Annotated in this window: 46 protein-coding genes and 4 pseudogenes (2 of these 50 running past the window's edge); 25 read left to right on the forward strand and 25 right to left on the reverse strand. The window is 39.4% G+C overall.

All coding sequences use genetic code 11. From position 1 onward, the window contains the following. From FTU39_RS06805 to rdgB, 5 genes are all read right to left on the reverse strand, one after another. A protein-coding gene (locus FTU39_RS06805; protein WP_180051901.1) for a PhoX family phosphatase crosses the window boundary here: on the reverse strand, window positions 1-678 show its 5' end (the start). 1638 nt of this gene lie to the left of the window's left edge; 678 of the gene's 2316 nt are visible here — the first part of the coding sequence; its start codon is at window positions 676-678; its stop codon lies beyond the left edge, outside the window. 172 nt (window positions 679-850) lie between these two features. Then, window positions 851-1636 carry a twin-arginine translocase subunit TatC gene (tatC, locus tag FTU39_RS06810; protein WP_004974811.1) on the reverse strand — a complete coding sequence of 262 codons (786 nt, stop codon included), beginning with the start codon at window positions 1634-1636 and terminating at the stop codon, window positions 851-853. Continuing rightward, the gene (gene tatB / locus FTU39_RS06815; protein ID WP_167846331.1) at window positions 1633-2103 is read right to left on the reverse strand and encodes a Sec-independent protein translocase protein TatB; all 471 of its coding nucleotides are present in this window, start codon (window positions 2101-2103) and stop codon (window positions 1633-1635) included. Before tatB ends, tatC begins: the two co-directional genes overlap by 4 nt. Before the next feature lie 18 nt (window positions 2104-2121). After that, on the reverse strand, window positions 2122-2346 hold the full coding sequence (gene tatA / locus FTU39_RS06820) for a Sec-independent protein translocase subunit TatA (RefSeq protein WP_004974820.1): 225 nt from the start codon (window positions 2344-2346) through the stop codon (window positions 2122-2124). Window positions 2347-2515: 169 nt separating this feature from the next. Next, the gene (gene rdgB, locus FTU39_RS06825; RefSeq protein WP_154320316.1) at window positions 2516-3142 is read right to left on the reverse strand and encodes an RdgB/HAM1 family non-canonical purine NTP pyrophosphatase; all 627 of its coding nucleotides are present in this window, start codon (window positions 3140-3142) and stop codon (window positions 2516-2518) included. Between the two features lie 130 nt (window positions 3143-3272). Between rdgB and FTU39_RS06830 the strand changes: the two genes are divergently transcribed. Beyond that, on the forward strand, window positions 3273-3518 hold the full coding sequence (locus FTU39_RS06830; protein ID WP_242769824.1) for a cytoplasmic protein: 246 nt from the start codon (window positions 3273-3275) through the stop codon (window positions 3516-3518). Window positions 3519-3568: 50 nt separating this feature from the next. Here FTU39_RS06830 and FTU39_RS06835 read toward each other — a convergent pair whose 3' ends face one another. The 8 genes from FTU39_RS06835 to FTU39_RS06870 all read right to left on the reverse strand — a co-directional run bounded on the left by FTU39_RS06835 (window position 3569) and on the right by FTU39_RS06870 (window position 14540). Continuing rightward, window positions 3569-4159: a tetratricopeptide repeat protein gene (locus FTU39_RS06835; RefSeq protein ID WP_070153255.1), complete on the reverse strand. Its 591-nt coding sequence runs from the start codon at window positions 4157-4159 to the stop codon at window positions 3569-3571. Further along, window positions 4156-4749 carry a methionine biosynthesis protein MetW gene (metW, locus tag FTU39_RS06840; RefSeq protein WP_004974832.1) on the reverse strand — a complete coding sequence of 198 codons (594 nt, stop codon included), beginning with the start codon at window positions 4747-4749 and terminating at the stop codon, window positions 4156-4158. Before metW ends, FTU39_RS06835 begins: the two co-directional genes overlap by 4 nt. After that, entirely contained in the window at window positions 4749-5909 is a 1161-nt protein-coding gene (locus FTU39_RS06845; protein WP_004974835.1) for a homoserine O-acetyltransferase, read from the reverse strand. The genes metW and FTU39_RS06845 overlap by 1 nt, the downstream gene beginning before the upstream one ends. A gap of 93 nt (window positions 5910-6002) precedes the next feature. Continuing rightward, window positions 6003-7700 (reverse strand): 2-isopropylmalate synthase, encoded by a 1698-nt coding sequence (leuA, locus tag FTU39_RS06850; protein WP_131260575.1) that lies wholly within the window; start codon window positions 7698-7700, stop codon window positions 6003-6005. 227 nt (window positions 7701-7927) lie between these two features. After that, the gene (locus tag FTU39_RS06855) at window positions 7928-9034 is read right to left on the reverse strand and encodes an alpha-hydroxy acid oxidase (protein ID WP_004974839.1); all 1107 of its coding nucleotides are present in this window, start codon (window positions 9032-9034) and stop codon (window positions 7928-7930) included. After that, a complete protein-coding gene (locus FTU39_RS06860; RefSeq protein ID WP_004974842.1) occupies window positions 9031-9714 on the reverse strand; it encodes a Fe2+-dependent dioxygenase in 684 nt (227 codons plus the stop codon). The genes FTU39_RS06855 and FTU39_RS06860 overlap by 4 nt, the downstream gene beginning before the upstream one ends. Before the next feature lie 159 nt (window positions 9715-9873). After that, entirely contained in the window at window positions 9874-12108 is a 2235-nt protein-coding gene (locus FTU39_RS06865; protein WP_180051902.1) for a catecholate siderophore receptor Fiu, read from the reverse strand. A gap of 293 nt (window positions 12109-12401) precedes the next feature. Next, complete coding sequence (locus FTU39_RS06870; protein ID WP_180051903.1) at window positions 12402-14540, reverse strand: TonB-dependent receptor domain-containing protein; 2139 nt, start codon at window positions 14538-14540, stop codon at window positions 12402-12404. 265 nt (window positions 14541-14805) lie between these two features. Here FTU39_RS06870 and tig point away from each other — a divergent pair, with 265 nt between their 5' ends. The 4 genes from tig (at window position 14806) to FTU39_RS06890 (ending at window position 19182) form a co-directional block, all read left to right on the forward strand. Continuing rightward, the gene (gene tig, locus FTU39_RS06875; RefSeq protein WP_004974853.1) at window positions 14806-16137 is read left to right on the forward strand and encodes a trigger factor; all 1332 of its coding nucleotides are present in this window, start codon (window positions 14806-14808) and stop codon (window positions 16135-16137) included. Window positions 16138-16327: 190 nt separating this feature from the next. Further along, window positions 16328-16933: an ATP-dependent Clp endopeptidase proteolytic subunit ClpP gene (gene clpP / locus FTU39_RS06880; protein ID WP_004974855.1), complete on the forward strand. Its 606-nt coding sequence runs from the start codon at window positions 16328-16330 to the stop codon at window positions 16931-16933. A gap of 29 nt (window positions 16934-16962) precedes the next feature. Further along, window positions 16963-18273: an ATP-dependent protease ATP-binding subunit ClpX gene (gene clpX, locus FTU39_RS06885; protein ID WP_004974856.1), complete on the forward strand. Its 1311-nt coding sequence runs from the start codon at window positions 16963-16965 to the stop codon at window positions 18271-18273. A 192-nt stretch (window positions 18274-18465) separates the two neighbouring features. Continuing rightward, on the forward strand, window positions 18466-19182 hold the full coding sequence (locus FTU39_RS06890) for a DUF2846 domain-containing protein (protein ID WP_180051904.1): 717 nt from the start codon (window positions 18466-18468) through the stop codon (window positions 19180-19182). Between the two features lie 102 nt (window positions 19183-19284). Here the strand turns inward: FTU39_RS06890 and FTU39_RS06895 are convergent, their stop codons facing one another. Continuing rightward, entirely contained in the window at window positions 19285-20811 is a 1527-nt protein-coding gene (locus tag FTU39_RS06895; protein WP_004974861.1) for a fumarate hydratase, read from the reverse strand. A gap of 236 nt (window positions 20812-21047) precedes the next feature. On the opposite strand from FTU39_RS06895, the gene FTU39_RS06900 reads away from it, so the two are divergent. After that, window positions 21048-21659 carry a class I SAM-dependent methyltransferase gene (locus tag FTU39_RS06900; RefSeq protein ID WP_180051905.1) on the forward strand — a complete coding sequence of 204 codons (612 nt, stop codon included), beginning with the start codon at window positions 21048-21050 and terminating at the stop codon, window positions 21657-21659. Between the two features lie 114 nt (window positions 21660-21773). Here the strand turns inward: FTU39_RS06900 and pta are convergent, their stop codons facing one another. The 4 genes from pta to FTU39_RS06920 form a co-directional block, all read right to left on the reverse strand. Beyond that, window positions 21774-23915 carry a phosphate acetyltransferase gene (gene pta / locus FTU39_RS06905; RefSeq protein WP_180051906.1) on the reverse strand — a complete coding sequence of 714 codons (2142 nt, stop codon included), beginning with the start codon at window positions 23913-23915 and terminating at the stop codon, window positions 21774-21776. 55 nt (window positions 23916-23970) lie between these two features. Next, window positions 23971-25188: an acetate/propionate family kinase gene (locus FTU39_RS06910; RefSeq protein WP_096901391.1), complete on the reverse strand. Its 1218-nt coding sequence runs from the start codon at window positions 25186-25188 to the stop codon at window positions 23971-23973. Window positions 25189-25528: 340 nt separating this feature from the next. Next, a complete protein-coding gene (locus FTU39_RS06915; RefSeq protein WP_026438428.1) occupies window positions 25529-25939 on the reverse strand; it encodes a hypothetical protein in 411 nt (136 codons plus the stop codon). A 186-nt stretch (window positions 25940-26125) separates the two neighbouring features. Continuing rightward, window positions 26126-27391, reverse strand: a complete 1266-nt coding sequence (locus FTU39_RS06920; protein WP_131260781.1) for a glutamate-5-semialdehyde dehydrogenase — start codon at window positions 27389-27391, stop codon at window positions 26126-26128. Window positions 27392-27732: 341 nt separating this feature from the next. Between FTU39_RS06920 and FTU39_RS06925 the strand changes: the two genes are divergently transcribed. Next, entirely contained in the window at window positions 27733-29067 is a 1335-nt protein-coding gene (locus FTU39_RS06925; RefSeq protein ID WP_004974874.1) for an alpha/beta fold hydrolase, read from the forward strand. 59 nt (window positions 29068-29126) lie between these two features. Here FTU39_RS06925 and FTU39_RS06930 read toward each other — a convergent pair whose 3' ends face one another. Then, window positions 29127-30017, reverse strand: a complete 891-nt coding sequence (locus tag FTU39_RS06930) for a class I SAM-dependent methyltransferase (RefSeq protein ID WP_004974878.1) — start codon at window positions 30015-30017, stop codon at window positions 29127-29129. Window positions 30018-30574: 557 nt separating this feature from the next. Further along, entirely contained in the window at window positions 30575-31678 is a 1104-nt protein-coding gene (gene nagZ, locus FTU39_RS06935) for a beta-N-acetylhexosaminidase (protein ID WP_180051907.1), read from the reverse strand. A 194-nt stretch (window positions 31679-31872) separates the two neighbouring features. On the opposite strand from nagZ, the gene FTU39_RS06940 reads away from it, so the two are divergent. The 5 genes and pseudogenes from FTU39_RS06940 to FTU39_RS06950 all read left to right on the forward strand — a co-directional run bounded on the left by FTU39_RS06940 (window position 31873) and on the right by FTU39_RS06950 (window position 38322). Continuing rightward, window positions 31873-34077: a carboxy terminal-processing peptidase gene (locus tag FTU39_RS06940; protein ID WP_096901393.1), complete on the forward strand. Its 2205-nt coding sequence runs from the start codon at window positions 31873-31875 to the stop codon at window positions 34075-34077. Window positions 34078-34400: 323 nt separating this feature from the next. Next, window positions 34401-36467: a bifunctional diguanylate cyclase/phosphodiesterase gene (locus FTU39_RS06945; RefSeq protein WP_180051908.1), complete on the forward strand. Its 2067-nt coding sequence runs from the start codon at window positions 34401-34403 to the stop codon at window positions 36465-36467. A 3-nt stretch (window positions 36468-36470) separates the two neighbouring features. After that, window positions 36471-36695: pseudogene (locus tag FTU39_RS13945) on the forward strand (Fic family protein); the annotation flags it as partial. A 136-nt stretch (window positions 36696-36831) separates the two neighbouring features. Beyond that, a pseudogene (locus FTU39_RS13995) lies at window positions 36832-36903 on the forward strand (hypothetical protein); the annotation flags it as partial. 219 nt (window positions 36904-37122) lie between these two features. Continuing rightward, window positions 37123-38322 (forward strand): integrase arm-type DNA-binding domain-containing protein, encoded by a 1200-nt coding sequence (locus tag FTU39_RS06950; protein ID WP_004890115.1) that lies wholly within the window; start codon window positions 37123-37125, stop codon window positions 38320-38322. Here the strand turns inward: FTU39_RS06950 and FTU39_RS06955 are convergent. Continuing rightward, the gene (locus FTU39_RS06955) at window positions 38315-38536 is read right to left on the reverse strand and encodes a hypothetical protein (RefSeq protein WP_000541018.1); all 222 of its coding nucleotides are present in this window, start codon (window positions 38534-38536) and stop codon (window positions 38315-38317) included. The two genes, FTU39_RS06950 and FTU39_RS06955, sit on opposite strands and share 8 nt — an antisense overlap. Before the next feature lie 214 nt (window positions 38537-38750). Between FTU39_RS06955 and FTU39_RS06960 the strand changes: the two genes are divergently transcribed. Beyond that, window positions 38751-39632, forward strand: coding sequence for a hypothetical protein (locus FTU39_RS06960; RefSeq protein ID WP_180051909.1), 882 nt, complete (start codon window positions 38751-38753; stop codon window positions 39630-39632). 132 nt (window positions 39633-39764) lie between these two features. On the opposite strand, the pseudogene FTU39_RS06965 reads toward FTU39_RS06960, so the two are convergent. From FTU39_RS06965 to FTU39_RS06980, 4 genes and pseudogenes are all read right to left on the reverse strand, one after another. Beyond that, window positions 39765-39917, reverse strand: a pseudogene (locus tag FTU39_RS06965) (transposase); the annotation flags it as partial. A 277-nt stretch (window positions 39918-40194) separates the two neighbouring features. Then, on the reverse strand, window positions 40195-42012 hold the full coding sequence (locus FTU39_RS06970; protein ID WP_180051910.1) for a hypothetical protein: 1818 nt from the start codon (window positions 42010-42012) through the stop codon (window positions 40195-40197). Next, window positions 42012-43202, reverse strand: a complete 1191-nt coding sequence (locus FTU39_RS06975) for a 3'-5' exonuclease (protein ID WP_180051911.1) — start codon at window positions 43200-43202, stop codon at window positions 42012-42014. The genes FTU39_RS06970 and FTU39_RS06975 overlap by 1 nt, the downstream gene beginning before the upstream one ends. A gap of 2 nt (window positions 43203-43204) precedes the next feature. Continuing rightward, entirely contained in the window at window positions 43205-45619 is a 2415-nt protein-coding gene (locus FTU39_RS06980; RefSeq protein ID WP_180051912.1) for an Hsp70 family protein, read from the reverse strand. A 207-nt stretch (window positions 45620-45826) separates the two neighbouring features. Between FTU39_RS06980 and FTU39_RS13950 the strand changes: the two are divergent. The 12 genes and pseudogenes from FTU39_RS13950 to FTU39_RS07035 form a co-directional block, all read left to right on the forward strand. Further along, window positions 45827-46156 (forward strand): annotated as a pseudogene (locus tag FTU39_RS13950) (transposase). Window positions 46157-46447: 291 nt separating this feature from the next. After that, complete coding sequence (locus tag FTU39_RS06985; protein WP_180051913.1) at window positions 46448-47680, forward strand: hypothetical protein; 1233 nt, start codon at window positions 46448-46450, stop codon at window positions 47678-47680. A 388-nt stretch (window positions 47681-48068) separates the two neighbouring features. Then, on the forward strand, window positions 48069-49016 hold the full coding sequence (locus FTU39_RS06990) for an inovirus-type Gp2 protein (RefSeq protein WP_180051914.1): 948 nt from the start codon (window positions 48069-48071) through the stop codon (window positions 49014-49016). 741 nt (window positions 49017-49757) lie between these two features. Beyond that, the gene (locus FTU39_RS06995) at window positions 49758-50654 is read left to right on the forward strand and encodes a YafY family protein (protein ID WP_086195886.1); all 897 of its coding nucleotides are present in this window, start codon (window positions 49758-49760) and stop codon (window positions 50652-50654) included. A gap of 30 nt (window positions 50655-50684) precedes the next feature. After that, window positions 50685-52199 (forward strand): hypothetical protein, encoded by a 1515-nt coding sequence (locus FTU39_RS07000; RefSeq protein WP_180051915.1) that lies wholly within the window; start codon window positions 50685-50687, stop codon window positions 52197-52199. A gap of 8 nt (window positions 52200-52207) precedes the next feature. Further along, the gene (locus FTU39_RS07005) at window positions 52208-53038 is read left to right on the forward strand and encodes a hypothetical protein (protein WP_180051916.1); all 831 of its coding nucleotides are present in this window, start codon (window positions 52208-52210) and stop codon (window positions 53036-53038) included. A gap of 11 nt (window positions 53039-53049) precedes the next feature. After that, the gene (locus tag FTU39_RS07010) at window positions 53050-54054 is read left to right on the forward strand and encodes a hypothetical protein (RefSeq protein ID WP_180051917.1); all 1005 of its coding nucleotides are present in this window, start codon (window positions 53050-53052) and stop codon (window positions 54052-54054) included. An 18-nt stretch (window positions 54055-54072) separates the two neighbouring features. Next, window positions 54073-54345 carry a YkgJ family cysteine cluster protein gene (locus tag FTU39_RS07015; protein ID WP_180051918.1) on the forward strand — a complete coding sequence of 91 codons (273 nt, stop codon included), beginning with the start codon at window positions 54073-54075 and terminating at the stop codon, window positions 54343-54345. A 158-nt stretch (window positions 54346-54503) separates the two neighbouring features. Continuing rightward, a complete protein-coding gene (locus FTU39_RS07020) occupies window positions 54504-54791 on the forward strand; it encodes a hypothetical protein (protein ID WP_180051919.1) in 288 nt (95 codons plus the stop codon). Window positions 54792-54836: 45 nt separating this feature from the next. Next, a complete protein-coding gene (locus tag FTU39_RS07025) occupies window positions 54837-55880 on the forward strand; it encodes a DUF932 domain-containing protein (protein WP_180051920.1) in 1044 nt (347 codons plus the stop codon). A gap of 156 nt (window positions 55881-56036) precedes the next feature. Then, on the forward strand, window positions 56037-57077 hold the full coding sequence (locus FTU39_RS07030; protein ID WP_180051921.1) for a YqaJ viral recombinase family protein: 1041 nt from the start codon (window positions 56037-56039) through the stop codon (window positions 57075-57077). Between the two features lie 184 nt (window positions 57078-57261). After that, window positions 57262-57671, forward strand: partial view of a hydrolase or metal-binding protein gene (locus tag FTU39_RS07035; protein WP_180051922.1) — the 5' end (the start) only. The gene runs 487 nt beyond the window's last position; the window shows 410 of its 897 coding nt (coding positions 1-410); its start codon is at window positions 57262-57264; its stop codon lies beyond the right edge, outside the window.

Here is a 57671-nt window from a genome sequence, read left to right on the forward strand (position 1 = left end):
ACGGTTAAATGGTGATGACTTCACAATCTCTACAGCTTGAGTTTCAGCATTTTTCTTAATATGAACGACTGAAACACCGTGTGCATTTACTTCACGAATCACTTCATCTTCTGGGCGACGTCCATCCTTTTTAGTTGCGCCTTTTGGATGTAAGAAGGTTTGGTTGATATATTCGTGGTTCAAAACCAATAAGCCATGATCTGATGCATTTTCATCATAACGACCAGTTTTAGTACTTAAGCCAAAATAGCTCATGCCATCGTGACAGTCACCAGAGCGGAATTGGAAACTTGGGCCAGATGGAACATCTGCATCTGCATTCCAATTGCTATAAGAAGGATTGATTGAGTCACCTAAAGCATATAATACAGTTGCTTGGTAACCTTCAGGAACAGTAACAATATCATTTAAATTTTTATCTACAGCTTTAAATGTTAATGTTTCAGGCTTGGTATTGGGTTCTTCTTTACTTGTTGGTGGTGTTACATTTGTATCTTCATCATCATCACTACATGCAGATAAAGAAGAAGCTAAAGCTAAAGCTGCTGCACCGCTTGCAGTTTTTTTAATTAAACTGCGACGGCTCATGCGTTGTTCTAGAATGTCACGAAAGTGCGTATTGTCTGAAGTGTTATTATCTAACTCTTGATCTTCATTGTAAGGCATAAAATCAGTCATTTTTTTTCCTAGCAAATTGCTTAGTCGTTTGAAAGTTATATGTAAATTAGTGGCTAAACATGACATGCGGGTTAAGCTTATGTGTCAAACTGATTAAATCCGTTCAGTTGTGATCTACACGCACAAAAAAAGAAGCAACCATGTGCTTCTTTTTAAAATTCAATATTTTAGATTAGCTGTGACTGACTCGGCGCTTCTCAATTAATTTGCCAAAAAACAAACCAATTTCAAACAGCATCCACATCGGAATGGCAAGCATGATCATCGATAAAGCGTCTGGCGGTGTGACAAACATGGCCACAAAAAAACAGCCAACAATAATAAAGCGACGTTTTTCAACCAAAGTTTGCGTAGACACGACACCAATCATAATCAGCAAAAGTGTGACAATTGGAATCTCAAAGGTAAAACCAAAAACCAAAAACAGCTTCAAACAAAACGTAAGATAGCTATTAATGTCGGTCATCGGGGCGACTGTTTCAGGGGAAACGCTAATGAAAAAGTGCAGAATGGATGGCAAGGCGACAAAGTAAGCAAAGCTAATTCCGATATAGAACAAGCAAATACTGCCGATCAGCAAAGGCAGCGCCAAACTTTTTTCTTTTTCATATAACGCTGGTTTTACGAATGCCCAAATCTGATACAAAATAAATGGCATCGCAATAAACAGCGCGACAAAAAAGTTTAGTTTAAACGGCGCCATAAAGGTTGCGGTAACATCAGTCGCAATCATGGTTGATGTATGTGGCAACTGTGCACGTAATGGTTCCGACAATACTTGATAAGTTTTATTGGCAAAGGGCAATAAACAGAAGAATAAGGCAAGAATAAGCCCTACAATTTTAAAAAGATGATTACGCAGCACCATCAAGTGCTTGGTAATTGGCATTTCTTCTAATGCGGCTTGCTCTGCCTTCACAGGCAAATGTGAAAGCTCAGAAGCGTTTGATTGGCTCATACTGCAACCTTCATTTCAGTATAGGGCGCTGTAGTATGTTGTAGCGCAGATAAATTTGAATGTGATGTCATTTTAGTTTTAGGGAGTAACACCGCAGAGGTTTTTTCAGTATTTAAAACCAAGGTGTAATGATGCTGTTGTAAGGTATTTTTTGATACGGCATGCGGGGAATGTGTGCTTTTTGCAGTTATATCTTCAAATATTTTTTCTTGCTGCATTTCATGCATTTGTGCTTGCATCTTTGCTTCAAGTTCCTGAATACGCGCCATTTCTTGCTGCATTTGCTCGCGTAATTCAGATAAACGCAATTCGCGGTCAATGTCATTTTGAACATTACTGACCATACGTTTAATTTTAGCGTACCACTTGCCGACAAAACGCGCTGCTTCAGGGAGTTTTTCAGGACCCAGCACCAATAATGCAATGATGCCGAAAATCAGCAGTTCCGTCATTCCAATATTGAGCATAATCTCAAACCCTCAGCCTTAATGCTTTACAGTCGAATTTACATCACTGCTATTGGCTTGATGTTCAATCGTACGAGGTTCTTTCAGTTGCGCCGCTTCTGCCTCATCATCTTTTATTGATTTTTTAAAATCTTTGACCGCGCCACCTACATCTTTACCTAAGTTTTTAAGCTTAGATGTACCAAATAATAAAATGACCACAATTGCAAAAATCAGCACGTGCCAAATAGATAATCCTGCCATGATTTAGACCTCTCAATAGTTGAGCCTATCTCAACAGGTCTGTATGACAATGCGGTGACGAATGTGTTGCGATTTGACGACAAGGGATGTTTGACCTGATTTGTAAAGCTTGAAAATAAAACAGCCCGTGTTTGAAAACGGGCTGTAAGATCAATCACATCTGTTAAATCTAAGCTTGTAAACTTGCTTTAAACAGTTGCATCGCCTGACCACGGTGACTGATTTTATTCTTTTCTGCTTTCGACATTTCTGCGCTCGACACTCCCAATTCAGGCAACCAAAAGAGCGGGTCATAGCCAAAACCATTTTCACCACGAGCTTCTGCTAAAATCTCGCCTTTCCAAATACCTTGGAAAATTTGTGGTAATGGATCATCGGCATGTTCAACCAAAGCCAAAACACAAACAAACATACCTTCAATTGCTGCGCCGTCTTGACGTAGTGGTTTGAGTTTATTCAAAAGTTTTTCATTGTTGGCTGCATCATTGCCATGTTCGCCTGCAAAACGTGCAGAATAAATCCCCGGTGCGCCGCCTAAAATAGGCACACATAAACCAGAGTCATCTGCAATGGCAGGCTTTCCTGAAATTTTTGCGGCATGGCGTGCTTTTAAAATGGCATTTTCAACAAAGCTCAAACCATCTTCAACAGCATCTTCAATATTTAGTTGACCTTGCGGAATCACTTGCACAGGCAAGTCTAATTGCGCAAACAGGGTTTCAAATTCTGCAATTTTTCCCTTGTTATTGCTTGCTAAAACCAAAGTACCTTGAGCGCGCCAATCAGTTACAGCCATAATTCAGATCTTAATTCAAAATAATATTGGATATTTTAACGGATTTTGCAGACTTAAAAGTTTAATCTTGCACAGATTTGTTTTCATACATGCTAATAATATTTAGGTTTCAAAAAGTAGGGGAATCATGATGAGCAAAATATCAGAGATTTACCGTTATTCGAGTCAGCACCGCGCATTACTGCAGCAAAGTGAGCGTTGTGGCTGTTTTTACTGTCTGGAAACTTTTGCTTATAGCGAAATTGAAGATTGGTGTGATGATGAGCAAACCGCAATTTGTCCGCATTGTGGTATAGATGCGGTATTAGGTTCTGCTGCAGTAGAAGAATTCAGCCCTGAACTGCTACAGGCCATGCAGGCAGTTTATTTCGGATAAAACAAAAAGCACCCGAAGGTGCTTTGAGATCACTTCAAACGTAGTTAAATTTATTGCGCTTGAATCCATTGGTCAGCACGGTCACGTGCTTGACGAATTTGTTCTTGAGTTAAGTTAGCTGCCAAAGCGGTTTTCTTACCTTCAGACAAAGAAATTACTTTATTGTCGAGCATGCCATCACGGGTAGATAACTCATACCACTGATACGCGCCCATATAGTTTTTCTTTTGTTCTTCCATCATGGCAAGGTTAAAGCTGGCACGGTTATCACCACGGCTAGCCGCCTTTTCAAAATATTGACGTGCTAAGACTTCGTCTTTTTTCGTGCCAATACCATCCGCCAACATACGGCCTACATTTAATTGCGCAGCCGATAAACCTTGATCTGCCGCAGCTTTGTACCAAGCAAACGCTTGACGGCTGTCTTGTTGAACGTCTTTACCTTGTTGATATTTCGTCGCTAAGTAAAATTGTGCGCCTGCCTGACCTGCTTTGGCTGCTTTAATCAAGCCATTAATATCCATAGTTGAATATTGAGCCGCTTGGCTCGCTACAGAAGATGACGGTGAAACATAATCTGCATGGGCTTGAATGCTCAACAGTCCAACCAATAGCGTGGTGCTTAATAATAGTTTTTTCATAGAGCGCTCACTCGATAAATTGCGACTTCACCAAACAAATTAGGCAGATGCTTACTGAGTAAACTATCTTGTTGATTCCCATTCACGGCAAGTCGGTTAATGATGCGAATATTATTTTCGGCACAAAGTGCCTCAAAATCACGAAACGTACATAAATGAATATTTGGGGTGTTGTACCACATATAAGGTAATGCATCTGAAACAGGCATTTTTCCTTTTAAGGCAAGAAAAGAGCGAGTCTTCCAATGCGCAAAGTTTGGAAAGGTAATAATTGCCTGTTTACCCACACGTACCATATCTCTTAATAATACGTCAGGTGCATCTACTGCTTGCAAGGCTTGTGCCATGACCACATAGTCAAAAGACTGGTCTGCAAAACGGCTAAGCCCCAAATTCAAGTCTTGTTGGATGATATTTAACCCGCGACTGATCGCAATTGCAATCTTTTCTTGATCAATTTCTAATCCGTATGCACGAATATTATGCTGTTTGCTCATGTGTGCCAACAGTTCACCATCGCCACAACCCAAATCGAGTACTTTAGAATTGGGTTTAATCCACTTTTCGGCAAGTTGCTGATCAAGACGCATTACACGGCCTCCTGTGGGGTTGCTTGAAGATGTTCTGTTCCGCCCAAGAATGCACGCATGGCTTTCACGTACAGTGGAATTGGGAACAAGAACGAGTCGTGTCCTTGTTCGGCATCAATATCTAAATAGCTGACAGGTTTATGATTGCTAATTAGCGCATCCACAATTTCCTGCGAACGCTCAGGGCTAAAGCGCCAGTCGGTGGTAAATGACACCACTAAAAACTTGCATTTTGTATTCGCCATGGCTTTTTGTAAGGATTGCTCGTATTCACGTGCAGGATCAAAATAATCCAGTGCCTTGGTCATAATTAAATAGGTATTGGCATCAAAATTACGGCTAAATTGTTCGCCCTGATAGCGCAAATAGCTTTCGACCTGAAATTCGACATCAAAACCATACATAAACTTGCCAGATTTTAAGTCACGACCAAATTTCTGTTTCATGGCTTCTTCAGACAAATAGGTGATGTGTCCGACCATGCGTGCCAAAATCAATCCACGTTTTGGATAGCTGTCATGTTCCAAATAACGCCCATGATGAAAATCTGGGTCAGATAAAATGGACTGACGTGCGACTTCGTTAAAGGCAATATTTTGTGCAGACAGTTTTGGTGCACTGGCAATAATCACGCATTTTTTCAGACGGTCAGGATAATCTACCGACCACTGCAAGGCCTGCATACCACCCAAAGAGCCGCCAATAATCGAATACCAGACCTCAATGCCTAAACGATCAGACAGCATGGCTTGGGTTTTTACCCAATCTCGCACCGTCACTAAAGGGAAGTCTGGGCCATAAGGACGGTTGTCATTTTCAGGGTTAGGCGATGTGGGGCCAGTAGAACCGTTACAGCCGCCAATATTGTTTAGCGCCACCACAAAGAAACGACTGGTATCAATGGCTTTTCCAGGGCCAATACAGGCATCCCACCAACCTGCTTTTTTATCATCGGCATGATGATAACCCGCAGCATGATGATGCCCTGACAACGCATGACAGATCAGAATCGCATTGGATTTGTCGGCATTGAGCGTGCCATAAGTTTCGACCATGAGTTCAAAGCGGGGCAGAACACGACCGCATTCGAGTTCTAAAGGTTCTTCAAATTGGAATTTTTCTGGAACAACAATACCTACTGAGTCAGCTGGAAAAGACACGGGAATAATTCGCCTTAAATCCTGAGGATGAATAAATAAAAGGATACCACTTGGGGTATCCTTTTCAAAATGCTTTTACATGTTAGCGCAAGATTATACTGCTGCTGCAACTACTTGATCTGTGCTTAATACGCCTTGTTCAATCAAGCGGTTGGTGCAGGCAATAATTGCATCAATAGATGAGGTCACGATGTTGTCATGTACCCCTGCACCAAAGGCAGATTTACCTGTGCCTTTGACTTGCAACTCAATCAATGCCAACGCTTTTGCATGTGCGCCAGAGCTAATGCTGCGTTCTTCATAATTCAAGACATCAATTGGTAATTGAAGTGCATTCAAAATTGCTGAAATTGGGCCATTGCCTTCACCGCGTAAGCGTTGCGTTTCGCCGTTCACGACCACATCTAACTCAATGACTTGATTGCCATTTTCATCAGATAGTTTGTAGTTTTTGGTCGCATAGTGCGCATCTTTTACTGCAACGTAAGTGTCTTTAAACAAGTTCCAGATTTCGCTTGCGCTAATTTCAGTGCCTTGCTCATCGGTACGTTGTTGCACAATTTGTGAGAATTCGATTTGTAAACGACGTGGTAAAGTCACGTTGTAGTTCGATTCTAACAAGTAAGCTATCCCGCCTTTACCCGATTGTGAGTTGACACGAATCACCGCATCATAGTCACGACCTAAGTCTTTCGGGTCGATTGGCAAGTAAGGCATATCCCAAATTTCTTCGTTTTTCTGGAATTCAAAACCTTTCTTAATCGCATCTTGGTGTGAACCAGAGAATGCAGTAAACACCAAATCACCTGCATACGGATGACGTGGATGCACTGGCAAACCTGTGCATTCTTCAACTGTGGCAATAATTTCGTTGATGTTCGAGAAATCCAATTCTGGTGCAACACCTTGGGTGTACATGTTCAAGGCAATTGCAGCAACGTCTACGTTACCGGTACGTTCACCATTACCAAATACACAGCCTTCTACACGGTCTGCACCTGCCATGATTGCCAATTCAGATGCGGCAATACCACAACCACGGTCATTGTGACAGTGTACTGAAATGATCACGCCATCACGACGCGCAATGTTGCGGTGCATCCATTCCACTTGGTCGGCATACACGTTTGGTGTAGACACTTCTACCGTTGCAGGCAAGTTTAAAATTACTTTATTGGTTGGCGATGCTTCCCAAATTTCAGTCACGGCATCACAAACATCTTTAGCCACTTCCAACTCAGTTGCAGTAAAACATTCTGGGCTGTACTGGAATACCCATTCTGTTTCAGGTTGCTTCGCTGCGTATTCTTTTACTTTGCTTGCTGCATTGATTGCCAATTGTTTGGCACCTTCAACATCAACATTCAAGACTTTGTTACGGAAGGTTGGTGAGTTGGCATTATAAATATGCACAATCGCACGTTTAGCACCTTGTAAAGATTCAAAAGTACGTTGAATTAAGTGGTCACGCGCCTGTACCAAGACTTCAATATACACGTCATCTGGAATATGACCTTCTTCAATCAATTTACGGGTGAAATCGAAGTCAACTTGAGATGCCGATGGGAAACCAATTTCGATGTGTTTAAAACCAATTTTCACAAGCATTTGGAACATTTTGAATTTTTGTTCGATGTTCATTGGCTCAAAGATCGCTTGGTTACCGTCACGTAGGTCGGTACTCATCCAAATTGGCGCTTTGGTAATTTCGTTATTCGGCCATTGGCGGTCTGGTAAATCGACACGCTGGTACATACGACGGTATTTTTTGCTTGGATCTGCCAACATCATGTGAAAACTCCTTGAATAGTAGCGGTTGCATCGCGTGGATAACGGCAACTTACTATAAATATAGATTGTGTCTATTCTATCAATTTACAAGCTGTTTTCAGGAGGCTATCGCTAAAAGTAGAATCATGGCACTTGTAAACCAATATCTGTATGTTAATCGATCTGCAAGGGTAATAATTCCCTGTTTTTTACAGATACGGCATGTGTTGTGAAATATTTTTCTGATATTAGCTATTTTGGTGATAAATATAGCTGCTGTTGATTTGTTTGATGCAGCTTGTTCCCATAAGTGCCATTGTGACTTCAAATTCTTCCTTTAACAGTTTAATGCTATGCGCTGCCCCTAGCGCGCCTGCAACTGCCAAGCCATAAATATATGGACGACCGACCAAAACCGCACTTGCTCCCAAGGCCAGTGCTTTAAAAATATCTGTGCCACGACGAATCCCACTGTCTAATAAAATTGGGAAATCGTGCGATAAAATTTTTCGCATCGTGCCTAAAATTTGAATTGGGCTGACCGCGGTATCTAAAATTCGGCCACCATGATTAGACACAATAATACCGTGTGCTCCGTACTGATATGCCTGCTGCGCATCGGCAGGATGTAAAATACCTTTGAGTAAAATAGGCAGTGGACTGTGTTGTAGCAACCAAGCAATATCTTCCCATGTGGCAGCCTGCTGCATCAATCCATCAAAAAGAGGGTGCTGATTTTCCTTAAGCGGAGTGGTATTTACAGATGATTGATATACCGCCCGAATATGTGCAGGCAATTGAAAAGCAGCGCGACGTTCCCGATCTCGAATGCCCATGTGCGGTGCATCAACCGTGAGTACAATGGCTTGATAGGCATAGTGTTGCGCTTGAAAAATCAAATCCAAAGCAGCTTTACGACTGCCTTGCCAATACAGTTGAAACCATTTTGCCGCGCCCGAAACCTGATTCAGTGTGCTCATTGAAGTGGTACTTAAATGACTGAGAATCATGGGGGCTTGTAGGGCGGCTGCCGCTTGCGCTGTAGCAATTTCCCCCTGTGGATGAAACAGTTGTTGGTAAGCCACGGGTGCTAAAAAAATTGGGTGTGGATACTGTTCGCCCAAGAGCTGAATTTGCGTATTTGCCCCTGCAAAAGTATTTAAATGACGGGGCAATAATTGAATATCGGCAAACGCACGTAAATTGTTGTTCAGACTATATTCATCGCCTGCAGCGCCTTCTAAATTGGCCCAAGTGGCTGCATCTAAATGTAATTGCGCCTGTTTTTGATAGTCGGCAATGGTGTGTAAATGTGGCGGGATGTGATTCAAAGCTGCCAATGGCGTGGTATTCATAACTGACTCCATTGACGAATCAGATTGTGATAATGTGCGGTTAGTGCCAATACTTCTGCTGTATCTCCAAGTTGTTGACGCAATTGCAAAATAGTCATATCTAAATTGAACAACATACTGCGTTGCCAGTCATCTTTGACCATACTTTGACACCATGTAAATGCTGCAATTCTTTGACCTGCGGTGACAGGTTCGACTCTATGTAAACTGGTGGCAGGGTACACGATGGCATCGCCTGCATTGAGTTTAACCGCATGGCTACCGTAACTATCTTCAATGATCAGTTCACCGCCCTGATATTCTTCAGGCTCACTTAAAAATAGGGTCATGGATACATCGGTGCGAATCGGGCGTCGTACTTGTGCACAATATTGCACGGCATTATCGACATGATTGCCATAAGTTCCTGTGTTTTGATAACAATTGAACATGGGTTGCAGAATGTGCAGCGGCAAGGCAAAGGACTGCAATAAAGCCTGTTGTTTTAGTGCACTGAGGATGTCTTGTGACAGAGTTACATAGCTCGGATGCTGCAGGTCAAATTGTAAATTCTGTTTAATTTTCTGTGCTTGTGCGCCTGCACTGAATTGACCATTTTGCCATGCAGCTGCAGTGTCCAATTCAGCGCGAATCTGTTGGACTTGCACTTTGCTAAGAACTTCTGGAATGTGAAGCATCATATCGATTCTTCCTGAAAAAGTTTTAATTCAAACAGCCGAATATTCGACAGCGTTGTTCAACATGCAAAGTTCGAGCGATAGACAGTATGCAAAATGATCTATCCCTCGAACCCATATCTGCAGCCTGTTTGTAGAGGAACACAGATTAGCTGCAACAACTTAGAACTTGTAATTTAAACTGAGTGCTGCTGAGCGCGGCTGTCCAAGTACAACGCGACCACCACCATTGTTTAACGTGCTGATGTATTCTTTATCGGCAAGGTTATAAAGGTTTAAATTTAACGAGGCATTTTTGTTGAAGTTGTAGCCTACCAATGCATCAAATACGACATAGCCTGGAATATTTGGCATGTTGGCAGGTGCGTTGCTGTCGGTCACAACTCGTTTTTGTTCATCGACATAACGTGCGCCCAAACCTAATTTAAAGCCCGCCCAGTCATAGGTCGACCATAAACTTGCTGTCCATTCAGGCGACCAGCGTTCAGATAATGTTGTGCTACTCGATGAGCGTTGATTCAGTTGTTTAACTTTCATGTGGGCAACGCCTGCAGAAACATTCCAGGCATCGGTAATTTGACCTACAGCACTTAGCTCAACACCATCGACACGTTTTTTGCCTTCCTGCACGGCAAGCTGGGAAATCGGATCAATGGTCGATTGATTTTCATTTTCTGTGCGATACGCTGCAGCAGCCACAGCCAGTTTGCCTTGCAATAACTCCCATTTGCTGCCTAATTCATAATGATGGGTTTCTTGAGGCTGCGCATTAATGGCGTCATTGCCTGATTCAGACAGCGTGAAGTTGGTGCTGCCGGGTGGCGTTAGTGATTTTGCATACGCAGCGTAAATGCTGCTATTTAACGTAGGCTTATACACAGCGCCAAGTTTCCAACTGAACAGCGTATCGTGGGTGCTCAGATCTGTGGCCACCAAAGCATTTCCCCCACGTGGCAGAGTAAGCCCTTGATAATCTGTTTCATAATAATCGACCCGTACGCCACCATTCAGTTGAAAACGCTCCCCAAATTTTAGAGTATCAAATAAATATGCGGCTGCCGTTTGGGTTTCACCATCGGTATAACCGCCATTATAAATAAGCGCTGGCATGGCTTGATTGCGGTCTGGGTGATAAAGATTGGCCCACGGTGTATCGGCAGTGGCTTCGCCAGGCATCTGGGTTGCCATGAGTTTGCTAGATTGCTGTTCTTTTAAAAACTCCATGCCTGCAACAACATCATGCTGTACTGCCCCCGTTTTGACACTCCAGTTTAAAGTGCTTTGATTGGCCAGAATTTTATTTTCTTGATCGACGCCTTGGCGGGAGCGGTTCACTTCCCATTCGGCAGGGTTTGATGAACCATTGGTTCGAAGACCATTTGCACCTGTATTGATGCCTGTTAAAACCCGATTCATGTGGGTTTTCGCTACACGGGTGATATTGGTCAGTTTGAGTTGATCGGTTAAATCACTTTCAATTTTTGCGGTGAACATATCAGCATCGACATCTTCATAGTCATTGACATGACCATAAAAATTCTCCCGATTAACTTTAGGCGCAGTGGCTAACAGTGAATCGGTATTGTAAAAGCCTTGCATGCCCACAGTTGGAATGCCACCATCTGGAATATTGCGTTGTCTGATGTGTTGAGAATATAAATAAAGGCGTGTGGCAGTGTTTAATCCAAAGGCAATAGAAGGGGCGATGGCATAACTATTGTTTTCAATATAGTCACGTCCTTCTATGCCGCCTTCTTGCCCCATTACATTTAGACGAAATGCGGTATTTGGATTGATGGCCTGGTTAATATCTGCAGAAAGTCTTGTATGTTGTGCTGTGTTGTAAGTTGCAGAAATTTCCTGACTGCTTTCACTTTGCGGTAATTTGCTGACTAAATTGATATAACCCGATGCTGCACCACGACCCGCTTCTGAACCCGATGGGCCTTTGACAACTTCAATTTGATCAATGTTAAATACATCACGGCTGATTGCGCCTAAATCTCGGACACCATCAACATAGGTCGAGGTTTGGGTGGAAAAACCACGCATTTGAAAGGCATCGCCAGCACTAGTATTGCCATTTTCTCCCAATTGTAGAGTAATGCCTGGTGTATTGCGTAAGGCTTCAACTAAGGACGTTGCGCCTTGTTCTTGTAGCATTTCTTTTTTAATCACAGAAATTGTTTGTGGGGTATCCAACAACGGCTGTGTATATTTTGCAGAACTTAAACGGTCTGCCTTGTATTTGCTTTCGGCTTCTGATTTAACCGTAATGGTGGGTAAGTGGGTGACGTCATCTTCAGGGCTTGCGGCATGTGCAAGTAGTGGAAGAGAGGCGGCTAAAGCCATCAGTTGCGCAGAGCGATTGTGTTTGCGGCTTTTGATCTGTGCCATTTATGGTATTTCCCTAAATGTAAACCAACAGGAGGCCACGCTTTATTCAGCGTTTTTAGTTCAAAATGAATAAAGTGTGAAGTTGTTGTTATGACGTCTATAACAATTGTTGCTAATTGTATTGAGAATCATTATCAACAACAATGTGCGGAACGGCACTTTTTTCTAATTCTTATTTGAAAATAATAATCATTATCAATATTTTTATTTAATAAAACGATGTGAACGTGAAAGGCTTGGGAGTAAAGACAGAAAACCCTGCCGAAGCAGGGTTTGAGATGAAGTTTTAAGACTTAGAAGTCATAAGAAACAGAGAGCCAGTAGTTACGACCTGCTAAATATGTACCTTCAGAACTGCGTCCGATAGATAGATATTTATATGCCTGTTGTGTATCACCATTGATATCGATGTAATCCATATTTTGGGTAAAGTCTTTATCTAGTAAGTTGTTTACCGCAGCATTAATACGAATGTGATCGTTAAATTGATAGCTTGTGCCTAAGTTAAAGAGGTTATACCCAGAGAACTCATTATTTGTTTGTACTTCAATGCTTTGTGAGCCGGCATCTGTTGGTTTGGCAGTAAAGCGAGGGCGACCAGATTGGTACTCATGTTGTAACCAAATATCAAATGCATCATTAATATGCCAAGTTGAAGTCAAGTTAAGTAAATGTTTAGCAGTTGATTCTAAAGCATACCCTTTATCATCACCTTTGGTGATTTCTGATTCTGTAAAGGTGTAGGAGGCTTTGATATCCCATTCTGGGATAATTTGGTACTGCAATGAAGTTTCTAATCCGTAAATTTCTGCTTCATCAGCATTAAAGCTTTTACTAAAAGAGGTAACTTTGTTGCTGAAGTTAGAACAGTTATTGGTTTGACAGCTAAATGTTTTAGAAATAATTTTATCTTCAACTTGGTTGAAGAATGCTGTTGCCGTTAAATTTAAAGCATCAGTCGGTTGATAATTAAAACCAAGTTCATAGTTGACTGAAGTTTCTGGATCTAGATCAGGATTTCCGAGACTTGGTGTTGCACCTTGTCCACTATAACCATTGATACCGTTATACAAATCTTTGGCTGATGGAGTTTTATAGCCTGTGCTGACGCCTCCTTTAATCGTTAAGTCATCAGTTGTATTCCATACTAAATATGCGCGCGGGCTAAACTGTCCACCAAAACCACTGTGATCTTCGTAGCGTCCACCAAAGGTAAAATAAAGGTTATCTCTTAATTGCCATTCATCTTCAGCATACAGTGACCAAGTATCTTGAGTAAATTCTTTACCAATGCCTGCGATATCATCTGCAATAGTAGTGTCTTTATATTCGGTGCCAATAGTGAGTTTGTGGTTCGCAATTGGAGTGACTAAATGTGAGTCAAAGACTAAATCAGTATTTTCTAATTTGCGGGGTTGTCCTGCAAGTGCTGGAAATGCATCCGTTGGAATGGTGCGTCCTTTAGTCTCAGTTGTATTCTGACTGATATAAGTTTTCCACAAACCGAAGTCATATTGTCCATCATGACCTGCAGCAATTTGAATACGATTAAACTCAAGTTCATCTTCATATCCTGCAATACCGCCACGAGAAATGAAGTTACCCAAACGTTGATCTGAATTGTCATATTTTTGAGTTGATGAAAAACCATCGATCCAAAAAGAGTTTTGATCATCAAGTTTAAAGTCTAATTTTGCACCGATATCATAATTATCAGCTTTGCTTGGGCGTGGGTCACGACCTGTTGAACCCTGAATACGCTCTGAACGTTGACGGTCTAAATAGCTGCCACGTAGTTGCAAACCTAAACGGTCATTGATCAGTGGTCCATTGACGACAAAACTGGTTTTCCATGAGTCTGCTTCGGCATTACTTTCCATGACATTACCGCTGACAGTGACATTCCCATTCCACTCATCAGACACTTTTTTGGTAATGATATTGATCACACCACCCATCGCTTCTGAGCCATAGCGAGTAGCCATAGGTCCACGAATCACTTCAATTCTTTCGATTGCAGCCAGTGGGGGTAAAAATCCGTTTGATGTTTCTCCAAAACCATTTGGGGTAACATCTGAAGAGGTAGTTTGACGACGACCATCAATTAAAATTAAGCTGTAATCATTTCCAAGACCACGCATTTTTATATTTAGACCAGAGGTTTTACCGACACCAGAACGTATATCGATACCAGGAACATCTGCCAGTAAGTCTGCAATGCTGGTCGCATTTTTTTTCTCAATATCTTCTTTACTGACTATACTTATAGATGCGGGTGCATTTTTTAGCTCTTGTTCAAAACCTGCCGCTGAAACCACAATTGTGGAAAGTTGGTGGGTTGAAGTCGAATCGGTAGAGGTATTTGCGAAAACAGCAGTAGAGGTTGCCCCAAGTAATGCAAGACACAGCGGGTGTAGGTTGAACTTAGCCATAAAATTATATCTCTAATATGAATCAATGATCCTAATTCAGACCTATATGGTAATTAGAATCATTCATGAAGGAGTTGGCTAATAATAATGATAAGGATTCTTATTTACAACAAGAAATATACACAAAGTTGAAAATTTACAGAAAATAGCGTGACGATTAAAAAAATTCAGTCGAGATCAGAACGTATTTTGTATATCCTTTAATGTTGTCATATAATGTGGCACTTTTTTATAAACTGTTATTACTAACTATATCGAGGAAGCCATGCAAGTAACTTCTGAAGCGGTTTCGGGCGTTGCCCGTCGTTTAAATGTATCTGTACCGACGAGCCGTATTAACGAGCAGTTTGAAGCTCGCTTGAAACGCACTGCCAAAACTGTGAAGATCAACGGCTTCCGTCCAGGTAAAGTGCCTCTAAACGTTGTTCGTCGTGAATACGGTGCGGGTATTTATCAAGAAGTGGTCAACGACATTATTCGTGACACCGTGTTTGAAGCAATCCAACAAGAAAAAATCAATGCTGTGGGTATGCCAAACATCGAAAAAACTGAAATGAAAGACGACGCTTTAGTATATGAAGCGACTGTTGAAGTTTATCCAGAAGTTGAAGTGAAATTTGACGGTTTGGAAGTTGAACGCAAGTCTTCTGAAGTAAATGATAGCGATGTTGAACAAATGCTTGAAAACCTTCAAAAGCAACGTGCTTCTTGGGTTGAAACCAAAGGCATGGCGAAAAAAGACATGCAAGTGACTTTTGACTTTGAAGGCACTGTAGATGGCGAGAAGTTTGAAGGCGGTGAAGCTGAAGACTTTAAACTGGTACTTGGTTCTGGTCGCATGATTCCTGGTTTTGAAGATGGTATCGTGGGCATGAAAAAAGGCGAAGAGAAAGTGATTGATGTAACTTTCCCTGAAGACTACCAAGCAGCGAACCTTGCAGGTAAAGCAGCACAATTCAAAATCACATTGAAGCTGGTTGAAAAGCAAAAACTTCCAGAAATTGATGCTGAATTCCTACAAATCTTCGGTATTTCTGAAGAAGAAGGCGTAGAAAAGTTAAAAGCTGACGTTCGTAAAAACATGGAACGTGAAGTGAAAAACGGTTTACGTAACCAAGTAAAAGGTGCAACTTTTGATGCACTCGTTGCGGCAAACGAAGTTGAAATTCCGTCTGCAATGGTTGCTCAAGAAATTGACCGTCAACGTCAACAAATGATTCAGCAATTCACACAGCAGTTTGGTGCGCAAGGTGCAAAAGCATTTGACTCAAGCATGCTTCCAGATGAATTGTTCAAAGAACAAGCTGAAAAATCTGTAAAACTTGGCGTATTGGTTAGCAAAGTATTAGAAAATGCTAAACTTGAAGTAGATCAAGCGCGTGTAGATGCTTACATCGAAGACATGGCTTCTTCTTATGAAGATCCAAGCGAAGTGATTGAATACTTCAAAAACGACAAACAACAACGTTCACAAATTGAAGCTGTTGTTTTAGAAGACCAGGTTGTAGATCACATCTTAGCTTCTGCAAAAGTTACAGATACAACTGTAAGCTATGAAGACTTATTGAAAGAGCAGCAAGCTCGTCAACAAGGCTAATTTGCTTTGATACAAAAAGGCGCTTCGTGCGCCTTTTTTATTGCATCGCGGTTTTCAGTTTTTCAGAGATTGATCGCATTTAACTCAAAATATCTACGATTTAAGCCGTGAATATTTTGCAATTTAGACAATTATCCCTCATATTGTGAACATGAGTCGTGTCACAAGAATTTAGGAATAAATAACCATTATGTATGTTCCAACAATTGAAAATGCTTTAGTACCCATGGTGGTCGAACAATCATCTCGTGGTGAGCGTTCTTTTGATATTTATTCACGTCTTTTACGTGAACGTGTCATTTTCTTAACGGGTGAAGTCGAAGATAATATGGCCAACTTAATTGTGGCGCAGATGTTGTTTTTAGAAGCTGAGAACCCAGATAAAGATATTCACCTTTACATTAACTCACCAGGTGGTTCAGTGACTGCAGGTATGGCAATTTACGATACCATGCAATTTATTAAACCAGACGTCGTGACTTACTGTATGGGACAAGCAGCATCTATGGGTGCATTCCTGTTAAATGCAGGCGCAAAAGGTAAGCGTTACTGTCTTGAGAATGCCCGCGTTATGATTCACCAACCATTGGGTGGTTTCCGTGGTCAGGCATCAGATATTGAAATTCATGCGCGTGAAATTCTATTCATTAAAGAGCGTTTGAACCGTTTAATGGCAGAACATAGTGGTCAGGACTATGAAACTGTCGCAAGAGATACCGACCGTGACAACTTCATGACTGCGCAGGCAGCGAAGGAATACGGTCTTGTGGATGAAGTTTTAACAAAACGTCCATAAGTTTTAAAGATTGAGATATTGGAGTGACTATGTCCGAACATCCTCAGGGACAAAAACATTGTTCATTTTGCGGTAAAACGCAGTCTGAAGTCGGGAAGCTGATTGCAGGCGAGGACGCATACATCTGTAATGAATGTGTGGACGTATGCTTAGACTTGGTTCAGACCAGTCAACAAGTTGAGTCGGGTGATTGGGCAACACGTCCATTGCCAAAACCACATGAAATTCGTGCTGCGCTTGATCAGTATGTAATTGGTCAAGATACTGCGAAAAAAACCTTATCGGTTGCAGTATATAACCATTACAAACGCCTAAAAGTGAGCAATCAGGCGCATAAAGCAGGCGATGCTGTCGAAATCTCAAAAAGTAACATCATGTTGGTAGGTCCAACGGGTTCGGGTAAAACCTTACTTGCACAGACCTTAGCACGTCTATTAGATGTGCCTTTTGCAATGGCAGATGCCACGACTTTAACCGAAGCGGGTTATGTGGGTGAAGATGTCGAAAACATCGTGCAAAAGCTGTTGCAAAAAGCCGATTACGATGTAGAAAAAGCACAAAAAGGCATTATCTACATTGATGAAATTGACAAGATCACGCGTAAGTCTGAAAACCCATCAATTACTCGTGATGTGTCTGGTGAAGGTGTTCAGCAAGCCTTGCTCAAAATGATTGAAGGCACGGTGGCTTCTATTCCGCCTCAAGGTGGACGTAAGCATCCGCAGCAAGAATTCATTCAAATTGATACTTCAAATATCTTGTTTATTTGCGGTGGCGCATTCTCTGGTTTAGAGAAAATTGTGCAGCAACGCCAAGAAAAAGGCGGCATTGGTTTTACGGCAGACGTGAAGAAAAAAGATGAAGGCAAGAAATTGTCTGATTTATTTCGTCAGGTAGAAGCAACCGATTTGGTGAAATTTGGCTTAATTCCAGAGTTCATTGGTCGTTTGCCTGTAATTGCAACGCTAGACGAGCTAGATGAAGATGCATTGATGCAAATTCTGACCGAGCCGAAAAATGCCTTAACCCGTCAATATCAATACTTATTCGAGATGGAAAATGTCGATTTAGTCTTTGAAGATGCGGCATTACGTGCAGTGGCGAAAAAAGCCCTTGAACGTAATACAGGTGCGCGTGGTTTGCGTTCAATTCTGGAAAATGCCTTGCTCGAAACCATGTACGACTTGCCAAGCCGTACCGATGTTGGCACAGTGGTAGTGACTGAAGCGGTGATTGAAGAAGGTGCTAAACCTGAATTTCAGACCGAACGTCAGCCTCAAACAGAAGAACCTGCAGCAGAAAAAATTGACTTAAAAGTATTAGACAGCAAAACTGCTTAATACGCTATTCGTCTGAAACGTGCCGAAACGCTAGGTTTCGGCACGTTTTTTATTGTCAAAAAAATCAAGGCAGTGTTAATCTTAGACCTAGGCGTGGATGCCCATTATTCAAAACAACAATTGCAAAATGAATTTGCAGCGTGATTTCAAAAACGTGATTTACAAAAATAAGAAACGCAGTGAGGGATAGACATGCGTGGTGTCGCAATCTTGGTCGTGACCAGTTTAATGTTGCTGGGATGTCATGGCAAAAAAAACGTGGTGCAACAAACGCAACCACCTAGTACCTTAAAAGTTTTAGATTTAGAACAAAAACCTGGTTTTGTAGAACAACACCGTTTGGGCATGATGACCATTGGTGGTTGGGTCAATCAAAAACTAGGGCAAAATTTTAAACCTGTTCAGGCACAACATGCCGATGCTGCCATCGTGTATTTATATCGTCCAGATTCCAAATGGAACAGACAGGAAATTGTCGCGACCAGTATGTTTATCAACAAACATCGGATTCCAAGTTTACTACACAATCATTATTACTGGGTTGAACTGGCACCAGGTGCGTATCGTCTGAGTGTGAGCCGTCCTTTGGGGGCATTACATTTCCAAAAACCAAAGTATTTGGATTTTCAGGTACAGGCAGGGCAGTCGTATTTTATTAAATATGATGAAGAAAACTTGAGTACCCGCAAAGAGGTTTCAGGGCCTTTAATTCTTATGCCTTCAAGTACGGCACAACAGGAAATAGCGTTTACTCAATTGAAAACCGAAAGCTATAACTTTGTCGCGGAAGATCAAACCACAGGTAAGTTGCGTAAAAAGCCACAAAAAATCAAGCATGAGAAATATGACCCTGCGGAAGATGTGCACTTAACCCAACCCTTTAAATTGTGGGATCCGAGAACGTGGTAAGGTTTTGCATCTTTATCTCATGCATTGCTTTTATTTATTTCCAGTAAGCATAAAAAAGCACCCAATGTTGGGTGCTTTTTCGCTTATTACTAAATTGGAATATTATTCTGCTGCAGCATCTACAACGGGAATCTTGCCAATTTTAGCTTGCCAGATTTTTGGTGCAATCGCGTGGATAGATGTACCATTGACATCTACCGCAACAGATACAGGCATATCTTCAACTTTGAATTTGTAGATTGCTTCCATACCTAAGTCTTCAAAAGCAACCACTTCTGCTTCACGTACTGCTTTAGATACGAGGTAAGCCGCACCACCTACAGCCATGAGGTAAGTCGCTTTGTGATCTTTGATGGCTTCAATTGCTGCAGGACCACGATCTGCCTTACCAATCATACCGAACAAACCAGTGTGTTCTAAGACTTGGCGGGTGAATTTGTCCATACGGGTTGCCGTTGTTGGACCTGCAGGGCCAACGACCTCATCACCAACAGGATCGACAGGGCCAACGTAGTAAATGAATTTGCCTTTTAAGTCGACTGGTAATTCTTCACCATTGTTGATCATGTCGACCATGCGCTTATGTGCAGCATCACGACCTGTGTAAATCGTACCGTTTAATAACAACGTGTCGCCCGGCTGCCAAGAGTTCATTTCTTCTTGGGTAATGTTGTCTAAATCTACACGTTTAGATTTAGATGAATCCCAAGTTACTTCTGGGTAGTCCTCAAGTTTAGGCGCTTGAATATGCGCTACACCTGAACCATCTAACTGGAAGTGTGCGTGACGAGTTGCCGCACAGTTTGGAATCATACCCACTGGTTTGCCTGCAGCGTGGCAAGGGTAGTCTTTGATTTTAATATCAAGAACTGTGGTTAAACCACCTAAACCTTGTGCACCAATACCAAGTGCGTTCACTTTCTCGAAGATCTCGATACGGAGCTCTTCCATTTTGTTTTGTGGGCCACGACGTAATAATTCGTCCATGTTGATTTCTTCCATGAGTGCTTCTTTTGCAAGCATCATGGCTTTTTCGGCAGTACCACCAATACCAATACCAAGCATACCCGGTGGACACCAGCCTGCGCCCATAGTCGGAACAGTTTTAAGTACCCAATCTACAATTGAGTCAGATGGGTTCAACATCGCCAATTTAGATTTGTTTTCTGAACCGCCACCTTTGGCAGCAACTGTAATATCTACTTTGTTACCCGGAACGAGTTTGTAGTGAATTACTGCAGGGGTGTTGTCTTTGGTGTTTTTACGACCAAATGCAGGATCAGCCAATACCGATGCACGAAGTACGTTTGAGTTTTCTAGGTAACCTTGACGTACACCTTCGTTGATCGCATCGTCCAAGCTCATGGTTAAATCAAATTTAACGTCTAAACCCACTTCAAGGAATACGTTTACGATACCAGTATCTTGACAGATTGGACGATGACCTTCTGCACACATACGTGAGTTAATTAAGATCTGTGCAATCGCATCTTTCGCAGCTTTGTTTTCTTCACGATCATAAGCACGGCTCATCGCTTGGATGAAGTCTTGTGGATGATAGTAGGAAATGAACTGAAGCGCGTCTTTGATCGAAGTGATCAAGTCATCTTGCTTGATAATAGTTGTCATATCAAAAATCTCTTGAGCGGGCGGATAGCTAGCGGGCTAAATTATAAGATAAAATGCAGCGATTGTGGGCACTTTGATCAAGCTTTGGGCGAAAGTTTAATATCAGTCGTTAGCTTGAGAGAATTTGTGAAATATCCATAAAATTATGTCGTCAAAACGGGCCATGATTTTGCTGTTTTGTTGGTGCAAATTCAGCTATGTTCAAAGACTTCTTTGGAATGATGTTTGGGGTAAATATGAATGATCACACGCATTTAGCTGCTCAGATTATCCCCATTTATCAACGGCATGCAAAAGCGTGGACAGACTTGCGCGGTCAGTTGTTATATGAAAAAACTTGGCTGGATCGTTTTCTTGCTTATTTGCCTGCGCAGGCCAAAATATTAGATTTGGGCTGTGGTTCGGGGCGTCCTATTGCTGCATATCTATTACAGCATGGGCATCAACTTACAGGAGTAGATAGCGCAGACAGCATGCTGGAGATGGCACGTGAACATTTTCCTGAACAGTGCTGGATTGAAGCCGATATGCGCTCAGTGAACTTGAATCGGTGCTTTGATGGTATTTTGGCGTGGGATAGCTTTTTTCATTTAACGCCAAACGATCAGCGCTGCATGTTCGAGAAATTTGCGCAATGGTCTACCGCCAATACAGTTTTAATGTTTAGCAGTGGACCTGCTGCGGGTGAGGCGATTGGGGAAATGTTTGGTGAAGCACTTTATCACGCCAGTTTGTCGCAGGATGAATATCGGCAATTGTTAAAAGATTCTGGCTTTAAAGTTGTGAAAATGCTCGCGGAAGATCAGGACTGTGCAGGGCATACGGTGTGGTTGGTGCAGAGGTTTTAAAAATAGATTGGATGGAGCTAATCAATTTTTGTAGTGATCTGTGAATCTACAGTGTGGAATAAAAAAACCACCCAATTTTTCAATCAGGTGGTTTGTAAAACTTAACTTTACGAATTATTGAGCTGCTTGTTGCTCTGCCTGAATCGCAGTCAATGCAATCGTGAACACAATGTCATCTACCAATGCACCACGTGACAAGTCATTCACTGGCTTGTTCAAGCCTTGTAGCATTGGGCCAACACTCACCACGTTAGCAGAACGCTGTACTGCTTTATACGTCGTGTTACCTGTGTTCAAGTCAGGGAAAATGAACACATTGGCGCGACCTGCAACTTGAGAGTTTGGTGCTTTAGAGCGACCAACACTTTCAACCGATGCTGCATCGTACTGTAATGGGCCATCAATCAGTAAGTCAGGACGACGTTGTTTCGCAATTTCAGTCGCTTTCGCTACTTTTTCTACGTCAGCACCTGCACCCGAAGTACCAGTTGAGTAAGAAATCATGGCAATACGTGGGTCAATACCAAACGCTTTTGCAGAGTCAGCAGATTGAATCGCAATTTCAGCCAATTGTTCAGCATCTGGGTCTGGGTTAATCGCACAGTCACCGTACACATATACTTCATCTGGTAACAGCATAAAGAATACTGAAGATACCAATGAATAATCAGGTGCAGTTTTAATGAGCTGGAATGCGGGACGAACTGTATTGGCTGTAGTATGCACAGCACCAGACACCAAACCATCAACCTGATCAAGTGCTAACATCATCGTACCTAATACGACAGTGTCTTGCAGCTGTTCACGTGCTTGATCGTCAGTAAGTTTGCCTTTACGCATCGCAACCATTTTTTCGACATAGTTTTCACGAATCAAGTCAGGATCAATGATTTCTAAGTCGTGTGGAAGCTCAATACCGCGTGCTTTGGCAACATCGACTACCGCTTCTGGTTTTGCCAATAATACGCAGTGGGCAATACCACGTGATTGACAAATCGCTGCAGCTTGAACGGTACGTGGCTCATCACCCTCTGGAAGCACGATACGTTTTTTCGCTGCAATAGATTTTTGCACCAATTCATGGCGGAACGCAGAAGGCGATAAACGTGGTTTATGCGTATCGCTGATTAATTGGGTTAACCATTCTGCATTGATGTGACTGGCCACAAAGCGGGTAACTTGTTCTGCACGCTCAGTATCATCTACAGGAATTTCGTTGCTCAGGTTTAATAACTGTTGTGCAGTTTCAAAGGTGCTCAATTTAGTATGTAAAATTGGCAAGCCATTTTTAATTGCTGCTTGGCAGAACTCTAAAGCTTGTGCGCTTGGTGCTTGATGTTCAGTTAACACCAAACCTGCAAGTGGAATACCATTGCTGCTGGCTAAGCTACTGGCAAGCAATACATCGACACGGTCAGAACCACTGATAATCAGCTCGCCTGCAACGAATTTATGCATTTCGTGTTCAATATTCGATGCAATTAAGCTGCTGTGTAATACACGGCGCTGCGCTGCTTCACCTTGGTTAATCCATTCTGCAGAAATGTGTGCAGCCAAGTCCGACATGCGTGGCACACTTAAAGTATTGCTGAATGGCACCAAGCCAATCACTGGCATGCAATCTTTACCAATCATTGGATGTGTAGTTTGAATTTTGCTGACAAACTGGTTGGTGTCGCTAATTAAACGTAAGTTTGGATCAAGCGTAACAGGAATTTGTGCAGAATCTTCTGGTAAACCTTTGGTACGCATAAACAATACGCCCGCAGTACGCTCACAAGTTGCACCACCAAAGAAACGTAATTGATTGTCTACTTTTGACGCTGTTTTAACAGCATTGTTGATGTCGGCATTGCTGACAATAATGACTTTTGCATCAAGTGCTTTAGCCAAATTTGCATTCAATTCAGTTGCAAATGGATCACGTCCGTTTGGCAACACGCCTTCTACAATAATGATATCGTGATGTTTAGAAATTTCACGATGTAAACGAACTGCATCTTCAAGCAATTCGTCATTTTCATCATTTTTTAAACGCTCAGTCAGCGCAGTATAAGAAATCGGCTCAACTGTTTCATGCTTGAACAGGTGACGATACAACGCAGTTGTGCGGTCTGCTTCAGGTTGTAATTCTTGTGAAAAAGGCTTTAAGAAACCTGCTTTTACGCCTTGGCATTCCAAAGCGTAAATTAAACCTAAACATGCTGATGTTAAACCAACACCAATTTCTGTAGGAACCAAAAGTATTGTTTTCATAATTTTTTCTAAATCGTAAAGGGACTGATTGAAAGTGGCTGAGCACTACGATTGCTTAAGCAATCGCAGCGTCACATTCAGACTTTTTTGCAGCTGACTTTAGCTCCTCTGCAACTTGCGCAGTTTCTTTCGCAATACGGCCTTCTTCGTCAGTTGGTACAACCCAAATTTGTGGACCGCCTGTACCTGCATCAATACGACCTTCAGTACCGCGTTTTAAGCTGTCATTGCGTTCTTTGCTGAAGTTAAAGCCAAAGTGTGGCAAGTAAGATACAGTTTTTTCACGGATGTACGCAGAGTTTTCGCCAATACCACCTGTGAAGAATAAGCCATCTAAGCGTGGTAAACCACAGCTAAGTGCAGCTAAAGATTTAGCTAAACGGTAGCAGAATACTTCAATTGCAAGCGTTGCATCTTCGTTGCCTTGTTCAGATGCTTCAATCAGGGTACGCATGTCGTTCGATAAGCCTGACAAACCAAGTAAACCACTTTGGCTGTTTAGCATTTTGTCAATTTTGTAGATATCCCAACCTAAGTTGCTTGCAAGGAAGCTGTGTAAGCTTGGGTCTACATCACCACTACGAGTACCCATCACCAAACCTTCAAGTGGGGTTAGGCCCATCGATGTGTCTACACTTTGACCATTCCAGATTGCACAAGTCGAGCTACCGTTACCCAAGTGAGCAGTTAACCAGCCACCTTGTTTGAAGCTGCCAGCCAACTCTGAACCGCGCTCTGAAACGTATGCGTGACTTGTACCGTGGAAGCCATAACGACGTACGTTGTGGTCGGTATATAAGAATTTAGGCACTGCATAACGGTAAGCGTGAGCAGGCATCGTTTGGTGGAATGCAGTATCAAATACAGCCACTTGCGGAAGTTCTGGGAACAAACGCATTGTTGCTTCAATACCCACCAAGTGTGCAGGGTTGTGTAAAGGTGCAAGCGGAGTTGCTTCACGAATACGTTGCACGATTTCTTCAGTTAATAATTCTGCTTTGGTTAAAGTACCGCCGTGTACAACGCGGTGACCAATGGCTTGTGGCTTATATTGAGATAAGCGACCAAGAATAGTTTCCAATGCTTTTTCATGGTCAGCATGTGGAATAGAAAGTTCGAGCGGCTCACCACCTGCGGTAATGCCTTTAATGCGCGCATCAGCAGAACCTAGATTTTCTGCCAAACCAAAGATACGATCTCCAACGCTTTCAGATACAAGCGCATATTTGATAGAAGAAGATCCGCAGTTAATCACTAATACTGATGTAGTCACTTTTATGTACCCGAATTCTAATTGAAGTTATCCCTAGTCAATCAAGCTGCATTGCAAGATATGGCAAACGGCAATCTATTGTGTTGCAATCTTGATCATTACGTATGTTTTATCATGGGTTTTTTATTGCTCCTAGATAGACTTTAGGAGATTAGACTTAAGCATTATCGACCATGAAATCAGAAATAATTAAAATTTATCAGCCCGAAACTTTCATTTTTTCATGAAATGATGGTCTAAAATTTCTGCTTAATTCCTGTTGTATTCTCTTAACATAGCACACTTCATTCTGCAGGCGAGTGGCAAACTGTTTTAAATTATTTCCTCAATCTTTGTCGGTTTATTTTGATTTGGCAGCGTATTTAATTTCCGACCAACGGACAATCACATAAGCAATCAGTGCCACCATAAAAAACACCAACATCATCCACGCCAAGCCTTGTAAGGTTTCAATAATGGTGCGGTAAATTTCCAATACCCAGCGTTCTTGCGTCAGTTCAATCACAATTCTTTTGTCATTTTCGGCATAGGTGAGTGGGGTAATGTATTTTTCCATATCGTAAATACGAATGCCTGAAGATGTGCCGACCACCATGCCTGCAAATTTGGTGTACTTTGCCCATGCTTCATGAATTGGGTCGTGGATGATACGCGCCAAAATTGCATTGATGGAGCTGGAAAACAGACGCATGACAATGAACGACACCAACAGTGCTAAAGCAAAGGTACTAATAATCAAATAATAAAACATAAGCATCGCCACTCTTTTTGATGATTTTTCTAATCTTGATGGTGTTTTTATTTTAAGTGAGCGTTAGGCAGAAATGTGTAGTGGAACTGTGTCTTAAAACAATGTCTAAAAAATAGAAGGGAATAATGTTCAGCTTCCTGTGAAACTGAACATTATATTTGGATATTGCAAAATTACAGATGGATTTTATTGGCGGATTTGACCATCGCCAAACACGATCCATTTTTGTGAGGTTAAACCTTCCAAACCGACAGGGCCACGGGTATGAATTTTATCGGTAGAGATTCCAATTTCAGCACCTAAACCATATTCAAAACCATCAGCAAAGCGTGTAGAAGCGTTAATCATGACTGAACTAGAATCTACCGCAGCCAAGAATTGACGCGCCAAACTAAAGTTTTCAGTAATAATGGCATCAGTATGATGTGAACCATATTTATTGATATGTTCAATTGCCTCATCAATTCCTGAAACCACTTTAACTGCCAAAATTGGGCCTAAATATTCGGTGTACCAATCTTCTTCGGTTGCTGTTTTAACACTTGTACCCAAAATCTTTTGGGTTGCAGGACAGCCGCGTAATTCGATTTGTTTTTCTGCATATAGTTCGGCAATACGTGGCAAGAATTGTGCGGCAACAGCCTCATCGACCAACAATGTTTCCATGGCATTACAGACGCCATAACGGTGAGTTTTTGCATTCAGGGCAATAGGCAGGGCTTTTTGTAAATCGGCCTGTGCTTCTACAAATACGTGACAGTTACCATCCAAATGTTTAATCACTGGAATACGCGCTTCATTGCTGATGCGTTCAATCAGACTTTTACCGCCACGTGGCACAATTACATCTACATATTCAGACATGGTAATTAATTGCCCAACGGCAGCACGGTCTGAGGTGTTAATCACTTGCACCGATGTTTCTGGCAAGCCTGATGCTTTTAAGCCGTGTTGAATCGCGGCAGCAATCGCTTGGTTAGATTCCAGTGCTTCAGAACCACCACGTAAAATAATCGCATTGCCTGATTTTAATGCCAAAGACGCAGCTTCAAGGGTTACGTTTGGACGTGATTCGTAAATCATGCCCACCACACCTAGCGGTACACGCATTTTGCCCAATTGAATACCAGATGGACGGTAAGCCATATCGGTAATTTCACCAATTGGATCCATGAGACCAATCACATCTTTCAGACCTTGTAACATGCCTTTAAAGCGTGCGGGGTTAAGTTCTAAGCGATCAAGCAGTGCGCTATCCAAGTTGTTGTTACGACCTTTGGTCATATCAATTTGGTTGGCAGCTAAAATAGCGGACTCGCTATTTTCCAATGCCGTATAAATAGCCGATAACGCATTGTTTTTAGATTGGGTAGAAGCGCTTGCTAAGACACGAGAGGCTTGGCGTGCTTGTTGTCCTACCGTTTGCATATATTGTTCAATAGACTCTTGCATAGCGGTTTGATCACTTAGAAATTTCAACTCGATATTAACAGTCTGTGCCTGCACAATGAAGCGTCTCAGCGGAAAATCGACTAAATTGTTCAATCTTTTCATATTTTTCAATGCTTTCATCACAAAAATTAATATTTTGAAATGCTTTATGATTTAAAAGTAGATGAGCGGTCATAGAAAATGTTGCGTATAAAATCAGCACCTGTATAGAATGATGCGATAACGACATTGATGTCATTCACAACAATAAGCAGGATGCCACTTTAATTCAGATAAGTGGGTAATCGTTCAATGACGAACACTTGCACAATAAAAATAAAATGCGCATGGAGGTAAGGAATATGAATTCCATGATCCAGATGGACACGGATGTACAGGACGCAAGTTCGCATGTCTGTTTTTTTGATATTTACGATAAACACAGCTTTAAACAACCCGCTCGTACCACTTGGATCAACGGCTGGAAAGTGGAATACATGGCAATTGCTCAGCCAGAAACCGCACATTTAACTCCAATTGTGATTATTGGTGGTGCATTCCAAAACTTTAATTCATATAAATATTGTGTCGAGCAGCTTTTTCGTGCAGGGCCAATCATTTTAATTGATATGCCATCTATGGGCGCCAATCAGCAAATGACCAATGTGGAAACAGGTGAGTCGGCAGGAACGCTAGAACTGCATGATTTAGGTCAGATGTTGGGTGATTGGCTGGATATTGTCGGCTTAGATAAAGTATCCGTCATGGGCATGTCATTGGGTTCGGTGGTGGCATCGTGTCTAGCAGATCAGCGTCCTGAATTGATTGATCGCATGATTTTAATGGGGGTTATGCAAAAGACCCGTAAAAGTTGGCGCATGTTGCTTGAAGAATCACTGCATTTAATGAAAGAGCAGCGCATGGATGAATTTGGTCAGGCGGTGATTTTATACTTGGTCAATCATGCCAAAATGGAACAAACTCGCATGTCACCGACTGCAAAGCGTTTGTTTTACCGACAAATGGCCGACTTTACCGCTACAGAGCAAGATCGCTACGATGTGAACTGCAACCGTTTATTGCGGTTAACCAATGTGCCTATTCCGCAATGTAAGGTTTTGGTGGCGTGTGGGCAATATGACAGTTTTACCTTGCCGCATGAAAATGCCAATTTTGCCTTACAGTGCCCGAACATGGAATTTGCCATGATTGCCAATGCAGATCATGTGCCGCAATTACAGCGCCGTAAAGAAACCATGAATTTATTTGCGACCTTTTTAAGCGATGAATCTATTCAGGACTTAGATGGCATTATTCCAATGACACGTGCGCAACTATTGACGATGGAACGCCGTGGAGAAGCGCGTATTCGGGTGCAAAATCCGCAAAGTCATTTGCAGTATCGTCATTCTGATTTGAAAATTGCTACGCACATTGTCGATTTAAACTTCTTTGGTGTATTGCTTGATTTTGAAAATGCTGCGTTGGCGGCACAAGCAGCACAGTTTGAACGAGATATGGCCTTAGAATTACAGGATGAGGAAGGCAGTTTTAGCATTGAATGTTTAATTTTTGAAAGCCAAGGGCAGCAACTACGCGCATTATTTAAGCATGGTAGTTTTGAGGTGGCAGAGCGTTTGTTGCGTTATGTGGAACGTCAAAAAGCGGCTGCACAAAATTTGGAATATGCCCGTTAGTAGATAAAATCAGTGCTTGGTTTAAAATTATCCAAAGAAAATAGAATCAAAATAGCGTGTTAAACCACGCTATTTTTTTTGTAGGCATGAACCATCCAGACTAAATCGCCTAAATGTTCTGCGGTTGTTTTTTCTAAAGAGCTGTTGGAAAAATACAGTTGTGGTTGTTGTAGCTGCACTTGCTCAAAACCTGCATTTTGAAAAAACTGAGTTAATTCCTGCGGAGATTGAAAGTGAAAGGTGAAAGCACTGCGTGACATAAATTTCAATAATCGGCTGCAGTTCCAAATAAAATTGGCGAGCTTGTTTTTGACGGGTTCAGGGTAAATATCGGTTAAATAATGCAGTTCTGGAAAGTCTTGGGTGTAGTTACACATGCCATTTAACAGCTGTTGTAGCATGTCTTTGCTGAAGTAGTTAATTAAACCTTCACTAATAATTACTAAGGGCTGCGAGTGATCAAAATATTCAAAGGCCTGTTGAAAGGATTCACTAAAAATATCGGCGGTGAGAACTTCAGGTGCGTCGTGGTCAATTTGTCGTAACGCTTGAGTTTTAATTTGCGCCATATCAGGCAAATCCAGTTCACGGTAATTCAGTTCAGGATATTTTTGTCGAAAGTTCCAGCTGCGTGGTGACAGCCCAGATGCAATTTCGAGCACTTGTAATTGCGGATGTTGCTGAATCAGTGCGGTTAAGTGTGCATCAATCATTTGGTGACGTTGTTTGAGGGTGCTGCGCATACTGCCGCCCACATGACGTTCTGCCCAGTTTTCTAAAGGATGTACCAATTTGGCTAAAAACTTGCCTTTTCGGGTCGCAAATACAGGATGTGAAATCCCCCTTTGATACCAGATATATCCCGTATAATGTGCGGTAAAAGAAATATGCCGATGTTTGGACAATGCAGTCGTGTCTGAGCGAGTTGGCTTGGCATCCGAGTTGTGCATTTCAGTCCTTTTTTCTGTCGTGATTTTGCTGTTCAGCAATGTTTTTGTCATTTTCGTATAGACCTTAATTGTTTGTATGGTGGTCGTTGTCTTTTTAGGCATGCTTTGACACTCAAGCTGCGGTGTCAGGCATATACTCAAAATAGAATAAGTTTATCATAATCAAAAAGGAACAAGCTGTCGTGTTCCTTTGTCGTATAAATGCTGTGAAAAAGTGAAGGCGTATAGGGTCTGTTGACATTTCATAAATGGCTTGCGCTGTAGGCTAAAACTGAGCAGATCAGGCATAAAATGCAGGGAATAGTGGACCTATTTTCAAGTTCCATAACGCAATCTGAGAAAGTTTTAGCCACATGAGCAAGAACAAAGCGTTGCTTTGTTTGCTGCGCAAGGGGGCGAGCATATTTTTTGCTGCTATTGCGTTATGTGCCAGTCATTTAGAATGACTAAATTTCCTGTCCCATGCCTTATATCAGCTAAAAAATCTTGCGAGATATATCTCTCACGTCGCAAACATAGACGAATTGTCAACAGACCCTAGTTAGTTTGTGGTGATCTCACGTTGCAGCGTTTTTAGTGGTACTTGAGTAATTGGTCGGGTCGTGACTAGTTTGTGCTGCCAGTAGCGCGGCACTTTGTTCTTTAAATGCCAAGATACGATCACGGACGCTTCGCCATTCATCACCCAAGTCTAAAACTTCAGCAATGCTAAACTCCGCACTAAGTTCAGGGATTTTACCACGCATGCGTTCTAAACGTGCCTGATTAGGTAGGGGTAAATCGGCAATTGCATTTAAAGCCAATCGTTGTGCTGCACGGTTGTTGCAGACCAATCCCATGTCACAGCCTGCAAGCAAAGCGGCATGAATACGTGCATCGGCATCGCCTGCTACACAAGCCCCCTGCATGCTTAAATCATCCGAAAAGAGTACACCATCATAGTCCAAGTCTTTGCGAAGCACTTGCTGTAACCAAAATTCAGAAAAACCTGCAGGGTTCGGATCGACCTGATCATAAATGACATGCGCAGGCATGAGCGCATCCAGTTGATTTTGCAGTTGGATAAAGGTTTGCATATCCTGTTGTTGAATTTCGGCAAAAGAACGTGAATCTATCGCGGCAGCAACGTGAGAGTCTGCTTTAACCGATCCATGTCCAGGAAAGTGTTTGCCTGTGGTTGCCATTCCTGCACGATGCATTCCACGTAAAAAAGCATCTGCCAAAGCAATAATATCGACAGGACGCGCAGCAAAAGCACGATCTCCAATGACATCACTGATGTCATTTAAATCTAAAACGGGTGCAAAACTAAAATCAATGCCTACGGCTAATACTTCGGTGGCCATCAACCAGCCACATTCTTCGGCTAAATCTAAGGCACGTTCAGGTTCGTTTTGGTATAACTCGCCAAATCTACCCATAGCAGGCAATAGGGTAAAACCTTGTTTTAAGCGTTGTACGCGTCCGCCTTCCTGATCGACTGCAATTAAAATATCAGGGCGCACCTGACGCATGTGGTCGGTCAAGGCGCGTACTTGCGCAGGAGATTGGATATTTCGGGCAAATAAAATGACTCCACCGACTTGCGGAGCGCTTAATAGTTCAATATCTTCTTGAGTAAGTTCTGTGCCAGCGATGTCGAGCATCAATGCGCCAATCATATTGGGTGTCCGTATTCGATTTTTATCAATAAAAAAACAATACCTGAATTCTGCAATGATTTGCTACATTTTGACAGCACAGATTATGATAAAACTACACGACAGACCCAAATTAAGTTGTATAAGATTTTGAATCTGCTCAATTCATTGTGAAAAGCAGAGATTGGTCAAAAACCAAGGACGTAAATATTTTTATGAAACTTCAAACCATCGCTTGTGCGGTTGCAATAGCAACTGGCGGTTTTTTCTTTTCTCACGCCATTAACGAGGCAATTGCAGCCAATAATACCGCTGTCGTTGCTAACAGTATTGTGCCGACGCAGGAACAAGCTTTGGTTTCGCGTCAATTGGCGACCTTGGTCGATCGTCAGCATTATTTAAATCAGCGTTTAGATGCTGCGACGTCGCAGCGCATTTTTGATTTTTATATCGACAGTTTAGACCCTGACCACACTTTGTTTTTGGCTAAAGAAGTTGAGCAATACCGCAAACAATATGCAGCAACATTTGGCGCTTCATTAAAAGCAGGCAATTTGGCTGGACCGTATCAAATTCATGCACAGTATCGTGAACGCTTAAAACAGTTTTATCATTTCATGTTGGCAGAGCTGAAAAAACCACAAAATTTAAAACAGCCAAATGTCACGATTGAAACAGATCGTGAAAAAGCACCGTTCTTTAATACTGAAGCAGAAATGCGTAAGCATTGGCAAAAAATGTTGGTGTCACAGCTCATTAATCTGACCATTAGCAAAGAAGAAGAATTGGCAAAACAAAAAGCCATTAAAGATAACCCTGAATTGACTAATGGGCAGGATTTGGCAAGTCCAGAAGATTTGACACCAGTTCAGACTTTAACCAAGCGTTATACCCGCCAGTTAGAGCGAATGGATCGTTTAAAGAGCGATGACGTGCTGGATAAAACTTTGAATGCGATGATGCTGACTTATGATCCGCACAGCAATTATTTCCCACCTGTCGATGCGATGGAGCTGAACCGTCAAACGACTTTGCAGCTTGAAGGAATTGGGGTGTCGATTCGTCCTGAACGGGGCAATGAAGACTACACTAAAATTGAAACCATTGTTGAAGGTGGCCCTGCCAGTAAAACAGGGCAGGTGAAATCGGGTGACCGCATTATTGGTGTGGCGCAAGATGGCGAAAAAATGGTGGATGTTGTGGGTTGGCCGAGTAATGAAATTGTTGGGCTGATTCGTGGTAAACGTGGCACCAAAGTCACTGTGCGTTTGTTGGGTGCGGGTGCGGCGATGAATCAGGCGCGTAATGTGACCATTGTGCGTGATGTGATTCAGGAAGAAGATGCGGGAGTTCGCTCACGAACGATTGACATCAAACGTGATGGTCAAACTTATACCTATGGTGTGATTGAAATTCCATCCTTTTATTTGAATTACCGTGCACGTCGTGCAGGCAATGAATATCGCTCGGTGTCGGAGGATACCAACAATGCCCTGAAAAGTTTGGCGGCCAAAAATGTCGCAGGGATTATTGTCGATTTACGTAACAACCCTGGCGGTTCACTAGAAGAAGTGGCACGTATGCTTGGGCAAGTAATCAAATCAGGCCCTGTAGTGCAAATTCGTGATGGCAATGGCAACGTGAGCGTATTTGAAGATGACGATGGCGGTGCACAGACTTATGCAGGCCCATTGGCAGTGATGATTAACCTTGCTTCTGCTTCGGCCAGTGAAATTTACTCTGCTGCAATTCAGGACTATCAGCGCGGGATTGTGATTGGTAGCACCACCACAGGTAAAGGTACAGCGCAGGTACAACTCGACACCTTAGCCTATGGGCAGGCGACCTTAACTCAACGTAAGTTCTACCGTATTACAGGTGGAAGTACCCAAAACAAAGGTGTGATTCCTGACATTAAACTGGTGGATATTTACAATGAGGAGTTTGGTGAACGCAAAGCGAAAAATGCTTTGAAGTGGGATACTATTCCAACTGCACCATTTAAGCGTGAAGGTTCAGTACAGCCGTACATCACCAAGCTAGGGCAATTGTCACAGCAACGTGTCACGCTTGATCCGCAATTTCAATATTTGGAACAACGTAAGCAAATTGCCAAACAAACTGAAGATCGCAAAAGCATTGTGTTAGATATTGAACAACGCAGAGCAGAGTTGTTAGCTTTGGAGCAACAAACGCTGACTGCGGAAAACAAACGCCGTCAGGAAACAGGTTTGAAACCATTTGCTAATTGGGAAAGCTATCAGGCATCTATTGATGCTTTGGCAGAAGCGCGTGCCAAAATGAAAGCGGCACAACGCCCTGCTTTACCTGAGGAAGAAGCTTTTGTGATTGAAGCAGCGCAGGTGTTGCAAGACTATGCCATGTTACAAAAAGGTGTTTCTGAGCCGAATCAACCTTAAAACAATGTTAGAATCTTAATCAAATAGAACCAGCAGCGAAAAGTTGCTGGTTTTTTTCATCCTAAAGCGAAAAGTAAAGTGACAAGCTGCATATAGCTTTGAGTCAGACAGCTATTTTTAGCAGTTTTGAATTGCCATTATTTCATGATGACATATTATATATTTGACTATTGACCAAAGCGGAATAGTATTAGACTCTTAAGTCAATGCAGTCTTTGCTAGATCAATCCGTCGTTCAGGTTGCTTTTTAGTTATTATTTATAAGAGAGTGTGAGATTGAGTAGCCGAAAAACAATAAAATATGACAGAGATGGATACATCTAATGATGCATGTACATTATGATCTGAGCTTGGTAATTGGCTCGGTAGCAATCTCAGTATTGGCCTGCTATTTTGCAGTGTCTGTTGAGCAAATGCTTTTTCAAAATGTACAACAACAACTAAAAAAAATTGCATTAATCATGAGTGGTTTGCTGCTGGGTGCGGCAGTGTGGAGTATGCATTTTGTGGGCATGTTGGCATGCCAGTTACCTGCACCGTATCAATTTGATCTTAGCTTTACGACCCTATCTTTTGTTATTGCATTTATCGCCTCTACGTTTGCGGTTTGGCTGACCACGCAATCGACCTTGCCTGTGGCGCGTTTGATCCTGAGCGGCATTTTAATGGGGTTGGGTATTTCAGGCATGCACTATACGGGCATGATGGGAATTCAGGTAGAAGGCTACCGTAGTTATTATGATCCTACCATTGTTTTGCTGTCTGTATTAGTGGCCATTGGCGGTGCAATACTTACCTTTTGGTTTATGTTTCATTCCAAGTGCAGAATGGGGCGTCAGGCACAATATAAAATTTTCATTGCGGTGCTCATGAGTCTGAGCATTGTTGCCATGCACTATATAGGCATGGAAGCACTGCATTTTTACTCTACAGCAGATTTGCCTCAATCAGGGCACTTCCAGATCGGGCAAGGGCCAGCTCTGTTGGTGGTTATTTTAGTGACCAGTCTGATTTTTGCTGCTGCGGTGGGCGTATCTCTGCTGGAGCTGCGCTTAGAAGAAAAAAGCAGACAATTGTCTTTAGCCAACCGTGAATTGGCCAATCAGGCAGTCAAAGATAACCTGACCAAATTGCCCAACCGTTTATATTTAGCTGAATATGCACAATTGCTTTTTTCTGAGCATCGGCAAAAAAACACTAAAATTGCATTTTTGTATATCGACTTAGACCGCTTTAAAGCGGTGAATGACGTATTTGGGCATCATGTTGGCGATCAATTGCTGATTCAGTTGTCTAAACGTGTGCAATCCCACTTGGGCGAAAATACCCAATTATTAAGAATTGGTGGCGATGAATTTCTTTTGGTGATTGAACATACCGACATTGCAGAAGCCACTGTCATTTCTGAAAAAATATTAGAACTGATTCAGCAAAGTTTCTTAATTGCAGGCAAGGTCATTAATATTTCAGGCAGTATTGGCATTGCGATGTATCCAGAGCATGGCACCAATTTGCAAGATATTTTAATGAATGCTGATGCGGCGATGCTGACCTCTAAATATCAGGGGCGTAACACCAGTTCAATATTTAATTATGATCTGGAGTTACTTGAGGCTAAAAGCCAAAGTAAGTTGATTAATGATTTATATAAAGCAGTTGAACAACAACAATTTGCGTTGTTCTATCAGCCAAAGTTTAAAGCCACTGACCATAAAGTTTGTGGCGTAGAAGCTTTAATTCGTTGGTACCATCCCGTGCATGGTTTACTTACCCCAAATATGTTTATTAAAGGGGCTGAAAAGACGGGGTTGATTATTCAAATTGGCTATTGGACGCTAGAAGAAGCCTTTAAACAAATTCAAATTTGGGAAAGATCGGGCGCATCGTTATTCCCTGTGGCTGTGAATTTATCGGCAGTGCAGTTTGAACATAAACACTTATTTTCGACTTTAGAAAACTTGTTTAAACGCTATGAGATTCAACCCCATCACCTGATGATTGAAGTGACTGAAAGTACAGCAATGCATCATATTGAATCGAGTATTCGTAGTTTTGAGCGTTTGCGTCAAATGGGGATTCAATTGGCGATTGATGATTTTGGTACAGGACATTCGAGCTTCTTATATTTGAAAAAATTGCCAGTCGATGAATTGAAAATTGACCGTGCTTTTATTTTAGATTTGTGTTCGGACAGTAAAGAAGAATTAATTTTAGAAAGTATTATTCAATTGGCGATTAAACTAGGTTTAACTGTGACTGCTGAAGGGGTGGAAACACCATTGCAAGCAGAAATTTTAACCCGTTTGGGCTGTCAGCAATTGCAGGGTTATTTATTGGGCTTACCGATGGATGTTGAGCGTTTAGAAGAGTTGTTTAAACATTCGGCTTAAGTTAGCGATCATGCTACCGCTCCAGCTAGCGGCCAAGTCCAGCGCTTAATTTCAGCAATGAAGCAAGGAGACAGTACTTTCGCTGAGTTGATGCAATTGGTCGGATAAACTCATCGAGCAACGCTCCAAAAGAATTACTTAAATCCTGCAATAGAATCTGGTCTGATTAAACGTACCATTCCTGATAAGCCGAAAAGCCCAAAGCAAAAGTATAGATTGAAAAAGTAACTATATTTTCAGTTGTGGATAAATTAGAACATATCAACAATCAATAAAATTTTATTCAAATCTGCTACAATTACGCCAATTTTTCATATTGATCATTTTGATCTTATACACTGCGGTTCTGCAGTAGGTGTCTTGCATGAGTTTTAAAGATGAGTTAGCGGCGCAAGTCGCACAGCGACGTACTTTCGCGATTATTTCCCACCCAAATATTTGATATCTATTCAAGCCCATTCAACCTATTTCAAATATAATAATAAAAGCATTGTAAGTGCTGTAAAAATATAAAAATATTGATATTCTTTATCTGGTATATCTTTCAACCCCATTCAATAGATTTCAAGTCTAGTCAGTATGTTTGTGTACATATGTGTGTACACATTTTCTAGAATTTTCTATTTGAAAAAAATATGTACACAGGTGGAGTAAAATGCCTTTAACAGATACGTGGCTTAAGAAGAATCTAGATCGTGAACGTTCAGCTATACATACAGAGTCTGATCAAGATGGATTGAGCGTTCGTGTATCGCAAAAAGGAAAACTCACTTTTCAGATGCGTTTTCGATATAACGATAAGCAAGCTCGTTTAGACTTGGGAACCTATCCAAATATGAGCCTTAAAGAGGCTCGTATTGAATTGCAGAAAATGAAAGCAATTTTAGAAAAGGGACATGACCCGCGTATTCATAAAAAAGTAGAGCTTCACAAGATCACAGAGGCTATAACTTTTGAAGCGTTATTTCGTGAGTGGCATGCGAAATATAGTATTCCTAATAAAAAGAATGCAGATCAATATTTGAGATCATTTGAACTTTATGTTTTCCCGAAGTTAGGTAGCATACCTGCTGAGCAAATCACATTACATATGTGGTTAGATTTACTAGAAGAGCAATTTAAACAGTCGCCATCGATAACTGATCGCATTCTTACGAATACAAAGCAGTGTTTGGATTGGGGGATTAATCGAAAATTAATTGAGCAAAATCCCATAAGACATATCACTGGAAAGCGTGACTTGAATATTAAGAAAAATAAAACTGTTCGAGTATTACAAGATGATGAGTTGTCTTTAATTTTTAAAATTTGTGATGAGTCTAGAACATCATTAAGGAATGTTTTATTTCTCAAGTTATGTTTGTTTTATGGTAATCGATATAGTGAGTTGAGGCTTGCACGGAAATCAGATTTTGATTTTAGTAAAAATACATGGACAGTACCGTATGAAAATCATAAGACAGGAGAAAGTAAAGGGGACATTGTTCGACCTATTATTGATGAGATCAAACCGTGGCTTCAGTCTGCAATGGATTTGAGTAATTCTGAATACATTTTCCCACATGAAAATGGCAAAGAGCCAATGGGGCGTAGTGGGCCAACAGATACCCCTTATAACTTCATGCAATTTGCAAGGAAGAATTATAAAATTGAAATGGATCATTGGTCTATGCATGATTTACGGCGTACAGCAAGGACAAATTTCAGTGCATTTACAAGTAGGGATGTTGCGGAACTGATGGTTGGTCATGTGATGCCTGGGGAACAGGGGACATATGACTATTATGATTATCAAAAAGAGATGTCGAAGGCTTATAAAAAATGGTGGAAAAAATTAAGTAATCTGTCTAGCTAGACAGATTACTCATTTGGTTGTTATTGAAATATTTAATTAGCCATTCGTTAAACGTTTCTTCATCCCAAAGGCTAGTAGAGCCAGCGCATTTCTTAATAGGTTGAGGCATTGGTTGCTCGAACATTTTTTGATTAGGTTGTTGGTAACGCCATAAAGTCGATGCAGAGCAATTTTTGAGTTTGTGGCGAATTTCTTTAGATGTTAAGTAGCCCATATCTTTGATCCTTTTGTGATTATCGCAATTAGATAAAAGAACTAATTTTTTAACCTTAAATATTGGCTGGAAATCAACCTATAATGTTAAAACTATTAGATCAGTTCATTGATGGGGTAACTATAAAATTTAAAAAATTGTAAAAGTAGATTGGTACTAGCTTTTAAAAATATAGTAGTATTATGCTATGTAATTATCTGTATTTTAATGAATTATGGTTGATGAAAAATTATCAAGGTTAGAGCAGCTTGAGCAGGATATATGGTTAAACTTTTGTTACTACTATCAGTGTGAATTGGATAATGAATTAATAGAAACGGAGAATCAATCATATATTGATCAAAAAGAAAAAATCATAAAAAGAATGCAGCAGAATGATTTTCCATTGAGTGAGCAGTCAGCTTTTCATTTAGAAATGATGGGGGATGTGGTTTCAATCCCTTTCAAGCCATTCCAGATTGCACAGCTTTTAATGCAGATAAATACATTAAGACCTGAGGTGAATAACTTGCCTGCCAAAATTTTCCAAAGGCAATATTCAGATATTTTAATTGCTTATGTGCAAATGCTTGGTGGGGTGGAGTTTATTCAGAACCGTACACTTGCCAAAAGTGCAAAGGCAATCATTGCAGTCAAAGCTCGTTACGACAAGCATTTATATCCAAGACGGGAAATTTTATATCGCACTTTAAGAGAGCAGGTGGCGCGTCGTGGCAAATGGGATAATTTGAATCAAGCTGTTCATCTTGTGCTTGATGATCTAGTCAAAGCTTTTGAGGTTTACGATATTGAGTGGCTTCAGTATGAACTTGTGCTTAAGCAAAAAATGCTCAGTGAATTAGAGCAGGAGAGTAAGCAGTTGTACGCTAAAGCTCAGTCTGATGGTGTGCGAAGAAAGCCAGCATCGATTGCGAAAAAAATAGAAAAATTACAGCTCGAACTTAATAATCTTAATCAGATACTGAAAGCAAAATATCCTTCTAAAGAGATGGAAAAGTTTGGGTATAAGATGCCTTACAGTGGTGGATACATTGCTGAAACCATCATTCATGAGCTCCGAACTCAGCCTGATATATTGAAAGAAATCTTGTTCTAAAAGTTGGTTTTAATGTGGTTCTGTTAATTAGACCACTTAATCCAGTTTTATAAGTGATAAATCCGCTCTAAATATTTGAATTTTGCTGCCATTATTTTTAGTAAATATTGATCATAAAATTCATACTGATTACTCAAGCAATTGATTTTTCCAATCAATTATTTGGTTTTGATGTAAATCGAATTGAGTAGAAAGTTCAGCGAGTGTATGGTCGCCTTTAATTGCTACGAGAGCAATTTTAACTTTAAACTCTGCTGAATGATTGCGACGTTTTCTTCGTGTCATGGTTGACTCCAAAAACAAGCATTTCCCATGCTTATTGGGGAGTAGATTATCATTTATAGGCGTGGCCTAAAATCCTAGGCCCATATCATAGAACCTATTTATCTAAATATACCGATTTTGATGAATATGAAAATAATCTTATGAATAGCTTTTTGAAAGATTAAAGAATTATTTTCATAATCCTTAAAAATTTATAGGAAGGTAGTAAGTGCAACTTTTTAAAACAAGGATATACCACAACACTATTTTGGTGTTGTGGTGTAAGGAGCTGTATAATTTATTTTTGGTTGAATAATTTACTCTTAATTCCATTGATTGTAACCCTTTTAATATTTTTATCTAAAATCCCGAAATGAATTAAAATATCCTTTAATTGGTTTTCATTTAATTTATTAGAAGGTCTCAGGTCTATAAGTTTACTTTCGAGTTCAGATATTTTTTTAATTGAGGGATCTGCTGATAAACATGATTTTAAATCCTCAATGAAATTAGGGTATTCGGTATCAAAATTACAATTGTTTTTTTCCTTAATCTGATTATCTTCAATAGGATTGTTAATGTCATGAAAATCAGTATAAATATTTATTTTCGATATTGAATTCTGATCTTCATCATTAATACAGTTTTGTAATGAAAATTTATCTTCTGAGTTTTCTACAGCAGTGATATCTGAATCACTTTTAGACGGCCAAGATGGGTTCAGATGATCCGTATATTCTGATGTATCTAGTAAGTCTTGTTGATGTGAATCTTCTTTGTAGTAATCATTCTCTTTATCAGGAGAATTCATATTGGCTACGTTCGTTAAGTTGTCAGTAGTAAAACCATCATGTAGTGGAGCAGAGTTAATATTTACAGTAGGTTGAGATTTTTCCGCTTCCTTCCATTTTTGCAATAAATTATTCCAAATTCTATCAATTTGTTCTTTATGTTGAGCTAAATGAGTAGACGAATTCATTTCATTTGACGATGGTAAAAATTTTTCTAATTCAGCAGGATTGGTTGGTAAAAAAGCAGAGTGAGCTTTATTTTGATAATAATAAATGGTATTTACAATTGATGAAGGTAAAATCTTACCAATTTTATAAATTAATATAAGAGGTATTTTTTTGAATTCAGAGTCATCAGATAAGTTATAGAAATAATTTAAACGATCGATATCATATTTCAGAGATTTAAAATTAATAGGGTACTCTGCTTTGATTAGCATGTCATAATGGAAGTAGATAGTAAGAGCTAATAATGGCAGGTCATTTCTATTTATGGTGAAAAGTAGATTTTCTGTGAGTAGTTTTTCATACAGAATTTGATCATCTAGTAAAGAGGAAGTTAACTGATCTACAGTCATTTCTTTCAGTAGTATATGATTATAATATTTATTAGCATTGCAACTATCAATTTTTGATATTTCTTGATATTTTTTTACAATAGCTTTATCTTTTATTTCTAAATTGAAAATAAAGCGAGTAAAAACACCACTAAAAGCTTTGGTTAGTTTATAGTCGTTGAGTTTTTTGAAATTTTCTTTAAGCTGATTATCCTCTTCCTCATCTAGGTCATTAACACTTAATTTTAAATAAATTTCAGGATTAAATAAATCAAGAGTAGCCTTATTCTCAATGATATTTGATAAATGTTCTTTGCAAAATTTATTTTCGAAAAATAAGATACAAAAGTTTAAAGCTTTTTCATGTTCTAAAATATTTTTTTGATCTAAACGGTAAACCTCCCAAAACTCTTCTAATCGTGGATCAGTTTTTAAAGTAACTTGTAAATTACTGGCACTATATTGTAAAGCTTTTTTTCCACGTTCTGTCAAGGCATAGAAATCTTGGACTGCTTCATAACTTATATAATTCGATAAAGTTTCTTCAGATTGAAAAAGATATTCGGAATATTTTTTGGATAAAGAGGCAATAATATATTCATTATCATCGAGGTGTGATATATCTGCAGAAGAATTCATTAATTGATAAAAGCTTTGCTTACTACCCACATAGGGCTGAATTCTTGCGAGATTAACCCGTAAATAACCTTGATCGATCCAATTATTCCATTCTTTAAAACTAAGAACGATGTTGTAATTTTTATTCATTAGAAGAAGTCCTCGTTTTCATCATCTTTTTGATTTGGTTCGTATTTGGTTTGGCTAATGTTAGGTAGAGTTGCTACTAAAGGATGTGGTTCATTTGTGCAATATGTCATGAATAAGTTGCTTCGGCTTCTAGTCACAGCTACGAATAGCAGTCTTTTATCGAGATCAGAATTCTCAGGTTTTTTCGACAATACGTCTTTATAAACAATTTGCTTATTTGAGTTAAGTTGAGGAATAAAAACATTTTCGAAATCTAAGCCTTTAGAGCTATGATAAGTCATGAGGTAAACCATAGGTTTGTTTGGCACTTCTGACAGATCACCATGATTATTACCTAGGTATCGAATATTAATATTATGCCTTTCAAATAAGTTATTAATTAATCCATAATTGAATTTTTGATTTGGTGATTCTTTACTATTATTTTCATAGTGTGAAGAATCTATAACTTTCTCCAAATCAAAATTTTTAAGAGCATTTTTAATAAAGAATGTTATACAAACATGATGGGTCAATAGTATGCAAGATGGTTTATTGGGTCTAGCTCTAGATAACGACTCCTCAATTGTCCATATGCATTCTTGTATAGCATTCTCAAATTTTATAAGCCTAGCAGTTGTATTCGCTAAACTATTACCTGGTTTTGCACCAAGTAATTCCTTACTCGGTAGGATACTAGAGGCAATTTTGGCTAGGAACTCAGTTAATCTATGTATGATGATTAACATATGTTGCACAGGTTCTACAGATTTTTTAATCTCAGGTTCTGTTGCAGATTGTTCGTAGATTGTTTGTGCACAATCACCAGCGATAATTAAATGCTTGGTTAACCCTTTTATGGTATTTAAATCATCAACAGAAATATCTTGTACTTCATCAAGGAACACAAAATCAGTTGATGATTTATCATGTAAAAACTTTGTATGAGTAAGAAAGTGTACACCAGTCACATTTTCTTCTTTAAAAGAGCTGATTGCTAAATCTTTAAGAGCATGTGTGTATGTTAAATAGTGGAAAGTAGCATCAGGATAATCATTTCGTAATTCTTGAGTTAGTGCTGCTAGCACAGTGGTTTTTCCAGTTCCAGCAACACCACTAACCCAATGAACATGGTTTAGATTGTTTTTAATTGAGCGAATAGTCTGATTCTGCTCTTCGCTCAAATTAGATTTTTTAATCCACCAAGCCATAATTAACTCTCTTTCATGCCTAAATTTGGTTTTAGGCTAGATACTAAATTTTCTAAAGAATATAACTCTTTATTTGTAGTAATAATTCTTTTCTTAATGTCAGTTGCAGAAGATTTGAGCTCCTCATAACCTTCTAGTGTATTACAGACTTGGATGAGGTCCTCACACTTCCTAATAGTAGGTGTGCTGCTATACAAGTCATCTTGTAATTGAATAAGTGCACTTTGTAACAACACATCTCCTTCAGAATCTCCACGAACTTTTAAAATTTTACCCAAGGTTAGCAAAGCGGATGTATAGTCTGGATCGTGTTCCAAGGCAAGACGTAAATATTTTTCTTTTTCTTCACCATAATATTCACATGATAAATTGTATGCATTAATTGCACTAGGGTTTCTTTTATAGGCAATTTCTGCCCATTCTTTTGATTTTTTTGTTTTACCTGCACGATCATAGTTATAACAAATATTTGTCGCATGATCCGAGTCTGGGTCTAAACGTTCTATAGCAATATAGAGGTCAGCAGCTAATTCATATGCACCTGCCTTAGAGCAAGCGTCTGCATATTCCTCGGCAATATGAACAGGAGGTCGGCCATTATAATCAAGCAGAGCTTGATTGAATTTTTGCTTAGCTCGTAGCATGGACTCTTCCACTTTAGTTAAAGAGTTATTTGCTAAAGGATTTAATATAGAGATTTCTGCACTTTTACCATCGACAATAGCTTCAATATTCAATAGTTTTTCATGATTAATAGTGGCGTAGACATCAATTAATGAGCCTTGCTTGAAGTAGTCTTCTTCTGCTTCTATTGTTAATATTCCTAATAATTTATTGGTGCTTCCTACACAAATCGGTAGATCAATTACATCCTGATATTCTCGTGTAACAATGAGCTGTTTATGGAAGGGTTGAGGTATTGGTACCTCTGTTGAAGCAGGTATAACAGTTTCCAATACTTGATTAGTAGTTACAATGAAGATAGATTCTGAAACGATAGGTTTAATAAAGTCAATTCCTAAACCATGGTAACTAAAGGAATGAATAGCTGCTCCTAGTGATACATGAGCTCTGACATCTTTAGGAAAAATTGCTTCAACCTCATCTGAAAACTCATTCATATAGTTCATTACACAAGTTTGCACTAATGGATTTAGGCAACTTCCTCCAATAAATAAAACACCATCTATTTCTTCACGTTCTATATTGGCTTTATTAAGCGCATCTTCGATAGGTGATACCAAGTGCATAGGTGTATGTAACCCATCGTAAGGCCCTACAAAATCCTCCATTACTGTTTTGAATTCATGAATTGTTATACTTGGTTTTGTTAAATTAAGTTTATATTCTTTGATCTTAATACCTTCTAGAGATTGAAGAGTAATTTTCTCTTCAAAATAATTCTTTAAACTATCATAAGAATAAATTTGATGGTGATTTGCCCATTTACATACTGCGATTTTTAATTGTTCTGCCGTTGCTTGAAGAATTGGAATTACTTTTTCTTCGATATCACGTGAGTTTGGATTGAAATTAGGATTTTCTCTTAATAATTGAGGTAGCAAAATATGCTTAGCAATTGCTCTATCAATATCATCTCCACCTAGAGCAGTAAACTTTGATATTGCAAGGTTCTTAGAGGTAAATTGGTTATTTCGAGCATCTACTTCTAAAATTGTGATGTCGCAGGTTCCAGCACCAAAATCATACACAAGGATATTGGATGGTTTAGACTTTAACTTGGTCAGAAATGTATGAGAAGTATGATTTTTTGCACAATCATAAATAAAACTTAAGAATGCAGCATTAGGCTCGTCTATTAGACAACATTGCTCTGAGAGAATTCCATTGGCTTCTAAGCTTTGAAATAAGCTACGTCTTTGATTGGCTTCAAAAGAAGCAGGTACAGAAAAGGCAAACTTATAATACTGAAGATTTGAATTGCCTATTTCATCTTTCAAACTTGAGATGACTTTGTTAAAGAATGCCTTAGTTGCATCTTCAGCGGTTTCAATTGTATAAGGTAAATCTTTACTTTTAGATAATACGGTTGATGGATAGGTTGGGCCAATAGCTAACCCTAAGCGCATTTTGAAAGATGAGAAAAGATTTCTTCCTTCTGTTAATAAGGGTTTTAATCGATAAGCATCTTGACCCCATATCAATGTTTTATTTTTCCAAGCAATGACTGTATTAATTAAGTGATGACGAATTGTGGCTCCAAATTCATCTGGTTGTCCTAATGGAATGACTTTTACCGTAGTATTATTCTCATTTATAAGAACTTGGCTAACTACAGTAGTTGAAGTGCCAAAGTCGATACCTATGTAAAAGTTATTAGGTCTACTTGGTAGGTGTTGGTCATTGAAGTTATCAGCTATGATCCAATTGCCAGGTGTTGAACGTTCAGTAGACATTTTGTTTCCAAATATTCAAGTAATTAGCTAATTATGTTTTTAATAGTGAATTAATTCAATAAAGAAAAGATAGCGAGAAGTCATATCTAATCAGTAGAGAGGTGGTCCCACTTGTTTGAATCTAAGCGTTCGCTAAACACACCTTATGAATTCGTCCTATAAGCCTTAATTTAGTCCCCACTTAAAAACAAGTGGGGATTAAAATTTATGACTACAAATAACCAGACATCCATCGCATCTCTTACGAAAAAACGAAGAACATACAGTGCTCAATTTAAACACCAGATCGTTCAGGCTTGAAAAGCGCCGGACGTTTCAATTGCTTCAGTCGCTTTGCAACATGGATTGAATACAAATCTTGTATCCAAATGGATTCGCTTAATTGATGCTAAGCCAGGGGATGATCGTTCCCCACTACCGAATAAACCTGCATTTATTGCCTTATCCTGTTCTGGACCATTAGATCCTACTCCTACTGACATATTAACGGTTCAAATTACTTTATCCCACTCAAAAGCAGAAATTGGCTTGAAATAGCAAGTATCAGAAATATCTGCTTTAGCAGAATTACTCAAGGCACTTGCAACATGATCCGTATCGATGAAATCTGGTTGTCTACTCAGCCCGACGGCTGGAACAGGGCAAATTTCACTGGGCTAAAGTTCACCAAGGTGAAACCGTGGCCCTCAGCCGAAATTTAACTATAATGAAAATTTGGCTGAATTATATGAATCACAAGCCTTACAAAGATTGGATAATAAGCTAATAATTTTGGTAATATGATCTACAAATTTGATCTATAAAAATAGTTGAAATGCAGGTGTAGTAATGTCTTTAGTTTATTTCAGTGACAAAATAATTAAAAATATTTTTCACAACCTTGGCATCGACCTGAATCGCAGCGGTTTTCTGAAACACAGGGATGAGTTGAATCTGGGAATTTTATTGGAATTGATACTGTTTATAAGATCACTAGATAAGATGAAAGGACATTATTTTTTAATCACATGGAATAAGTTCTATTTTCCAGTTTCTGCTTATAAGTTTTATCCTTTTAAATTTCTTAGTAATGATCTTGGTCTGAAGAATACCCGTAGGATGCATATTGATAATGCGGAATATAAAGTCAATTTATTTGAGTCGACATCACGGGTGGAGCTGTATTACGAGGTTCTCGATTTACATATTAAAAATGAGAAATTAGTGAGGTTGCATGAACAATTAAGTCCCACTCTGAATGAAAGGAGCAAGCCTACACAATTTAACGTTTTGCCTGCGAATTTCTTCCCTGATGTGTTTAGTGACATGAGTGTCGAAAATATTGCTTATATGGATGAATTTCTTGAAAAGTTCAGAAACCATGAGGAATTTATAAAGCGAAAAAATGAAGAAAATAAGGCTGTCAAAAAATTTCATGAATATTGCCAATATTTTAATAATGTGATGAATCTGAGTGCTAGAAGTTTTATTTTTACCATTGAGTTTCTGATGCATGGACAGCAAAAATTATACGATGATAGCTTCATTAATCTAAAAAAAGACTTTATGAACGCAATGAGGGGCTACAGGCAACTTGCTCAGATTTCAGGGTATTTGGGGTTCTGGGATTTAGCAGAAGACAATAAATTATGCTTCAGAATGATGTTTATTGTGCCAGATATTGGCATTGAAGCAGAAGAATGGATTGAAGATATCTGCTATTACTGGGAAAACGTTTATTTCGATAAAATTAGAGAAGAAAAAAAATATCAATTTACAGGCACAGATGCGATAAGATTTGAAGCGGTTGAGCTGCCAGTTGCATGGTCACATAAAAAACTTATCTCCCATTTTTTAGCAGTCGGCAAGAATAATCAGAATATGAAAAGGCTGATTTGTGAACATGCTGTTGCTTACATCGTACTATCTGAATTTTTTTACTGCCCATTCGAGCTTCAGCTATACCTGAAATCCATTAAGATGATTTCTGAGGAACAGTCTGAAGTGGATCAAGTGTTACGTCTTAAGGGGAAAAGAATGTACAGGGTGTTCAGAGGAAGCCTGCCAAAAAATAAAAATTAGTGTAACTTTAGCCTAAGCAAAATCCGATAGATTGGCGATGAGCGTTATGTAGATGAATGAACTTATCGAAACTACAGTGTAGAGTGCTTAACAGGTAATATATATTATTAACTATAAGTAATATATAAATAATATATTAAACATAAACAATATCTTATCTAGTTGGTTGAGACACTTAGCACAGTATAGCCCATACTCAAATGGGCTATAGACTATGTATCAATAACACAGTATTAAAATATTCAGAACTAACCCTATAGTATGTTCCAAAGTCTATGAGCATATTCAGCTAAGCAGGATGATCACAACATCCTGCTTTAGAATCAAGATCAGTAAAAAAATATATTCCTCACTTACATATGAACCTTATGTTTCAGTGAGAACCTAAATGTACCAGAATATTCAATATGATCAGCTTTACCATGAAGCAGAAGTATTGGCAGCAGTAGACCATTTCATTCAAGAAGTTTGCTTAGGTAGTTATGATTTATATCATCAAAACCTGATGATAGACCTACAAAAATTAGTTCAGTCATTTAAGCCAATCTATAACGCTAATTTTTTCTATTGCAATACAGTGCAGATATTCATTGAGGTTGTGAACATCGTTGATCACACACTCCGTCTAATGCCGCAGGCAGACCATGATTGTATAGTCTGTTTTGATGATATGACAGTCTGGCATATTCTGACTTATATCCAATCATTATCAGGCTGTGTAAAACAGCAACTGATTGATTTTCAACAACGTGAATTAGAGAATCAGCATAGCCTTTTTGATTATACATCCACACTCATTCATCATTATGCGAGAACACTGGTGGTTCGAGTGGATTTATCTATCAAGAAAGAATATCAAGCCTTATACAACATCCAAGTGTTCAATAAAGCGCTAGAAACATTGCTACGGCGTATAGCCGATCAAGATACTTGCTTTAGTGGTTTACATGGTTATGCATGGGCATTAGAGCATGGCATAAGCAAAGGCTACCATTGCCATATTTTGCTTATGTACGATGGAAATATGCATCAATGTGGTTTTGAAATGGGGCAGTGGGTAGGTGAGTGCTGGAAGCAGATTACACACGGATATGGTTATATTTTTAACTGTAACCATTCCGACTATAAAGCCATCTATGAAGCGATGGGGACATTAGGGATTGGTATGATTCATAGTAAAAATCCTGATCAAGTTTATAATTTTCTGAATTACGTTGTCCCTTATTTGGTGAATGCTGAAAAAGAGCAACAACATCCCCGAGTAAAAGATCTAGCCTATATGCGTAGCTTTGGCAGAGGAGTGGTTGATTCGAAAAACCGCAGAGGACTGGAATAATTTCACAAAAAAGGAGAGCATCTGAATCATGCAGTGCTCTCATTGTTGAAGCTGTTCTAAAATTTCTACAGCCTTAAAATGTAATAATGAAGCTCCCCTGATCTGTAATCAATTCAGCTTCAAGCACTTGATCACCACGGTATTTCAATAAATACGATACCGTAGAGCTATAGTTGATCATTATCAGCATTTTTCTGTGAAGATCCGTAATATAGCGTTTACGATAAATTCTTAATTCTTATCTTAAAAAATATAGCTTATGACACGACCTGTCACTTTGACTTTTTATATTTACACAAGTTCTTAATAGGCTTATGTGTTAATTAAAAATGGATTAAAAATAGTGAAGGTAAAAATTATGAAAATGTATTTAAAGCCATTTACTAGTCATCATAAAATTGGTGCCTTAAAGCGTATATTTAAATTATTTGTATTTGGAACGGACTTTGTTGCATAAACATTCTTCAAGATACTGATTTTTAGGGATTTGTTTGAATTTTAATTCAGAAATAAATTAAACAAAATCATAGTCTTAGGTATTTATGCAACAAAGCCTTTGGAACGATAAAGTTGTCTGAGTTGAAGCGAACTTATTTAGCAATACTGAATTTAGAGCGTTATCTAGAACGGTTAAAAAAGATTTAAATTAATCAATATGTTAGTTTTTTTATTTGTGTTATATTTACACGATATTTAAGAACGACAGATTGTATACTTGATTGAATAATTAAAGGTTAATTTATGCGGCAAGATGAGTCGACTCATGAGCGTCTAGCAGATCGTTTAGCTAACATCTTAACTAAGTTGAACATGGGGTATCAGTTAAATGCTAAAGAGTTGGCATCAGAATTTGGAGTAAGTAGCAGAACTATTTCTAGAGATTTTGACCGTTTAAATACTTATTTACCTTTACTCCAAGATGAAGGGACTAAAAAGTATTATTTGGATTCAAATTATTTGGGGAAGATTACTCCGAATGATATCCGTAGTTTTGCTCAACTTTCAGGAATTAGTCATTTATACCCATCTTTGGATATAGCTTTTTTACGTGAGCTTTTAGATCGCCGTGCAAATGAGATTTACAGTGCTAAGGGATATTCTTTTGAAGATGTTACAAAATTTAAAGACTTATTCAAAAGTATTGGTAAGTCTATTCAAGAAAATGGTCGGATTAGTTTTGTATATAAGGGTGAAACCAGATTGGTTGAACCTTATCGTTTAGTACATCATCATGGCTCTTGGTATTTAGCAGCGGTACATAATGGTAACTTGAAAGCCTATCGTATAGCCCATCTTGAATCATTCCAAAGCCTAGAGCTTTCTAGTTTTAAACCAGATATTAAAATTTTGGAGCAATTAAAGAAGGAAGAAAGTATTTGGTTTGGAGTTGATAAATTTGAAGTGGTTTTATCCATTGATCATGAAATTGCTTTCCATTTTCAACAAAGACAGTTGCTACCCGAACAGCTAGTTATTAAAAGATTGGATGATGGGGGATTATTGTTATCTAGTCGTATCACTCATAAGACTCAACTTTTACCTTTGGTTCGTTATTGGCTTCCCCATATTAAAATTGTTAATCCTGAAGATTTACAGCAAGAGTTGGAATCTCAATTAAAAAAATATTTGTATCAATAAGATAAAATTTATAAATGGTGGATTGGGGAAATGAAAGAAACAATAGATTTACAAGATTATGCTATTACTGGAGCATTGTTTGAAACGACTTCGCGTTATGGCTCTGCTGGAGCAGAATTTCTAAAGGGTCTAAGAGGCATAGATTATCAAACTGGAAAAGAGTTTGATAGAAGTTTACGAGATATAAAGTCTTATAAAATTAATGTAGACCATGCAGATCAAAATATTAAGCAACAAGCTGGATTTTCTGCTGAGATTGCCAGTGTTTCTCGTAGAAATGCCAAATCAATAATTAATAAAAGTAATTCTCATTTTACTCGTAGTGAAGACTTAGCGCATTATGGGAAGAATCATAATGTTGTTGATATTGTAGAATTATTTGATGATCAAGAAGTTACATCACAAATGAAGTTTGTCACCAATAGTGAAAGTTTGGTTGATAAAATTGCTGCTGGTTCTGGTGGTGGAAAAGGTGACTATTCACGGTATATGGCTGTAGATAAGTTAGAGGTTCCAACAGAACAAGTTGAACAAATGAAAGCTTATTGTCGTACTCAAGTAGAGAAGTTCGATAAGCAAGTTATCGCTTTAGAAAAGCAGGGTAAAAGTGAGCTAGCCACCAAATATCGTGAAAATATTAAAAACTATAAAAAGCTTGAAGAGAAAATTACTGATTCTGGTCTGACCACTGATCAGGCGATTAAGTATAGATTAAATCCTGAATGGGAAACTATTCTAGATATTACAGGAGTTAGTCATCAAGCTGGATGTGAAGGAGCAAAACTAGGAGCCGTCATTGGTGGAAGTATTTCTCTAATAAGTAATCTAATCGCTGTTTATTCAGATAAAAAAGATTTTAGTGATGCTGCAATAGATGTCGCACAAGATACTTTCACAGCGGCTGGTATTGGTTATGGAACAGCTTTTGTTGGAACAGCAGCGAAGACATATATGCAGCAATCTGCTTCTTCAACATTACGATCATTATCAGCAACAGGATTGCCAGCAACGATAGTGACAACTTGTTTGGCAACAGAAAAATCTATTCGTCGATATGCTAATGGTGAAATAGATGGTAGAGAGCTATTACAAGAAATGCATTTGACAGTCACAGGAACTTTATCTGCATCAATGTTTACAATGATTGGACAGCTAGCAATACCAGTACCTGTTTTGGGTGGATTAATTGGTGGCATGATTGGTTATGCCCTGACAAATACCTTTTATCAAAGTTTTTTTGATGTATTAAAAGAGGCTAAGGTATCTGCTGAACAACGTGCGATTACAGAAATGAAATGTAAGGCAGCAAAAGAGTTATCTTATGCCTATCAAAAAAAAATAAATAAAATTTTTGCTGAAAAACTTTCTCAACTTGACCAAGACAGTCGAGCAATGTTTGCAGTTTTAGATAATCCAGATATTTCTGCTGATGACTTTTGTGTTGGCATGAATAAATTTGCTCAATCATTGGGTAAAGAATTAAGCATCAATAGTTTTGATGAGTTTGATCAAATGATGTTATCCGATGAACCTTTTAAACTTTAGGAAAAAAAATGTTTTTACATGAATTTGAACACAAAGCGGCAAAGGCTATTTTCTTAGAATATGGCTGCCTTCTTGCTATGGCTGATAAGGGTTTTATACCAACAGCAGAAGAAATTAGTGACAGTCTAGATAGCTTTGTTCAACCATATGCTGATTGTATAACTGATTATGAATTAAAAAAATTAAAGGAATATGCAAAGGAACTAGACTTCGCTTTATGTATGAAAAATGAATATTTTTCTTCAAGTGATTATACTAATCATGCATATTTTTTACAGAATATTCTAGAGAAAGATAGTGAAAAATATGATTTTCATGATGAATGTGTGTCACATGTGTATGGTGGTCATTATGGATTTGATGGTTTGGAAGAGTGCTTGGAAAGTGGCTATTTCCCAGCTTTAGGACGTATTCTAAAATTGGCTGTGCAGGAAGTGCTAAAAAAATATGGCGATGATAAAGAAACTAAGCAAAGAGTTATACACGAGTTAATTTCATCAGGTGTTGACTTGATGGATATTAATCCAGAAAAAATTCAAAATGTAATGATTACATTTGAAGATATTAAGAATGAAATATTAAAAAATGCAATATTATTTTTTACTGCAACGAAAAATGTTTATTTAGATGAAATGACGGTAAAAGACAAAAAATTAATTTTATTTGAGTTACTGAATTTTACTTTAGGGAAAGGGCAAGTATCAGCTCAAGAAATGCAATTGATTCATTATTGTTGTATTTGTCTGAAAATTGATTTGGCTTATATCGAAGAGTTTGTAGAAATAATTCAACGTCTTATTACCGCAGATAAAGAAGCTAAAGAATTGATTAACGAATAGGAGTATATAAGATGGCTGTTCCTTTAATTATTGGGTTAGGGCTTGGGGCTGTTGGACTTTATAAAAGCGGTAAAGCTATTAAAGATAATATGGATGCAAATGATCTGAATAGTTCAGCACAAAGTATAGTAAGGTCTGCTGAGTCTGAATTAGAAGTGTCGCGTGAAGATTGTCAAAAAACATTGACTGATTTAGGTCGGCTTAAAGTTGAAGCTGTACAGGTGAATATACATAACTTTTTAGAAGAATTTAAAAAGATTAAAAATAAAGATGATATAGGTGATGCAGAAATAGGAAATCTACAGTTATCTGAATTTAGTGAACAAGCACTACAGGAAATGGATGAAAAGGTTTCTTTTCTAGTAAGTTCAGGTTTAGGGGCTGGTGGTGGTGCTCTCAGTGGTGCTCTAGCTGCTTTTGGTGCATATAATGGAACAATGGCATTTGCAGCTGCAAGTACTGGTACAGCAATTAGTAGTTTGAGTGGGGTTGCTGCAACAAATGCAACCTTAGCATGGTTAGGTGGTGGTACATTAGCATCTGGTGGAATGGGAGTTGCAGGAGGCACTTTAGCTTTAGGTGCATTAGCAGCAGGCCCAGCATTACTGGTTGCTGGCTGGTACATGGGAGCAAAAGCAGAAAGTAAAGTGAATGATGCTTTGAGTAACTTAGCAGAAGCTGAGCGATTTAAGGTTGATATTGATTCAGCTATTCTTTTAACTGATGGTATTCGAGACGTCGCAAAAAAAGCGTCAGAAGTTATTAGTACACTTAGAATGCACGCTAGACGTAATTTAAAATTATTGAAGAATGTCATTGATTCACAAGGGGTTGATTATTCAATCTACACTCTAGAAAATAAGCACATTGTGATGAAAAACTATAAAATTGCTCAAGTATTAAAAGCTCTTATCGATACAGCAATACTAGATCAAGAGGGTAATTTATTGGGTGATGCATCAAGTAATATTATTAAAATGCAAAATTATATAGATGGCGATTTTAGAGAGATGTAATAAGAGTTAGTTTGTTAAATGAGTTTAGAGTTGAAAACATTCCCATGTACCCAATGTGGTGCATGTTGTCGACACGTAAATTTATCTGAATTAACAAAGCATTTAGATCGTGGTGATGGTATTTGCCATCACTATGATCTGGATTCTAAATTATGTAGTATTTATGAAAGAAGACCAGAAATTTGTCGAATTGATACTTATTATCAAAAGCATTTAAAAGAGCAATTTACATGGAATGAATTTGTGGAATTGAATTTAATAGCATGTAAACAACTTGAAAATTTGGATTAATATTTTTTCTAGAGTACCTGAAATTAATGATCCCAAATAATTTCAGATACATAACATCCTAATGAGAATCATGAAGCTCTTTAGAGTACACATGAAAAATGAATATTAAGCCTGCCATCGTGCAGGCTTTTTTATGCCCAAAATTTAGGAGTCAAGTCATGAGCTTGAATTGTCCCTTTTGTCATTCAGCCGACATCATGATTGTTGAAGCAAATGCACAACAAGCAAATTCAACATTATCAAATCTTGCATCACCCGCAGCTTTAGGGGCCTTAGGTACAACTGTTGCGAAGTCTTTGAATTTGCCTCCCATCGTTGGAGGAATTGCAGGAACTGTACTTGGTGGTTTGTTTAATTCATTTACAGAGCAAAGCACACCTCCGCAGCAAAGCTTGTGCTTCTGTCATAACTGCTACCAAAAGTTCCCCACTCAATATCTGAATTAAAAATAGATCCAATTTTTCAATATGATTTTAAAAAGGAATAAAACTATGGCACATCAACTTGAACAAATGGCTTATGTCGGCGAAACCCCTTGGCATGGACTAGGGAATCGACTAAGTCAAAACCAACCGATTGAAATCTGGGCACAGCAGGCAGGCATGGACTGGCGTATCGAGTCATCCAATGTCAGTTATATGGCACAGAATGAACGTGGGCAAAGCATCATCATGCCTTATGAAGAACAGCGGGTACTGTATCGTTCTGATACTCATGCACCCTTGTCAGTGGTCAGTCAACGTTTTCAGGAAGTCCAACCTCGTGAGATCTTAGAGTTCTATCGTGATCTAACTGAACAGTCAGGCTTTGAACTGGAAACCGCAGGCGTGCTTAAAGGTGGCAAGAAGTTCTGGGCGTTGGCACGTACAGGTCAATCTACTGCACTTAAAGGCAAGGATGTCAGTAATGGCTACATCCTGTTGGCAACCGCTTGTGATGGCACCTTGGCAACTACGGCACAATTCACTTCCATTCGTGTTGTCTGCAACAACACCTTGGCGATTGCTTTACGTGGTCAGAACAGTAGCGCAGGTGTAGTGAAAGTTCCGCATAGCACCAAGTTTGATGCAGATAAGGTCAAACAGCAATTGGGTATTTCAGTTCGTGCATGGGATGAACACATGTATGAAATGAAGCAGCTCAGTCAGCGTAAAGTCACCCAGTCTGAAGCCGCAGCCTACTTTGATGCGGTATTTAATAACACCACAATGAGCATTGCAGATCAGGAAGAAAATATTATTCAGTTCTACCGTGATGTTGCAACTCAGGCAGCACAGGCAAATGCCAAGGAAAAAGCTGAGCCAAATGCCAAGGCGATGACTAAAGCAATGGACATGTTTAATGGTCAGGGGCGTGGTGCAACACTTTCATCGTCTAAGGATACCGCTTACGGATTACTCTGTTCAATTACAGAATTTATTGATCATAAACGACGTGCCATGAGTACAGATCACCGACTCGATTCAGCATGGTTTGGTGCAGGAGCAGCGATCAAGCAACGTGGACTCGAACAGGCTTTACGTATGGTGTCATAGCGTAAAAAAATGATTTTCTTTCAATGGAAAGTTAGACCTATCTACTTATATTTTAAATATAAATTTACATTTCAAAAAAATTAAACCACATCTTCGGGTGTGGTTTTTTTATGCCCTTTATTTGCCACTACCCATATAAAAATGAGGAAGCAAGCTATGAATACAGCAATTTTAAATCCATCTACTCAACAAGCCAGTAAACCCTTTAATGCCCCAAAATTGCTTACAGCGAAACGCTTGGTGAATACCAAAAATATGACTCAATCTGACTGGCTTGAAGTCAGACGACAAGGTATTGGCAGTAGTGATTGTGCAGCAGCCTGTGGATTGAATCCCTATATGTCGATGCTCGAACTTTGGATGATCAAGACAGGGCGAGTCAAACAATCGATTGAAGATGAAAGTTCAGGACATGCACCACTCTATTGGGGTAAGCAGCTAGAACCATTGGTGGCTGAGTACTACAGCATGCATACCAATAACAAGGTACGCAGAATCAATGCAGTGCTTCAGCATCCAGATCCTGATAAGCATTTTATGCTGGCTAACTTAGATTACTCGGTAGTAGGTAGTGAGGAAGTACAGATTTTAGAATGCAAAACCGCAGGAGAATATGGAGCAAAGTTATGGCGAGATGGCGTGCCTTTATATGTCTTGTGTCAGGTACAACATCAATTGGCAGTGACAGGCAAACGAGCAGCACATGTTTGTGTGCTGATTTGTGGTCATGAAACCAAAATCTTCAAAGTGACGCGCTCCGAATCCGTGATCAAACATATCATCAATGCGGAACGTTACTTCTGGGATTGTGTGGAAAAAGATATGCCACCTGATGCAGATGCCAGTGAGTCCGCAGCCAAAGCCATACAGCAGCTCTATCCACAACATATTCCGTTGACTGTTGAAGACTTGAGTCATAACGAACAAGCCAATCAATTGTTTGCTCAACTGATTCAAGAAAAGCATCACATTGAGCAGCATCAAAATAACTTTGATGAAACTAAGCATCAAATCCAGATGTTGATGAAGGATGCTGAACGAGCAACCTTTGCCACTGGTTCAGTGACGTGGAAGAAATCCAAAGACTCAATCGGTTTAGACAGCAAAGCCTTACTCAAACTTCACCCAGAAATGCTTGAGCAGTTTCCGCAAAACAAAGCAGGGACACGACGTTTTCAGATCTATACCGATGACTGAATCCATCACATCAATATTTCCAGTCTTCAAAAAAGCGCAAAAAACCACCCCCGACCTACCGACTCCCGAAGGAGCGGTAGGTCAACAATGGCGGTCTTTGCATTTCATCTGATCTTTAAACGGTTTTGTATTTGCTTACATAACAAAGGGTCAATAGTAAAATTTTATTTAGAGGAAAATTATCATGATTAAAGGTCTAGCGATCACACCACCGATCCTTGGACGTATCAGTATTGGTAAAGTCGTTGAAAAGAACGGTAAGCGACTGCCTGAAAAGGACGACCAATTTACCATTACCAGTCAAATCCAAAGCAAAGAGGGGTGGATCAAACATCCGCTTGATGAGCAATTACGCAGTAAAGCACCGAATCAAAAACTCCGTACCATTCCAGTAAGGATGATCTTCAATGATCCTGAGCTGAATCTAAGGGCTGAGTACACCTTGTTTGACCGTCAAACAGGACGGCCTGTCTGTGTAGGCAATGGTGAAACCTGTCAGCGACTCACCAATCAGGGTGTTGAGCAGCACCCATGCCCTTCACCAGACTTATGCCCATTGGCGCAAGGAGGCAACTGTAAACCCTATGGGCGTTT

The organism is Acinetobacter sp. YH12099 (assembly GCF_013419195.1).
Taxonomy (GTDB): domain Bacteria; phylum Pseudomonadota; class Gammaproteobacteria; order Pseudomonadales; family Moraxellaceae; genus Acinetobacter; species Acinetobacter towneri.

Bases quoted from the DNA above. Each gene is read 5' to 3' on its own strand.
- tig (WP_004974853.1), top strand. From the start codon at position 14,806: ATGCAAGTAACTTCTGAAGCGGTTTCGGGCGTTGCCCGTCGTTTAAAT.
- tatC (WP_004974811.1), bottom strand. From the start codon at position 1,636: ATGAGCCAATCAAACGCTTCTGAGCTTTCACATTTGCCTGTGAAGGCA.
- FTU39_RS06955 (WP_000541018.1), bottom strand. From the start codon at position 38,536: ATGGGCTACTTAACATCTAAAGAAATTCGCCACAAACTCAAAAATTGC.
- nagZ (WP_180051907.1), bottom strand. From the start codon at position 31,678: ATGATTGGCGCATTGATGCTCGACATCGCTGGCACAGAACTTACTCAA.
- FTU39_RS06990 (WP_180051914.1), top strand. From the start codon at position 48,069: ATGTACCAGAATATTCAATATGATCAGCTTTACCATGAAGCAGAAGTA.
- FTU39_RS06975 (WP_180051911.1), bottom strand. From the start codon at position 43,202: ATGGCTTGGTGGATTAAAAAATCTAATTTGAGCGAAGAGCAGAATCAG.
- tatA (WP_004974820.1), bottom strand. From the start codon at position 2,346: ATGGCAGGATTATCTATTTGGCACGTGCTGATTTTTGCAATTGTGGTC.
- FTU39_RS06860 (WP_004974842.1), bottom strand. From the start codon at position 9,714: ATGATGCTTCACATTCCAGAAGTTCTTAGCAAAGTGCAAGTCCAACAG.
- FTU39_RS06865 (WP_180051902.1), bottom strand. From the start codon at position 12,108: ATGGCACAGATCAAAAGCCGCAAACACAATCGCTCTGCGCAACTGATG.
- FTU39_RS07000 (WP_180051915.1), top strand. From the start codon at position 50,685: ATGAAAGAAACAATAGATTTACAAGATTATGCTATTACTGGAGCATTG.
- FTU39_RS06830 (WP_242769824.1), top strand. From the start codon at position 3,273: ATGAGCAAAATATCAGAGATTTACCGTTATTCGAGTCAGCACCGCGCA.
- FTU39_RS06995 (WP_086195886.1), top strand. From the start codon at position 49,758: ATGCGGCAAGATGAGTCGACTCATGAGCGTCTAGCAGATCGTTTAGCT.
- FTU39_RS06835 (WP_070153255.1), bottom strand. From the start codon at position 4,159: ATGAAAAAACTATTATTAAGCACCACGCTATTGGTTGGACTGTTGAGC.
- FTU39_RS07010 (WP_180051917.1), top strand. From the start codon at position 53,050: ATGGCTGTTCCTTTAATTATTGGGTTAGGGCTTGGGGCTGTTGGACTT.
- clpX (WP_004974856.1), top strand. From the start codon at position 16,963: ATGTCCGAACATCCTCAGGGACAAAAACATTGTTCATTTTGCGGTAAA.
- FTU39_RS06900 (WP_180051905.1), top strand. From the start codon at position 21,048: ATGAATGATCACACGCATTTAGCTGCTCAGATTATCCCCATTTATCAA.
- FTU39_RS06890 (WP_180051904.1), top strand. From the start codon at position 18,466: ATGCGTGGTGTCGCAATCTTGGTCGTGACCAGTTTAATGTTGCTGGGA.
- FTU39_RS06915 (WP_026438428.1), bottom strand. From the start codon at position 25,939: ATGTTTTATTATTTGATTATTAGTACCTTTGCTTTAGCACTGTTGGTG.
- FTU39_RS06870 (WP_180051903.1), bottom strand. From the start codon at position 14,540: ATGGCTAAGTTCAACCTACACCCGCTGTGTCTTGCATTACTTGGGGCA.
- metW (WP_004974832.1), bottom strand. From the start codon at position 4,749: ATGCGTCTTGATCAGCAACTTGCCGAAAAGTGGATTAAACCCAATTCT.
- FTU39_RS06950 (WP_004890115.1), top strand. From the start codon at position 37,123: ATGCCTTTAACAGATACGTGGCTTAAGAAGAATCTAGATCGTGAACGT.
- FTU39_RS07015 (WP_180051918.1), top strand. From the start codon at position 54,073: ATGAGTTTAGAGTTGAAAACATTCCCATGTACCCAATGTGGTGCATGT.
- pta (WP_180051906.1), bottom strand. From the start codon at position 23,915: ATGAAAACAATACTTTTGGTTCCTACAGAAATTGGTGTTGGTTTAACA.
- FTU39_RS06930 (WP_004974878.1), bottom strand. From the start codon at position 30,017: ATGCACAACTCGGATGCCAAGCCAACTCGCTCAGACACGACTGCATTG.
- FTU39_RS06855 (WP_004974839.1), bottom strand. From the start codon at position 9,034: ATGAATACCACGCCATTGGCAGCTTTGAATCACATCCCGCCACATTTA.
- tatB (WP_167846331.1), bottom strand. From the start codon at position 2,103: ATGCTCAATATTGGAATGACGGAACTGCTGATTTTCGGCATCATTGCA.
- clpP (WP_004974855.1), top strand. From the start codon at position 16,328: ATGTATGTTCCAACAATTGAAAATGCTTTAGTACCCATGGTGGTCGAA.
- FTU39_RS07005 (WP_180051916.1), top strand. From the start codon at position 52,208: ATGTTTTTACATGAATTTGAACACAAAGCGGCAAAGGCTATTTTCTTA.
- FTU39_RS07030 (WP_180051921.1), top strand. From the start codon at position 56,037: ATGAATACAGCAATTTTAAATCCATCTACTCAACAAGCCAGTAAACCC.
- FTU39_RS06940 (WP_096901393.1), top strand. From the start codon at position 31,873: ATGAAACTTCAAACCATCGCTTGTGCGGTTGCAATAGCAACTGGCGGT.
- FTU39_RS06895 (WP_004974861.1), bottom strand. From the start codon at position 20,811: ATGACAACTATTATCAAGCAAGATGACTTGATCACTTCGATCAAAGAC.
- FTU39_RS06980 (WP_180051912.1), bottom strand. From the start codon at position 45,619: ATGTCTACTGAACGTTCAACACCTGGCAATTGGATCATAGCTGATAAC.
- FTU39_RS07025 (WP_180051920.1), top strand. From the start codon at position 54,837: ATGGCACATCAACTTGAACAAATGGCTTATGTCGGCGAAACCCCTTGG.
- FTU39_RS06925 (WP_004974874.1), top strand. From the start codon at position 27,733: ATGAATTCCATGATCCAGATGGACACGGATGTACAGGACGCAAGTTCG.
- rdgB (WP_154320316.1), bottom strand. From the start codon at position 3,142: ATGGCTGTAACTGATTGGCGCGCTCAAGGTACTTTGGTTTTAGCAAGC.
- FTU39_RS06985 (WP_180051913.1), top strand. From the start codon at position 46,448: ATGTCTTTAGTTTATTTCAGTGACAAAATAATTAAAAATATTTTTCAC.
- FTU39_RS06970 (WP_180051910.1), bottom strand. From the start codon at position 42,012: ATGAATAAAAATTACAACATCGTTCTTAGTTTTAAAGAATGGAATAAT.
- FTU39_RS07020 (WP_180051919.1), top strand. From the start codon at position 54,504: ATGAGCTTGAATTGTCCCTTTTGTCATTCAGCCGACATCATGATTGTT.
- FTU39_RS06960 (WP_180051909.1), top strand. From the start codon at position 38,751: ATGGTTGATGAAAAATTATCAAGGTTAGAGCAGCTTGAGCAGGATATA.
- FTU39_RS06945 (WP_180051908.1), top strand. From the start codon at position 34,401: ATGATGCATGTACATTATGATCTGAGCTTGGTAATTGGCTCGGTAGCA.
- FTU39_RS06920 (WP_131260781.1), bottom strand. From the start codon at position 27,391: ATGCAAGAGTCTATTGAACAATATATGCAAACGGTAGGACAACAAGCA.
- leuA (WP_131260575.1), bottom strand. From the start codon at position 7,700: ATGATGTTGGCAGATCCAAGCAAAAAATACCGTCGTATGTACCAGCGT.